We start from the raw sequence: 56728 nt of genomic DNA, 5'->3' as shown, positions 1-56728 counted from the left end.
CGGACATATGATATGCGGCGTTGTTGAAGAGCAGTTATGCTCAAGCAAGTCGTAATTCTGGTGGGAGGTCGCGGGACTCGATTGGGAAACTTAACCAGCGACACACCAAAACCATTGTTGCCGGTCGCTGGTAGGCCGTTTCTCGATTACCTAATCGCACATTTCGTTCGACACGGATTATCCAAAATTTTGCTTTTGGCCGGTCACAATGGGCAGAAAATCAGAGAGCAGTACCTCAACGATTCGGTACCGGGCGCCACAATCGAGGTAACTGTCGAACCAGAAGCGTTGGGGACAGCAGGTTGTCTAAAGTTTGCTGAAGATCAGCTTGATGATCTTTTCTTAGTTGCAAACGGTGATTCTCTCTTTGATTTTAATGTTCTGGCACTACTTGACAACGCTGCTCAAAACAACTGCCTCGCAAAGCTAGCTCTACGCAGGACCAATGACACAAATCGGTTCGGACAGGTGAAACTCAACTCCCAAGGTCGAATAACAGAGTTTGCCGAAAAAGCTGCTACAAAAAATGAGGCCGCTTTGATTAATGGTGGTCTGTACCTAATGGATAAGCGAGTTGTTGATTTTGTCAAAGATAGCCCTTGCTCTTTAGAGAAAGAGATTTTTCCGTGCCTGCTGAAGGCTGGCTCACTTAGTGGGCAAGAGTATTACGGCTATTTCATCGACATTGGAGTACCTGAAAGCTATAAGAGGTCGCAATGGGAAATCCCCGCTAATCTTAAGCGCCCGGCAATCTTCTTTGACCGTGACGGTACCCTGAATCACGATACGGGCTACACTCACAGGACAAATGATCTGAAATGGATTCCGGGCGCGCGGGAGGCGATTCGACTTTGTAACGACAGAGGCTATTATGTTTTTGTGGTGACGAATCAGGCAGGGGTAGCAAGAGGTTACTATGATGAAGCTGCCGTCAATCGTTTCCATGAGCATATGCAGCAACAGCTGCAAACGTATGGCGGACATATCGACGCATTTGAGTATTGCCCACATCACGTCGACGGAACAGATCACAAATACTCTATCTCGTGCACTTGCCGAAAGCCGAAGACGGGCATGCTCGAAAAGCTTGCCTTCAATTGGCAGATAGACATTAAAAATAGTCTGTTTATTGGAGACCAAGACAAAGATATTGAATGTGCTACACAATTTGGAGTTGACAGCAGAAGGTATACACAGGGAAGCCTTCTTGAATTAGTTCAGGAGGCCTTAGCGAATTGATAAGGATATCGAAAACTCCTTTGCGGGTAAGTTTTTTTGGCGGCGGCACCGATTATCCTGACTATTTTGAGCGCGCACCGGGAATAGTGGTCGGCACAAGTATCAATCTGTATATCTATGTCAATGCCCTTCCAATGCCAGAATTTTGCGAGCAACGATATCGGATTCTCTATAGTAATAGTGAGTCGGTTAATGACATTAATGACATTCAGCATCCGGTTGTTAAAGCAGTACTCAACGAGTTTGGCTATGAAGACCCACTTAACCTTTCAATTATGTCAGATGTTCCAGGGGGCACTGGCCTCGGCAGTTCGTCGACCTTCACAGTTGGCTTTGTTAATCTTGTCTGCCATTTAAGTAATCGCCGCATAAACAAATTTGCGCTTGCCCAAAAGGCAATACATATCGAGCATGAGGTGCTTAAAGAAAACGTAGGAATTCAGGATCAAATTCACGCAGCTTATGGCGGTCTCTCTTGTTATCGCTTCGGCAAAGAAGATTTTCAGATCAACCCGATCCGAATAAACGCCGACTGCCAACGTGCCCTCGACAGCTCCATGTTTCTCATCTACACGCGCATATCTCGCCGAGCCACCAAAACCCTCGACGAGCAGATTGAGAGAACCAAGTCCAGAAAAATCGATGATGAGCTTTCTAACCTCATTTCACTGGCGGAACAGAGTATAACCGTACTAGAACAGGGCTCGCCCGAACAGATGTTGAGAGATTTGGGAGCTATGCTCGACGAAGGGTGGCAAACCAAGCGAAGTCTGTCATCGAATGTGTCAAACAGTGACATTGATGCCATATACGAGAAAGCAAAATCACTTGGCGCTTTCGGTGGAAAGCTATGTGGAGCTGGTGCGGGCGGCTTCTTCTTTGTGCTAGCTCCAAGCTACAAATACGCTAGCTTTGCCAGTGCGTTTGGTGAAGGGAATGTGATGCGGGTTTCGACAGAAAATTCCGGTTCTCGGGTCGTGACTTTAAGTGACTATTAACAAAAGTAAAGAGCCTATTAAAACTATGAGAGAATGTAGTAAGAGTATCGTCAGAAGATTACATAACTCAAATTATGTGCGGAAATATTTTGTTGGTAATGGCGTTGATATTGGCGGCAAACCAGATCCATTAGAGTTGTACGTGGAGTTCTTTCCACTTTGCACATCGGTCAAGACATGGGACTGGGAAGATGGTGATGCGCAGTTCATGAAAAATGTCATGGATAACTCGTTTGATTTCGTATTCAGCAGCCATTGTCTTGAACATATGGTTAGTGCAGAAGAAGCGTTGGGAAACTGGATTCGAATTGCAAAACCTGGTGGCTACTTGATCATAACAGTTCCGGATGAAGATCTTTACGAGCAGGGAGTTTTTCCGAGTACGCAAAACAGAGACCACAAATGGACTTTCACTATAGGCAAAGCGAATAGTTGGTCAGATAAATCAGTAAGCTTGATCAGATTCCTAAACGAGTTCGTCGAACACGTCGAAATAGTGAAAATCGAACAACTTAACTTTGACTATCGGTATGACTTGCCGCGTTATGATCGTACCATGACCCCTGTTGGGGAGTGCGCAATTGAAATTATTTTGCGCAAACATGGAGGTAACCAGGACCGATGCACAGGAACGCAGCCGCCGAAACATTTGCGACGTTATTACAACCAGTATACGCATGATAGGCAAGCCATGATAGAAAACAATAATAATATTGAACCTTTCTCCGACGAATCGGATCTGTAAGATAATACATTATGAAAGAAAAATTGAATATCTTATTCGACTTAACTTTTGCTGGATATCCCATTTCGGGCATTCCCAACGAAGTGGCATTACTATTTGAAATGTTTGCTACATCGGAAGATATCGATGTTTGTGGGATGATTCACCAAGCAAAAGGTCGGAATAGCATAAGACTGAATAAGGTTTCTGAACTTGCTGATTTAGCAAATATAATCGCACAGTTTGCAGAAACACCTAAACCGGGGCGCGGACATTTCCGAGAAAAAATTGAGCTGATAGCTAGCTTAGTAAATAGTATGATAGATTCAAGATTTAATCTATCCATCAATCGAGCAGAGCTTAAGGCAAGTGATACTGCAAAGGAGTTATTATTTACATCGCTGTTTAGAATTTTCTTTTCAGGAAAAGTTTCACCAAATAATTTTGATAAATTAAAAGATGCAGATTATCTTTTTACAAAATATAATCATGATCTGGAGCTTTTCAAGGCCTTTATAAAGTCTGGGAGAGTGCGATTTAAGGCACCAAATGAGTTTCCGATAGCAATCAATTACGGTTTAAAAAATATATTGGCAATCGGCCACAAAGGAACAATCCATCGACATGTCGATTTGATAGCACTTGAAGACCCAGACACTTTGGCAGGAAACGTAGTAATAGATCAAACAAAATTTTATATTGATAAAATATTGCCAAAATCTGATGTAATTGCATGCCTGACCGAGACTGCCCGGGAGAAACTTGTATTAGCCAACCCAAAACTTGAAAAAAAATCCAGAGTAATATCTGTGTTAATACCTCAATTGAAGAGGAGGGACGGAATCGAAGATGAGTACATCAGAAAACAATTTGTTAGTCATAACTGGTTTTTAAATGATTTAGATATAAAAAACCGTATTATTGCCGTTAAAAAACTGAATGAGAGCTTAAGTCAGCAGGAAGAGTTAGAGTATATTATTTGCGTCTCCACTGTTGAGCCGAGGAAAAACTATGGCGCCCTTGTTGCAGCATGGGAATACATGAGATTTAATTTGAAGAGAAATATAAAATTAGTAATTGTCGGTGGATTGGGTTGGAAAACTGACCGAATTGAACATGCTATAAGAACTTATGCTTTAGAAGGGGAAATCATTCCACTGGCAAAAGTTCCTAAAATGGGACTCGAAATTTTACTTAATAGGGCTTTGTATTTCGTATTCCTATCCCACAATGAAGGTTTTGGGGTTGGTCCCCTAGAAGCATTACAATGTGGATGCCCATCCCTTGTGTTGGATAAACCGATTTATAGAGAAGTTTACGGTAATTCGGTAGAATACGTAAATAGCGCTGCAGCTGATGCTGTCGGAAACCGATTAGCTCAATTAATAGACGAACGAAAGTCATCAGATCGAGAATTGTTTAGAGAGGAACTTGATAAGAAATCTAGTCCCGTATTAAGCAAATATACACCGGGCTCGGTACGAGAAAAATGGATTGAGACAATTAAGGAACTCGCAGGTTACGAGACGTATTACTGAATCGATCTGTATGGGGGAGCAAATGGATGCAAGGATATCGACTTCATAAGTTGGAAGAGGAATGCATATTGCTATAGATGCTAGAAATTTGATTGGCAAAAAGTCTGGAATTGGACGCTACGTGTCCGACACATGCGTAAGCCTTTCAAAAAAGTACGACAACCACTCTACCCTCTTCTGGCCCCTTCGCTCAAGCCAAATTCCGAAGGGGTTTTGCGGACTTAATCACCAATTTGGTGGAAGTATAAGCTGTATAGGACGGAAAGTTTGGTCTCTCACCACCCTTCCCCGCCAAGTCAACAAATCCCACCCCGACATCTTCTGGGGGCCAGCACACAGGCTTCCTATCGGTCTCAATCGGACGATCCCCTGCGTTGTCACAATCCACGATCTCGTCTGGGCCGCACATCCTGAAACCATGAGCCGCAAGGGCTGGCTCGCCGACCGCATTCTTTCACCACATGCAATGAAACGGGCGGATGCGATTATTGCCGTGTCGCGGTCCACCCGCGACGATATCGTTGAGCGCTTCCCGCATTTTGCTGACAAGGTTCATGTGATTTATCCGGGCACATCGAATTTCAAGCAGTCCATGACGATTGCCGGCGATGACAGCGCGTTTTCGGCCGCCGGTGACTACGCCCTGTTTGTCGGCACGATCGAACCGCGAAAGAACCTGGACCGGCTCCTTAAGGCCATAGCGATCGCCAAGGCCGAAGGCGGCGAGGCAAAAAAACTCCTCATCGCCGGCGGCAAAGGCTGGCGGCATACTGCTATCAATACGCTAATCGAAAAATACGGTCTTTCAGATTGCGTGCAAGCCCTTGGCTACGTCAGCGACGCCAAACTTGCAACGCTTTACCAAGGCGCACGTTTTCTCACCATGCCCTCCCTTTACGAGGGCTTCGGCCTTCCGATTATCGAGGCCGGCTCCTATGGGGTCCCGGCTCTGACCGGCAATGTATCCTCCATGCCGGAGGTGGCGGGCAAGGCCGGCCTGCTGGTTGATCCGCACAACCCTGACGATATTGCACGCGGCTGGCAGCGTCTTTGGAACGACGATGCGCTTCATGCCGGGTTAAGCAGCCATGCCCGTGAAAATGCCGCGCGGTTTTCCTGGTCAAAGACCGTCGACGAGATGCTGGCCTTGTTTGAGGAGGTCATTGAACGCCATCGTCAGAAAAGGCCTCAATAGACACAGAAAACTCCAGGACTCGGCAAGATGCTCATTGAGTGCTGGCGGCAGCCTCGTATAAGGATACGTCAATACACGCCTCGAGAGCATCATGCGCGTCCTGCATTTCTTCAAGACCTATTGGCCCGATACATTTGGCGGTGTGGAACGCAGCATCGATGCAATAGCAGGGCATTCGGCGGGCCTTGGAGCCGAAAATCACATTTTGTCGCTCTCCCCCGGAAACTCCGCTCAGCCATCACGACGCGGCAAGCAAACCCTGCACAAGGTCAAGCGGCACGGAACAATCGTTTCAACGGATTTTTCATTTACCTGCCTCAGGCCCTTCCGGCGCCTCGCCGCGGAGGCTGACATTGTTCACCTGCATTTCCCCTGGCCGTTCATGGACGCGGTTGTGCTTGCCTCACGGGTTCGAAAACCGCTTGTGCTGACTTACCACTCGGATGCGCTCGCAAATTCCTTCGTCGAGGCCGCATACGGGCCGTTGCGCAATCGCCTGCTTTCACGCGTTGACAGCATCGTCGCCACGTCGCCGAATTATCTTGCATCAAGCAGCATCCTCAAAGCTCACCGGGACAAGACAACGATTATCCCGCTCGGCCTCGACGAGGCCGCCTACCCCAAAGCCGCGGCAGAAAAGAGACTGGAACATTGGAAAGCACGTTTCGGGCGTGACTTCTTTCTGTTCACCGGCGTATTGCGTCATTACAAGGGGATCGAAACGCTTCTCGAGGCCGCTTCCAGGACCAGTTTGCCGATTGTCATCGCAGGTTCCGGGTTTGAGGAAGCCAGGCTGCAAGCCACAAGGCAGCGGCTCGGCCTGGAAAACGTTCATTTTACAGGGTCCGTCAGAGAAGAAGACAAGGTCGCCCTTCTGAAACTGTGCAGGGGATTCGTTTTCCCGTCAAACAAGCGTTCCGAAGCCTTCGGGCTCTCTCTGGTCGAGGCGGCAATGTTTGACAAGCCAATGATCAGTTGTGAAATCGGAACCGGCACGAGTTATATCAACATCGATGGCGAAACCGGGTTTGTTGTCGCGCCGAACGATCCTGATGCCCTCGCCAAGGCAATGAATACGCTGGCAGCGGACGATAAGCTGCAGGCATCGTTTGGCGCGGCCGCGAGAAAACGATATAAGGAACATTTTCGCGCGGAAACCATGGGCCGACGCTATTTTGAACTCTATCAGCAAGTCCTCGATGAAACGCCCCGCTGACATCGCCGTCTCCCTCGCCATCCTCATTCTCCTGTGGCCGCTCATCCTGCTGCTCGCCATCCTCATCCGCGTCGAATCCTCCGGCAATCCGTTTTTCGGGCAGCGGCGGCTGGGGCGGGGGGAAAAGCCGTTCACCATCTGGAAGCTGCGGACGATGCGCGACGGGACGCCGCATCTTGGGACGCATGAGGTCGGGGTGGATGCCCATACGCGTATGGGCGCGTTTTTGCGGCGCGCCAAGCTTGACGAGCTGCCGCAGGCCTTCAATATCCTTCTCGGCCATATGAGCCTTGTGGGCCCGCGTCCGTGCCTGCCGGGGCAGGCGGCGGTGATCGCGGCGCGGCGGCGCCTCGATGTCTTCGGCGCCCGCCCGGGTGTGACCGGCCTTGCCCAGATCCGCGGCATCGACATGTCCCGGCCGGATGAGCTTGCCGCCGCGGACCGGGAATATATCGACAGCCGATCGATGGCGCTGGATCTCAGGATTTGTGTCAGGACGGTTGCGGCGGTGTGCGGGCAGTAGTTTTACGCTCACGGCCGCACCGCCGCTTTGCGGCTGGCCTGCGCGGGCGCGCCGCATGAGCGGCGACGGCCGGTCGGCCTTGCGAAGCGCTCCGCGCTTCGAACTCTGTTCCCTTTCAAAGCATCATGGAAAAAGAATACGGTGCGCAGCACCGCAAGCGCGACCGCGCGTCGGGCCCTTTGGCCCGCCCCGTCCGGAGCCAGCGCCGAAGGCGCGTACGGCGTGAGGACAAAACAATAAGCGGCGGTGCGGCCGTGAGCGAAAAACAAAATCTCAAAACACCCCTACCCGCCCTCACCCGCCCCGCCGCGCCCCGGCAGCCGCGCAAGCACACAAAATGCGGTGACCAGCGAGAGGTAATAGAGCGTCGAGACGTCATGATAGAACAAGAGATTGCTCACGCCGTAGAGCATGTAGGAGAGCACGGCACAGAAAAGTCCGCCGAAGACGACCGGCGGCGCGTTGCGCAGCACGTAAAGCGGCACGAGGAACACGGCGAGCAGCGTGACAAGGCCAAGCACGCCGGACGCCACGAGGTCGGTCAGATAGCCGTTGTGCAGATGGGTAAAGGGGAATTGCGCACCCTGATTTGGGTCATGCGCCGCGGCGGCCAGCATCAGGTTCTGCCGGCCATGGCCGGTCAGCGGCCGCTCGGCGAAGGCGGAAAGCCCGGCGCGGTAAAGCGCAAGGCGCGCCGATATGGAATATTCGGCAACGCCGTCTCCGGCGGGATTTGTCATCCGCTCCACCGCCAGGTCCACCCGCTTTGTCAGTTCCGGGTCCGCCTTGATCACGCCCACGGCCAGGATCCCGATCGCCAGCGCGGCAATACCCCCCCGCAGCGCCATGAAACGGAAGCCGAAATAGCGATAGCCCATCACAAGCGTGTAAGCCGCCAGGGTCGCGCAATAGGCAAGCAGCGGCCCCCTGCTCCCGGAGGTCAGCAACGCATAAAGCGCCGCAAGCGCGCCAATGGCGAGGAGCAGGCGCATGCGGCCCTTGAAAAAAAGCAGGCCGTGAACGCACAGCAGCCCGGAGACCATGACGCCAAGCGCCAGGATAAGCGGATTGCCCGCCAGCGCGCCGCGCATCAGCTGCGGAAAAAACGGCCCGCCAACGGTCATGATCAGGACGGCCAGAATGGCTCCGCAGGCATTGCCCGCAAAAAACACATCCAGCCAATAGGGCCTCACGGCATTGCGCAACACCGGCATCACGGGCGCGAAAAAGAGAAAAAGAAGATTGCTGTAGACCGCGCCGAAACCGGCCGGGCCGCCCCTGATGAGCGCATGCCCGACGGCAAACACCACCATGACCAGGCAATAGGCCGCGAACGCCGCAACGATCGGCCGCTCGACCGCATCGAAGTTCCGGCTGCGCGGGTCAAAACCCCAGCTCAGCAGCGCAAAAAGCCAGATACCGATGCTGACAATCGAGCCGCCGCTTCCCGTGCCGGGAAAAAGCAGAAAGACAAGGAACACCGAGAGCGCCCAGCGAAACGATGCACTGGCATCGTCGCGGTAAATCACATCCCAGTAAAGGCGGCTGAGCCGTCCGGTCCTCTCCAAAAGCCTCGATCCCCTGCGGCCTTGCGGTAAACTGTCTGCGAAGGCTTAGAGCAAGTCCGGCAAAAAGCAAGCGGCTCGGAACACCGCGTCCGGCGTTTCCGGACAGGTCGTATCGACAAGCGCCGCGGCGCGGGGTCGGCAAAGAAAAACTCCGCTCCGGCCAACACCGTCGGCAGCCGCATCAGCGCAGGCTGTCGAGCAGCCATTCGGTGAAAAGCAGCACTTCGGGCGCATGCTCGGTGTCGGGCGGGCGCAGGACATAATGCGCCTGATTACCGCTCAGCGCCGCTTCGACAGGCTGCACGAGGCGGCCTGATGCAAAATAGGGCCGGGCAAAGGCGTCAAGCACCAGCACGGCGCCGAGACCGCTCGCGGCATATTCCAGCGCCACCAGCGACGTATCCGATTTCACCGCCGCCGGCTGTTCATCCACCTCCACGCCGTTTTGTTTCTTGAGGTCGCTCCACATGCCCTCACAGCCCATGATCTTGATAATCGGGCCTGCGCACAGGGCCGACAGGGTCGGCGACGGCCCGAGACTGCCGGCATGATCGGGGCTGCACACGATGATGGACCGCTCGTCGCTGATCTTCTCGAACCGCCCGGTCGCGATGCGCTGGTCCGCCCAGTTGCCGTCGCCGTAGCGGATATCCACATCGACCGATTCGCTGTTGAGGCCGTCGCCCCAGATCGTCGTGCACAGCTGCAGCTCTATGCCGGGATAGGCGGCCCGGAACGCATGCAGCTTCGGCACCAGAACCAGCGTCGCGTAGGAAATCGGCACGCGTATGCGCAGGGTCTTTTCGCCGAGCGAACCGAATATGCCCATCGTCGCCAGCGACAGGTCCTCGAATGCCTTGCGCACCGCCGGCACATAGGCCGCGCCCATATCGGTCAGGCGCACGCCGCGCGGCAGGCGCTCGAAGAGACCGAACCCTAAACGTTTTTCCAGCGAGCGGATCTGGTGGCTGATCGCCGCCGAGGTCAGATTGAGCTCATTGGCGGCGGCGGCAAAGCTCGAATGCCGGGCGGCGGCCTCGAAAGCGCGGAGCCAGGCGACAGGGGGAAGCTGGTAACCCATCGGACACCTACCGAAATCAACAAATAAACTTGGGCCTTTGGCCGATAATGCTTCGTTTGATTATAGTCATATCACCATCAACACTGCCGCAAAATCAAGGCAAGAGTGACATGGCCGGCGACGAATTCGATTTTATCATTGTGGGAGCCGGCTCCGCGGGCTGCGTATTGGCGGACCGCCTGACCCGTGACGGCCGGCTGAACGTCCTGTTGATCGAGGCCGGCGGCTCGGACCGGAAACTGCGCATCCGGGTGCCGATCGGCTACGGCTTCACCTTCATGGATCCGAAGGTCAACTGGTGCTATTCAGGCCAGCCGGACCCCGGCCTTGCCGGCCGCTCGGCCTACTGGCCGAGAGGCAAGGTCGTCGGCGGCTCCAGCTCGATCAACGCGATGGTCTATTGCCGCGGCCTGCCGCATGATTTCGACGACTGGGCCGAGGCCGGCGCCGACGGCTGGGGCTGGCAAAACGTCAAACCGGTGTTCGAGCGCAACGAGACAAAGGCGCGGCGATGCGGGCGGACTTTGGAGACCCACGGCAACGGGCCACTCTGGGTGACCGACGAAACCGATCAGGCACACCCGGTGACCAGGCGTTTCCTGAGTGCCGCGCGCGAGGCCGGCTGGCCGACGACCGGCGATCTCAACGGTCCTGACCAGGAAGGCCTGACCATCTTCCACAACACCACAAGGGCCGGCTGGCGATGTTCGGCGGCGGACGCTTTCCTGAGGCCGGCACTCAAGCGCGGCAATCTCAGGCTTGTGTCGCACGCCCATGTCGATCACCTTATCTTCGAAGGCCGGCGCGCGACGGGCGTTGCCTATCGCCAGGGCGGTGAAAGCCGGCAGGCGCTGGCAAGGCGCGAGGTCATCGTCAGCGCCGGCGCGGTCAATTCACCCAAATTGCTGCAGCTTTCCGGCGTCGGGCCGGCAGACCTTCTAAAGAGGCATGGCGTCGAGGTGCGGGCCGACCTTCCGCAGGTGGGCGGCGGCCTGCAGGATCATCTCGCCGTCAACTACTACTACGAATCGACGGTGCCGACGCTCAATAACCAGCTCCAGCCGTGGCGCAGCCGGGTGCTGGCGGCGTTGCAATACGCCCTCACCCGCCGCGGCCTCCTCAGTCTCGGGATCAATCAGTGCGGCGGCTTCATCCGCTCGACCCCGGACGCCCCGCACCCCGATATGCAGATCTACTGCAACCCGGCCACCTACTCGACGGGATCGGGCACGGCGCCGCAGATCGATCCGGAACCGGGTTTCCTTTTGTCCTACCAGCCCTGCCGGCCGACGAGCCGCGGCCGCATCGACATTGTTTCCGCCGATCCCGCGGACGCGCCGGGCATCAAGCCGAATTCGCTGACAACCAATGAAGACCGGGACGCGGTCATTCGCGGCGCGCGGCTGCTGCGCCGGCTGATCGACACGCCGACCATGTCTGAACTGATAAAATCGCGGCGCCAGCCGGACCCGACACATCTCAGCGATGAAGAAGCGCTGGACGATTTCCGGCAGCGGGCGGCGACCGTCTACCATCCGACCAGCACCTGCCGGATCGGCACCGACAAAGACAACTCCGTGTGTGACGCCCGGCTTCGGGTCCACGGTCTCGAGGGCCTTCGCGTCATCGACGCATCCGCCTTTCCGAACCTGACCTCGGGCAACACCAATGCGCCGACGATGATGCTGGCGCAAAAGGGCGCCGATATTATCCTGGAAGACTTGGAAGCGACGGGCTGATCCGATGAAGATTGCAAAGCTCGAGACCTTCAGCAACAGCTTTGTCGGCTTTGTCCGCGTCACCGCCGAGGACGGCTCGACCGGCTGGGGACAGGTCTCCACCTACAATGCCGATATCACAGCGCTGGTCTTTCATCGCCAGATCGCCCCGTGGGCGCTCGACGCCGGGATCGACGACATCGATGGTCTCGCAGACCTGATCGTCGAAAGGGAGCACAAATTTCCGGGCTCCTATCTGCGCCGCGCGCTCGCCGGGCTCGACACCGCATTGTGGGACCTGCGCGGCAGGCTTTCGGGAAAGCCGGTCTGCGAACTGATCGGCGGCAGCCCCGGCACGCTACGGGCCTACGCCTCCAGCATGCGCCGCGATATCGGGCCGGAGGACGAAGCGAACCGGCTGGCAATGCTGCGCGACGAGCACGGTTTCGACGCCTTCAAGTTCCGCGTCGCCCGCGAATGCGGTCACGACAGGGACGAGTGGCCCGGACGGACCGAATCCATCGTACCGGCCGTGCGCCGGTCGCTTGGAGACGATGTGACCCTCCTCGTCGACGCCAACAGCGGCTACTCGGCGGAAAAGGCGATTGAGGTCGGCCGCATGCTCGAAGACCATGGCGTCAGCCATTTCGAGGAGCCCTGCCCCTACTGGGATCTGGAGGAAACCAGGAAGGTCACGCAGGCGCTCGACCTCGACGTCACCGGCGGCGAACAGGATTGCGACCTCGCGGTCTGGCGCCGGATGATCGCCATGCGGGCGGTCGACGTCATCCAGCCCGACATCTGCTATATTGGCGGGCTCGCGCGGGCGCTGCGCGTTGCCCGGATGGCACAAGCGGCCGGTCTCGCCTGCACCCCGCATTCGGCGAACCTTTCCATGGTCACGCTGTTCACGATGCACTTTTTGAGATCGATCCCCAACGCCGGACCCTATCTGGAGTTTTCCATTGAAGGATCAGACTATTATCCCTGGCAGCAGAATCTCTTTGTCAACGACCCGTTCCGCGTCGAAGATGGTCATGTCCAGGTCACCGATGCTCCCGGCTGGGGCGTCGAGATCAACCCGGCATGGCTCGACAAAGCCGATTATCTGGTGAGCGAAGCCGGCAATCCTTGAGGTTTGACACATTATGAAACTGCAATCGATCGAGACCTTTGTTGTCGCCAACCCGCCACCCTCGCGGGGCGGGCGTTACTTCATTTTCGTGCAGCTCAAAACCGCCTGCGGCATCGTCGGCCTGGGGGAAATCTACAACGCCACGTTCAGCCCGCAGCTTGTCGCTCAAATGGCCGAGGATATGTTCGCCCGCATCTTCGACGGCGCCGATCCGCATCGTATCGAGCGCCTCTGGCGCATGGCCTACGGCGCCGGCTACACGCTTCGGCCCGATGTCACGGTCATGGGTGTGTTGAGCGGGCTGGAGATGGCCTGCTGGGATATTGTCGGCAAGGCGGCCGGCCAGCCGGTTCACCAGTTGCTGGGCGGACGGGTTCACGAGCGACTGCGCAGCTACACCTATCTCTATCCGCCCGGCGACGGCAATGTTTATACCGACCCCGACACGCCCAATGTCTATAACGATCCGAACATTGCCGCCGAGGCCGCCCTTGCCTGCGTCGAGCAAGGTTTCACGGCTGTCAAATTCGATCCCGCCGGTCCCTACACCGTCCATGGCGGTCACCAGCCGAGCCTTGACGACCTTGAACGGTCCGAGCTGTTCTGCAAGCGCATCCGCGAGGCGGTCGGCAGTAGAGCCGATCTGCTGTTCGGAACGCACGGCCAGTTCACCGTATCAGGCGCCAAGCGCATGGCCCGCCGCCTGGAGCCCTACGACCCCCTCTGGTTCGAAGAGCCGGTGACGCCGGAAATGCCGGAGCGCATGGCCGAAGTGGCCCGCTCGACCTCGATCCCCATCTCCACCGGCGAGCGGCTGTGCACCAAATACGAATTTGCCCGCGTCCTCGATACCGGCGCGGCCTCCATCCTGCAGATGAATCTCGGCCGCGTCGGCGGTCTGCTCGAAGCCAAGAAAATCGCCGCCATGGCGGAGACGCACTACGCACAGATCGCTCCGCATCTTTATTGCGGCCCGGTCGTCGGCGCGGCAAATATCCAGCTCTCGGCCTCGCTCCCGAATTTCCTCATTCTTGAGAGCATCCAAAAATGGGATGGGTTCCATAGCGATATTCTCGTCAATCCGATCCGATGGGAGGATGGTTATGCCCTGGTGCCGGATGCGCCGGGTCTCGGCGTCGAGCTCAACGAGAATATTGCGCGGGCCAATCCCTATACGGGAACGGAACTTCACCTGACCATGGAAACAGAGCCGCTCAGATAGGCCGTAATACAACGGGAGGCATGCATGAAAATCGGTTTTATCGGTCTTGGCAATGTCGGCGGAAAGCTTGCCGCAAGCCTGCTCAGAAACGGCTTCGACCTCACCGTCCGGGACCTCGACCGCAGCCTCGCCGAACCCCTTCTGGAAGGTGGCGCGCATTGGGGCGCCTCCTCGGCCGAGATTGCGGAGCGATGCGACATCGTCATCACCTGTCTGCCGAGCCCGGCCGCCTCGGCCGCTGTCATGGAAGCCGATGACGGCATACTCAAGGCCATGGCGCCCGGAAAAATCTGGGCGGAAATGTCGACCACCGACGAGGCCGAAGTGCGCCGGCTCGGAGCTATGGTCTCGGCCGCAGGCGGCACGCCGGTCGACTGCCCGGTCTCGGGCGGATGTCACCGGGCGGCCACCGGCAATATCTCGATTTTTGCCGGCTGCGACCGCGCCACCTTCGAGCAGGTCCTTCCCGTCCTCAAGACGATGGGCCGGCGCATCCTCCACACCGGGCCGCTCGGTTCGGCCTCGGTCCTCAAGGTCGTCACCAACTATCTCGCCACCGCCAACCTGCTGTCGCTGTGCGAGGCGCTGGTGACATCGAAAGCGGCGGGCATGGATCTCAACACCACCTATGAAGCGATCCGCATCTCGTCGGGAAACTCCTTCGTGCACGAGACCGAAAGCCAGGTCATCCTGAACGGCTCGCGGGACATCAACTTCACCATGGATCTCGTTTCAAAGGATATCGGTCTTTTCCAACAGGTCGCCGAACGCTGCGGCGTACCGCTGGAGCTCAATCCGGTTCTCGTCGATATATTCAAGGACGGCTCGGAACGTTACGGCCCGCGCGAATTGTCGCCGAACATCATTCGGCGCCTTGAAGAGGCAACCGGGCATTCGATTTGCGCACCCGGTTTCCCGGCACAGATGACCGATGACGAGCCGGAGGAACCCGGCCACGAGATTGTGCCGGCAGGCGCATAACGGCGAAATATGCCGCACCGGTGCCGATTATGCGGGGTGTGACATCGAAAAGACGTCAAAAACCGTCTAAACAGGTGACACAGACTTCTTATGAGAACCGGCTGCGAGGGATCGTTCGACGTGCTGAAATTCATCCAATTGACGGATATCCACCTGATTGACGGCGGCCGCCGCCTCTACGGCGTTTCGCCGGAAAGCCGCCTGCATGCGGCAATCGACAGTATCAACCGCGAGCACAGCGACGCGGACTTCGTCATCTTCACCGGCGATCAGGCGCACTGGGGCGACGAAGCCGGTTACGGCGTGCTGACGGACGCGATTTCCCGGCTCGACATGCCCGTCAAAGTGCTGATGGGCAATCACGACCATCGGGATGTCATGGCACGCTGTGTCGCACAGGTGGAAACCGACAGCGATGGTTTTGTCCAGTCCACTATGGACACCGAAGCAGGGCGCTGCCTTTTCCTCGACACCAAACTGGATGGGAAGACGGATGGCGGTCAATATTGCGAGAAGCGGCGCGCCTGGCTCGCCGGGCAGCTTGAAAACAGTGACGGGCCGGTATTGATCTTCATGCACCATCCGCCGATGAAGCTCGGCATGAAGGGCATGGACATCATCAATCTCCTCGATGCGGAGGCTTTTTTCGAAATCGTTCAGCCGCACGTTCACAGAATTCGGCACCTGTTTTTCGGACACGTCCACAGACCGATCTTCGGCAACTGGAGGGGCATTTCGTTTTCATGCATTCGCGGCCTCAACCATCAGTTGGCTTTGGATCTCAAGGCGCCGAAAACCAGCGTGCCCGGGAATTTCGAGCCACCGGTCTACGGTGTCGTTCTGGCCGACAAGGACCAGCTCGTCACACATATGCACGAATTCATGGATCGGTCGCCGCATTTCGAGCTGGTAACGCCGGCAGGTATGGACGCGAAGGAATACAGCCTCGGCATGCGGCACGGTGATTGGGACAGGATGGCCTGATGCAGACAACGGCAGGGATGTGGCACAAATTCCCGGTTCCGGCCCTCGCCACCGGGCTGATGGTTGCGATCCTGCCGGCGGCAAGCGCCGAGGACGGAGACATCGCCGCGGCCAAGGTCCCCGAAGACGGCTTCAACTGGGACAATCATCTGCTTCATGTCAAAGGCGCAATTTCGGCCTGAACGGCCGCGATCCGGCGATCGGGCATGGCCGGGCGTTGCGGCGAATTCGTCATATTGCTGCCGAATTCTTTAATCCGGCAAAGGCCTTGGACGTTAAACCTTAACCATATCTTTCATGACAATTTTAATGGTTCCGGCGCGATAATCAGGCATATCGTCAGCTCGGATTGGTACAGCGTCATGCGTAAGCTTGTTTTCTCCGTTCTTATCGTCGCGGCGGTCGGCCTGCCGCTTTCGGGTTGCGCCAGCTTCTTCGGCCTTGGTTCGCAAAAGGCAACGGTGCACTACAACGACACCAAATGGTGCGTTCCACGCAAGCTCAAGCGCGTCCTCAATCGCGTTTCCCGGCGCTACGGAACCGTCGTCGTTCACTCCACCAAACGCTGGTGGTTCGAGAACTGGCGCAAGGGCGGCGCGAAAAACTCCTATCACCTGAACTGCAAAGCCGTTGATTTCAGCGTGCGCGGTGATCCCGCCTCTGTTCTGGCCTTCCTGCGTTCGCAGCGCGAGGTGGGCGGATACAGCTATTATCGCCGCACCGGCCACTACCACATCGATACCGGACCGCGGCGCACCTGGTAGGTGCCGCGCGGCGCCCGTTGCGGTCGCGGCAGCGCGCGAAGGTTGACCCTCCCTGCTGTTTTCGCATTTAATGTCAGCATGTGACATCAGCGCACATGGAGGCGCGACCGTGCGCGGGGCCGGACAACCGGCATAGGGAGAGCACAATGAAAAGGCGTAGCCTGTTGAAAGGTGCCGCTGTCGCAGCAGCGGGTCTGAGCATGCCATCCATCATCGTCAACCGATTGATGGCCCAGTCTTCGAAATATTTCAAAGGCGCGACGGCGGACGGCGATCACCGCTACCCGAACACCAATTTCACGTCGATCGATCCGCGCTGGCATCGGCAGATGGTCAAATACTTCTCGGACGAGCCGGAGGGAACGGTCGTCGTCGACACCCGCAACCACTATCTTTACTGGATCTGGGAAAACAACACCGCCATGCGCTACGGCGTCGGTGTCGGCCGCGAGGGCTTCCAGTGGTTCGGGCGCGCCAATGTCGCCCGCAAGGCCCGCTGGCCGCGCTGGGTGCCGCCGGAGGCGATGAAACAGCGTCAGCCCGGCCTGCCGGATTCCATGGATGGCGGCCCGAACAATCCGCTGGGCGCAAGAGCGCTCTACCTTCACGGAAAGGGCGGCGGCGACACCGGCTACCGGCTGCATGGAACCGCAGAACCCTGGTCGATCGGCTCGGACGTGTCGTCCGGATGCATCCGCATGTTCAATGAGGATGTGATCGACCTTTATCGGCGTGCGCCGATCGGCACCGCTGTGCTGGTGCTCGAGCACATTTCAGATAGGGCAGGATAGCAACAAGGCGCCGGGGACAGCGCCAGATGGGGGAAAGAGTATGAGGAGTATTCTCCGGATAACGGCGGCGGCGGCACTGCTGATCGCCGGCATTGCGGTATCGGGCTGCACGGGCACCAATGCGGCGCTCGGCGATCCGAACGCCGGTTCGACGGACGACACCGCCGTGGGCTTCGCCGACATCAGGACGGGCAGCGAGGAAAATTTCATCATGACCGCCGGACGGCGCGTCTATTTTTCCAGCGGGTCATCATCGCTTGACGATGTCGCCAAGGAAACACTTGACCTGCAGGCGGCCTGGCTCAACCAGCACACGAGCTGGCTGATCAAACTGCAGGGATTCTCCGACGATCCGGGCAATACCGACGCCAATGTCAAATTGTCCGATCAGCGCGCCAATGCGGTCATGGATTATCTGGCATCCAAGGGCGTCAGCCCGCAGCGCATGTGGGCCAAGGGTTATGGCAAGGAGCGCCTGGTGCGCAATTGCCCGGAGCTTGCCTGCAAGGCCCAGAACCGCCGGGTGGTCGTCAATCTGCGCCAGGAATTCGACGCCGCCGCACCCCAGTATAAGGGAACGCAGAGCTAGCCGTTGCTGTCCACATAGCCTGCGATCAGGTTGACGGTTCCGAAGTTTTCGATCGTCAGATCGTCATCCGGAACCGTGATCTTGAACGTCTGCTCCAGCCACATGATCAGTTCCATGGTCGCAGCCGAATCGAGAATATCGGCCTGCGGAATAAAAGCGTCGTCGCCAAGGCCCTCGGCGCTGTTTCCAAGCGCGCCCGCCAATGCGCCGATCTTCTCGCGTATCTGCTGCTTTGCCGTTTCCGGATCCATGGGGTCCCCTAGGTTTGGTTTGTCTTCCTGATCGCTTCGCCATCGGGCTTTGTCAGTGAATGCACGGCCTGGAAAGCCGCCGCCCCGTCGAGCACACGGTGATCATAGGTCGCGCCGAGAACGCAGCGGCCGTCATTCGGCGCGCTGTGCGCGACCATCAGCGACACATGCGCCGGAAGGATCGGCATATGCCGCAGAACCGGCCAGCGGGCCATGCTTGAGATGGCGACCGTCGCGCCCTTCATCTCCTCCGGCTGCAGGCGTCCGCGCATCGCGGCACGGTGCAGGCGTCCGAAAGCATCGACAAATTCCCGCGCGGTCATGTTCTGGGCATCATGAATGACCGGCAGAAAGAGCTTGTCGCCGACATCGACCGTGAATCCCAGGTTCACCGCGTCATAGAGAAAGCGCTGACCGTCCGAGATGGTCGAGTTGAGGCCGGGTTTCGCCAGGACATAGCGAACAAGCTGATAGGCGATCAGCGGCACGAGCGGACTGCTGAGCAGGCCTTCCTCATCCCGGAACGATTGCGCGAATTCCTGCCACGGCGTTTCGTCATAGGCGGCTTCAAGATAGGTCGGCACCGCTTCGCGCCCATGCCACAGAACCGATTGCATCATCGCCGCTTCATAGGCGCTCAAAGGCGCGGCGCGGCCCGCAGCCGCCGGCGGGTCAGACAGGCCAGCGGCAGCAGCGGGCACGGCCCCTGCCAGAGGGTTCTGCGACAGATACGCCTCGACATCGCCGACCTGCATCCGGCTGCCGCTCACCGGCACCACGCTCTCGCTCAGGCCATGCTTACGCAGAAGAGCCATCGCACCCGCGGTCGGCCGTGTGCGTGTCGAGGGTCCCGTGTCCCCCTCACCGGCGTCGTCCGGCACCTGCGACTGCGGCGTCTCACCGATCCAGATCAGCACGGCCCCGACCGTAACCATCTCACCCTCGATGCCGGAGATGCCGACGACGTAACCGTCCGTTTCCGCCTCGACGACGACGGTTGCCTTTTCAGATTCGATCTCCGCCACCGCCTGACCGGCCTGGACCGCATCGCCATTGGCAACCTGGAGGCTGACGAGCAGAACCTCGTCGTCATTGTTGTTGATCCTTGGAACGTAAAGAGGGTCTGTCATGGCGCCTCGAACATCCGGCAAATCTCGGCAACGACCCGCTCGGGGCCCGGCAGGACCTGTTCCTCCAGCGAGCGCGCCGAAGGAACCGGTATCGACGGCGCCCCGATCCTGAGCACGTTGCCGGCAAACCCCGCCTCGGCCAGCAATGCGGCGATTTCCGCGCCAACGCCGAATTCCGTGGCCGATTCCTCGACAATAACAATGCGCTCACGTTTTAACAGCGCATTGAGCAATGTCTGCCGCGGCAATGGCGCGATCAGCGATGGCAGGACAATCTCAACGCCGATCTCCTCGTCGCGTTCAAGCGTTTGCGCCGCAGCTTCGGCAACCGGCGCCATTCCGCCATAGGCGACGATCGTCACATCCACGTTGTCGCGCGCACTGACCAGCGTCGGGAAAAGCCTTGCCGCCCTGTCCGTCTCCGCGGCCGGCAGCTGGGCAAAGGGTCCGGGCCGGTTCGCGAGACTGTAGAGCAGCTTGTGTTCAAGAAAAACGACGGGGTGATCCCACCGCATCGCGGCATGTTCAAGCAGCTGCTCCATATCGTGGCGATGGCTGCCGGAGACGACCGTCAGTCCCGGAACGGACGCACACAGGCTCTCCGGTATCTGGCTGTGGGTCGCGCCATATCCGCGCCCGCCCCCGCACGCCGTGCGCACGACCATCGGCACTTCGGTCTCATCAAAAAGCGCCGGAAACTTGACCGCATGATTGTAGAGCTGGTCCATGCCGAGACTGATGAAATCAGCGAACATGATCTCCACAATGGGCCGCTTGCCGGCCATGGCGAGGCCGATGCCGGAGCCGACGATGCCCGCCTCGCTGATCGGCGTCGAGATGACCCGCTCGCCGAATGCACTGGAAAGACCTTCCGTAACCTTGAACGCACCGCCATAGGGATCATGCAGGTCCTCGCCAAGAAGCACCACATCCTCATGCGTCTGCAGAAGGCGGTGAAGCGTCTCGTTCAGCGATTGGCGCACCGTGCGTTCCGCGGCCGCACGGGTCGCAGGCAAGGCGGAAGGCTCCGGCATGTCTTCACCGAATACATGGAACGGAACCGCATCGAACCGGGCCGGACGGGACTCCATCGCCCGCGCCAAAGCGGATTTCAGGAAAACCGCGTTATCGGCTTCTATGCGCAACCTTTCATCATCGGGAAGAACGGCCGCAACGCGCGCCAGCGGATCACGGGCTCGAACGGCGTCGAGTTCGGCCTCTGTCCTCGGATCATCGCCCTTGCTGTGAGGCCCGAGACGCATCGTGTCGACGACCAGAAATCCCGGCGAGCGTGTCGAACGGACGGTGGAAACGGCCTCGCCGGCCACACGAAACAGATCGGGCGCATCGTCGCTGACCCGCCACGTGCGGATGCCGAAGGCTTCGCCGCGCGCGGTCAGCGAACCGGCGGTTGTCGTGTCCGTCCCGGTGGTCTGGGCAATGCCGTTGTTCTCAACCACAAAAAGCACCGGAACGTCCCACACGGCGGCAAGGTTCAAGGCCTCATAGACCAGCCCCTGCCCCAGCGTTCCGTCGCCGATGACGACGGCGACAATACTGCGCTCGCCATTCAGCTTGCGCGCCAGCGCCTGACCGACTGCAATCGCGGTCATGCCGCCCTGCACGCCGCTGCTGTGGAAACCGCGATGGGCCAGATGCTGGCTGCCGCCATGCCCGCCGCAAATGCCGCCTTCCCGGCCCATGATCTCGGCAAAGAGCGCCGCGAAAGCGCCGCTATATGTCAGGAAATGGCCGTGATTGCGGTGATTGGAAAATATGGCGTCGCCCGGATGATCCAGTGCCCGCACGACGCTCATCTGGCACAGCTCCTGCCCCAGGCAGGTATGCGTCGTGCCGGCCAGCTGTCCCTTGCTGAACAGGTCGAGCAGAATCTCCTCCGCGCTGCGGATAAGGTGGCCGAAGGCGTAGATCGCCGCAGGGTCATCCGCAATGACGGGCTTGCCGTTTGCATCGCGGTCAAATCCGCTGTCCGGCATCGTCTCAAGCCGCATGTTCGACAACCATGGCGGTGACTTCGGGCGGGCTGTCGTCATCCTGCCGGCTCGGATGACGCACGGTCAGATGAGCCCTGACGGACAGCCCTTCGGATTCAACAAGATCAATCAGTTCGCGCTCATTCCTGAACAGGAATATGTGGTCGGGCTGCGGCGCGTTTATGGCGCCGGTCAGGAACGCGCGTCCGTTCTTTTCCAGCGAAGATCGCAGCCCGCCGATCAATGCAGCCGGATCGGGCACATGCTCAAGCAGTTCGCCGCATATGATGCGTTCGGCTGCCGGCAAGTCCCCGGCAGACAGGATATCGCCACGCCGCAGCGTGCATCGCCCGATCATATCCGACGCGGACAGCATGCCCTTGCAGAAATCAAGGCTTTGCGGGCTGAGGTCGATGAGCAAGGCAGGATTGGTCCGCCACACATTCAAAGCCTCAAGCCCGAGCAGCCCGTGGCCCGGGCCCCACTCCATGACGAGGCCGCCGTCGCCGGGTGCCGCGTCGAGAAAGGACCGGCGGTAGAACTCCAGAAGCCTATAGTGATGCGGCCAGAGGAAATAGGAGCACAAAAGCCCGACGAGATAATACTCTTCCATGACCTCCGGATTGGCATAGAAATCCTCTTTGAGGCTCTCCAGTTCCTCAGGCCCCGCCGAATATTGTCCGGTCTGCTTGAACGCGATCTCCTCGCGCAAAATCGTGCTTCCAAGGCGCTGAAACCCCCGAGCCGGCCATTGCGGGAACGGCTTTTCGGGAAAGGCGCGCGTCAGAAGGCCGAGATATCGCTCGAAATCCTCCAGATATGCCTCACCATGGCTCGCCAGCAGGCTGTCGACGGCGGACGAGGACGAACCGAACAGCGTCTTGTTCAGCGATTGCTGCAAGGCGTCCACCAGTGGAAACGAAACGGTCGTCTTGTCTTGCGTCATATGTGATAAAGCGACCCGTGGGCTGGTCAGGGACTGGCGAGACGGTGATTGCAATCCCCTTGTGAAGCGCAAAGATAGGCGAAACGGCCCGGAATCGAAAGGCAAAATCGGATGGTGGAAATTCGGACCTATGACGGCGACGGCACGGACCTCGAAGAACTGTGCCTGCGCGTCCGGACCGGGGAAGGCGATGCCGGAAAATGGGAGCCGCTGTGGAACGCGGCCTATATACGCCGGCAGATTCTGGCGCCCGCCAAAAATCGCGAACTCGCCGTCGCAGCCTATGATTCCGGTCGACTGGTCGGCGCGTTCTTTGCCGTACCCTACAGGTTCCGGGTTCGGGGCCGTTCCTTACCCGGCTCCTTTTCAACCTGCCTGATCGTCGATCCGGCCTATCGCGGTCTGACACCCTATGTGATCGAGAAATTGCGGCGGCGGCATCGGGAGAACGGCATTGCTTTCTCCCTTGGTTTTGTCATGGGCCAGCCCGGCTCCGGACCCTATGAATGCTGGACCGGTTACGCAAAGGCCTATCCGAAGAACTGCCGTTTCGTCTCGGACGCCGGCAACTGGATCGCCGCCTTCGACATCTCGGTTCTCGACGATGCCAGCCGCGAGGAACGGGACCGTGCCGTTGCACAGCTGACGGGGCAGCGCGGCGGCGACAACGCACGGCCAAGCGGAATAAAGATCCGCGCGTTCCGGCCGGACGATCTGCCCGCGTGTCTGGAACTGGCGCAAAAACAGGTCGAGCGCGCCGACTGGGCGATTGACTGGGACGAAACCGCCCTGATGACGTTTCTGGAGAAAAACCAAAACGGCACCGCATTCGTCGCCGAGCATGACGGCACGCTGTGCGGCCTCGTCAATTACCACCAGCTGCCGCTGTGGAACGGCGCGCCGGTCGGCAACGCCGTCTTCGATCTTCTGGCAACCGCGCCCGGCAAAACCGCAGCCGGCGCTGCACTTTTGGACGCCACGTGCAAAAAGGCGCGGGACGAAGGGGCGCAGCTTGCCACGGCCCTGCGCTCATCCATGTTCCGGGCGCGGACCATGATCCCGGCGGGTTTTCTGCCCTCGCCCGATTCCGGGCGTCTGGTCGTCCTGTTTTCCGAGGACGACATTGAGGCCGGGCCGTCCGAGAATTACGAGCTTCTCCTGCGGTAGCCGGAAGCGGTCTAAATCCAGGAAGGCACGCGCGACAATATGCGTTTTAGCCCGGCGAAGGCCTCCGCGAAATGCTCGTCCTCCAGAATGAACGGCGGCAGCAGCAGGATCCGGTTGCCGGCAAAATGCACCCAGAGCCCGCGCGCGTAGCAGGCCTTCGCCACCATATCCATCTCGGTCGCATTGAGCGGTTCACGGCCGGTTTCGTCGCGCACGAGATCGATAGCCAGGAGCATGCCGATGCCGCGCACATCGTCGACGACCTGAAGGTCCTTCAGTTGCTGCAGTTCGGCAAGAAAGGCGGCGCCCCGTTCGGCTGCCTGCTCGATCAGATTGTCGCGCGTCAGAATATCGATGGCCGCAAGGCCGGCCGCACACGCGCCCGGATGGCCGGCATTGGTGGAGCCGTGATTGAAGCGGGTTCCGTCCGAATCGGACAGGAAAACCTCCCAGATTTCGTCCGTCGCGACCGCCGCGCCGAGCGGGAAATAGCCCCCGCTGATCGCCTTGCCGAGGCACATGACATCGGGATCGAGATTGAAGCGTTCCGATGCAAAGAGGGTGCCGGTGCGGCCGAAACCCGTCGTGACCTCGTCCACCACCAGCTTGACATCGTAGCGTCGGCACGTCTCGCTGACGACATCGAAATAGGCCTGTCCCGGGGCGATCGCCCCGCCCATGCCCTGCACCGGCTCGATGATGAACATGGCGACCGTCTCGGGCCCCTCGGCGAGGATGGTCCGCTCTAGTTCCTTCGCGCACGCGACCTCGAAGGCCTCGCGCTCCTCTTCGCTCTGGCGGTCCCGGTTGAAGGGCGCGGGTATTTTCAGGAACCCTTCCGGCATCGGCCCGAAACCCTGCTGGTCCTCCGCGAAACCGGATGCGGCAAGCGCTCCGTAAGATACGCCGTGATAGGCGTTCAGCAGCGAGATCACCTTGTATTTCCTGGATCCGGTCCGGTGAAAATACTGCCGCACCATTTTGATCGCGGATTCGACCGATTCCGATCCGTTGGAGGTCAAAAAGACACGATTGAGCCTTTTCGGCACGATCTCGGAAATTCTTTGCGCCAGATCGATCGCGGGCCGATGCGCCGTGCGGAAAAGCGCGGCGAAACTGAGTTCATTCAGCTGCAGGGTGATCGCGTCGACGATCTCGGGGCGTCCAAGACCCAGCGGCGCATTCCACAGGCAGGAGGTGAGATTGAGATATCGCTTGTCGTTCTGATCGAACAGGTACGGTCCTTCGCCGCGTTCGACGACAATGTTCTGTGCGTTCAGAACCTTCTGCATCTGGGTAAAGGGATGCCACAGATGATATTGGTCTTCACCGGCATCCGGTGACACTTCGGCAAGGCTCATTGTTCTGGCGTCTCCGTTTGAACCATGGGCAGCGGGATCGTCTGCGTCCAGCCGAGCGGCAGCGTGCTTCCGGTAATCCAGCCGGCATCGCTGGACGCAAGGAATGCCACCGCATTGGCGATGTCATGGCGCGAACCGGTGCCGAGCGGGTGACACGCATTGACCTGATCCCAGGCTTCCTTCGAGAAGTCCCGCGCAAATTCGTGCAGCATCGGCGTGTGCGCCAGTGCCGGCGCTATGCAAACGGCCCTGATTTTCCGCGGCGCAATCTCAAGGGCCAGCGAGTTGGTCAGCGCGATCACCGCCGCCTTGCTGGCGCCATAGGCCGCATTGCCCGCGCAGGCGTTCTCCGCCAGCACCGAGGCAATATTGACGATCACGCCGCCGGGGGACGTCAGATGCGGCAGTGCCGCGCGGATGACGCGAACGGTTCCCATGACGTTGACGTTCATGGTCGTGTCCCATTGCTCATCGGACAGGTCCTCGAAGAGGCCGAAACCGCTGACGCCGGCGCAGTTGATGACGGCGTCCAGCCGCCCGAATTCCGCGGCGGTGCCGGCGATCATCTGCTTAACGAATTCCGGGCCGGTGATGTCGCCGCCATGCCAGCGAAGCGGAACGCCCCGGCGTTCGAGACGACCCAGAAGCCGTTTCGGTTCGACCCGATCGGTCAGGACCAGCGTCGCCCCCTCCTCGCCGAACTTTTCAGCGATCGCACCGCCGAAGCCGCGATCGTTGGCGCCTGTGACAAGCACGATCTTGTCGGCAAAGCGGCTGACAGAGGCTGATTCGTTTTCCATACTCCCGCCTTTGTTTGGACGCGTGACGCTGGCCGGCATAGTAGCGGCACGTTTCCTGTCCTGAAACGCTTTTTTTCAATGGCGCGAACGCGCCGCCGACGCGCATTTTTTCTCGACGCCCGGCCACCGGATGTGCATTCTTATGCCGACAATCGGGGGTCGCACGCCTTGGGCGGGCACAGCACTCCCAAAAACTGAAATGCCAGGATGGACGCAGGCGGGAAATCACAATGAAACCAGCAAAATACCTGATCGCACTGTCGCTGACGCTCGGCGCAACCGCCGCGTTGGCCGACGAGGTGCGTGTTTACAACTGGTCGGACTATATCGACGAGGCGCTGCTTGAGAAATTCGAGACGGAAACCGGCATCGATCTGATTTACGATGTTTTCGATTCCAACGACGTGCTTGAAACCAAGCTTCTCGCCGGCAGTTCGGGCTACGATGTGGTGGTGCCGTCGGCAAGTTTCCTCGCACGGCAGATCAAGGCCGGCGTTTTCCAGCCTCTGGATCAGTCAAAGCTGCCGAATGCCGGGCATCTTTGGGACGCGATCAAGGAGCGCACGGAACCCTACGATCCCGACAATGCCTATTCGGTCAACTATATGTGGGGCACGACCGGTATCGGCGTGAATGTCGACAAGGTCGCCGAAGTGCTGGGCGACGATGCGCCGGTGGACTCGCTGGAGCTGGTTTTCAATCCCGAATATATGGAAAAACTGGCAAGCTGCGGCGTGCACTTCCTCGACGCATCGGCGGAGATCATTCCCGCCGCGCTGACTTATCTTGGAGAAGACCCCAACACCCAGGATACCGATATCATCGCAAAGACCGAACCCGTCCTCAGCGCGGTGCGGCCCCATGTGCAGAAATTCCACAGCTCCGAATACATCAACGCGCTCGCCAATGGCGAAATCTGCGTCGCCTTCGGCTATTCCGGCGACATCCTGCAGGCCCGCGACCGGGCGGCGGAGGCGGATAACGGCGTCAACATCGCCTATAACGCGCCGAAGGAAGGCGCCGTCATGTGGTTCGATCAGATGGCCATCCCCGCCGACGCGCCCAACCCGGACGCCGCGCACCGGTTCCTCAACTTCATGATGGATCCGCAGAATATGGCGGCCGCTTCCAACTATGTCTATTACGCCAACGGCAACCTTGCGTCACAGGAGTTCCTGGAAGAGGACGTGATCAAAGATACCGCGATCTATCCGGATGCCGAGACCATGAAGGCGCTCTATCCGACAATCGCCTGGATCCCGCGCACACAGCGTTTTGCGACGCGGATGTGGACCAGGATCAAATCGGGCACCTGAGCGCGCTGCGGTCTTCGGGGGGAAGGATGGATCAATCGGGCGCCGCGCCGGAAACGAGACCGTGGGAAAAGGCCGGGGCGAGCCCGCTCATCCGTTTTGAAGGCGTGACCAAGCGGTTCGGCGGCTTTACCGCCGTCGACAATCTGAACCTCGACATATTCGAGGGGGAGTTTTTCGCGCTGCTCGGCCCTTCCGGCTGCGGCAAGACGACCCTCTTGCGCATGCTGGCCGGTTTCGAGGCACCGACCGACGGCCGCATCATCCTTGACGGCCAGGATATCGGCCCGGTGCCGCCGAACCGGCGCGCGGTCAATATGATGTTCCAGTCCTATGCGCTGTTTCCGCATCTCACCGTCGCCGACAACATCGCCTTCGGCCTCAAGCGCTCCGCCATGGCGAAGCGCGACATCGCCGGCCGAGTCGAGGAAATGCTCAACCTGGTTCAACTCAAGGGCTTTGCCGGCCGCAAGCCGCACCAGATATCGGGCGGCCAGAGGCAGCGTGTCGCGCTGGCCCGCGCCCTCGCCAAGGCGCCGAAACTCCTGTTGCTCGACGAGCCGCTCGGCGCGCTCGACAAGAAACTGCGCCAGGAAACGCAGTTCGAACTCGTCGACATTCAGGAAAAGACCGGCACGACCTTCGTCATCGTCACCCACGATCAGGAGGAGGCGATGACGGTCGCGAGCCGGGTCGCGGTCATGGACCATGGCCGGCTTGCTCAGGTCGATACGCCCGACCGTATCTACGAAACGCCGAATTCGGTCTACGTCGCCGACTTCATCGGCGACATCAACCTGATCGCGGGCAATGTCCATTCATCCGGCGACGGGCGCGTTGCCATCTCCTGGGCCGAGGGCCAGCCGGACATAGAAAGCGAACACGCAGGCGCGCTCGCGGCCGGCACGCCCTGCACCTTCGCGATCCGCCCGGAAAAAACCGCCATATCAAAGGAGCGGCCTGAGAATGCGGCGAACGCCGTTTCGGGCAAGATCCACGACATCGCCTATCTCGGCAATATCTCCACCTATCATGTCCGCCTGGACAGCGGTCACATCATCAAGGCGCAAGCCGCCAATCGGGAACGGCGTTCGCGGCAGGGCCTGACCTGGGAGGACAGTGTCTGGCTCTCCTGGCCCAGGACCGCCGGCCTCGTGCTGACACAATAGGAGACCGGCTGTGAACGTCCGCCGCGCCATACTCATTGCCATCCCCTATCTGTGGCTGCTGGTGCTTTTCCTTGTTCCGTTCCTGATCGTTCTCAAGATCTCCCTGTCCGACACCGCCATCGCCATCCCGCCCTATGTGCCGACCCTCGACCTGTCGGCCGACTGGCGCGGTTTTCTGGCGCTTCTCGGCCAGCTCGATTTCGAGAACTTCATCTTCCTGACCGAGGACGACCTTTACTGGAAGGCATTCCTGTCGAGCCTGACGATTGCGCTTGTATCCACTTTCCTCACCCTTATGGTCGGGTTTCCCATCGCCTACGGAATGGCAAAAGCGCCGCCGGTCTGGCGTCCCGTTCTCATGGTGTTTGTCATCCTTCCCTTCTGGACCAGTTTCCTGATCCGGGTCTACGCCTGGATGGGCATTTTGGGACAGGAGGGTCTTCTCAATCAGCTGCTGCTCGCCCTGGGCGTCGTCAACGAACCGCTGGTTCTGCTGAACACCCCGATCGCGGTCTATATCGGCATCGTCTACACCTATCTGCCCTTCATGGTGCTGCCCATATTCGCAACGCTGGACAAGCTCGACGATTCCCTGATCGAGGCGGCGGAAGATCTGGGCTGTTCGCGCACGCAGGCTTTCTGGCTGGTCACCGCCCCGCTGTCGCGGCCCGGCGTCATCGCCGGCTGCTTCCTGGTATTCATTCCGGTCCTCGGCGAGTTCGTCATCCCCTCTCTGCTTGGCGGTTCCGGTACGCTGATGATCGGCAAGGTCCTGTGGGAGGAGTTCTTCACCAACCGGGACTGGCCCGTCGCCGCCGCCGTCGCCGTCGTTCTGCTGCTGGTGCTGATCGTGCCCATCGCCCTGTTCCAGCGTAACCAGCAGAGGCAGGAGGAGGCCGGCCGATGAGGCGCATGAGCTGGTTCAATGTCACTGCGCTGACGCTTGGTTTCGCCTTCCTCTACATCCCGATGGTCATTCTGATCGTCTACAGCTTCAATGCCTCGCGGCTGGTCACGGTCTGGGCCGGATTTTCGACCAGATGGTATTTCGAACTACTGCAGAACGAAGCGTTTCTGGACGCGGCCTGGGTGACGCTCAAGGTCGCCCTCTTTTCATCCACCGCAGCCACGGTGCTCGGCACAATGGCAGCCTATGTGATGGTGCGCGGCGGACGCTTTTTCGGCCGCACCCTGTTTTCGGGCATGATCTATGCGCCGCTTGTCATGCCGGAAGTGATCACCGGCCTGTCGCTGCTGCTGCTCTTTATCGCCATCGGCCTCGACCGCGGGGTCTTCACGATCGTGCTGGCCCACACCACATTCGCCATGTGCTACGTGTCGGTCGTCGTCTCGTCGCGCCTTGTCAGCTTCGACCGGTCGGTCGAGGAAGCCGCGCTCGATCTCGGTTGCACGCCGCTCGATGCTTTTCGCAGCGTCACGCTCCCTATCATCGCGCCTGCGGTGATCTCGGGCTGGCTGCTTGCCTTCACCCTTTCGCTTGACGATCTGGTCATTGCATCATTCACGTCGGGGCCGGCGTCCACCACGTTGCCGATCCGCATCTTCAGCGCCGTCAGGCTGGGAGTCAGTCCCGAAATCAACGCTTTGTCGACAATCCTCATCGCCCTTGTGACGATCGGTGTGATAACCGCCTCGCTCGTTTCCAAACGCGCTTTCGTCAGGCGGAAAAACGCCGAGAGCGCATAAAGCGGCAAATATACGGCTGAACCGCCCCACCCGAAATGCGGGATGGGGCGGCCTTTGAACGAGGACGGTTGCGATCCGGTCATCGGCTGCGGGTTACCGCCTGACAGGCCGTTGACGGACTGCCGTGTTGCCCTGCGGACCCGTCCTCCTGACCGTGCAGTTCGGATCGCCGCGCCTGCATGTGACCGTCTTGCTCGCAGAATTGCCGGACGGGGTCGTGACCGTTCGCCTTCCGGCGCATGCATCGCCGACGCAGCCGCCGGTGCTGCGGAGGGTGTCGCCCTGGCTTCCCGTCACCGTCCGTGTTGCCGCACAGGCATTTCCGATACATCCGGAACCGCCGGTGGCTGTTCCGGGCGGCGGCGGGGGTGGTGGAGGCGGCGGCGGCGCGTAGTAACGGTTCCACTGACCATACCAAGGATAGGTGTTGTAATAGGTGTCCCAATAGACACGGTTGTACGTGACCGTTGCGAGACCGACGGCGGCAGCGACACCCGGGGTGACGACAACGGTCTGTCCGCCGCTCGAAACACGGATGTAATTGGCCGACGCCCAGCCTCTGGCCGAACCGTAGGCAATGTCGCACCAGGTGACATTTGCATTGCAGCCGTAAACCGTCACGGCTGCCGATTGCGGCACAACCACCACGACGGGATACTGTGTCGATGGGCCGGCACGCAGGTTAAGGTTGACCGTGACCGTTGCGGAATTTGCCGCATGGGCAGGCGCGCCCAAAACGGCGAGCATCAGGAATGCCGGTAACAAATACCTCAATGCCATGATTATCTCTCCAGATTGGTGTGAAGGACCCGTCAGGGCCAGTTTGCGGGGGGCGGCCGATAATCCGGCCCTGACGGGCGGACCTTCTGATACAAACGGGCGGCAATCCCGGCACATCGGGGCAGATTGTGCTTTCTGGGATCGTCGCGCGTATCAGATGGCCCGTACTACGATTGAAGCTTCTGCAGGCACAAACCCGCGGGACGGGCATTGTCCTGCGCGACCTTCCTGCTCATCTGTCCCGACATGACGAGGCTGCGCGCCTGCTGGCGGACCACATCCTGCAGATCGGACGTCGGTGTCACATAAGGGGCGCTTGCATTGTAGATCTGCCTTGCCGGTTCTGAGAGGGAAGCAGCACATGCGTCCGCCTCACTCTGTCCGGCAAATGCGGATGTCGGTAGCAAGGCCAGAGCCAATACGGTAAAATATTTCATAACACTCTCCTGGTTGTGGGTTGGTACTGGTTAGATAAGTTTGCGACGGCGCACCCACTACTCAGTTTTCGGCGACAGCTTTTTTTGACGAACCATGCAACAGGGCATTGAAAGAAAAAGGAAAAATCCACACCAGCAAAGGGCACGGCAGACGATCGAGCTGATTCTCGAAGCAACTGCTCAGGTTTTGGAACGCAGCGGCGACACAAAATTCACCACCAACCACATTGCCCGGCGCGCGGGTTACTCCATCGGCACGCTGTACCGGTACTTCCCGGACAAAATGTCGATTCTGAGGGAAATGGCGCTGGCGGACCTCGAACTGCAGGAGAAAAGAGCACGCGAATTGCTGGCGGGATCGCAAGGCGCGACGGGGCATGAGGTTATTGCGCATCTGGTGAGTTCCACACTGCAACCGTTCAGACGCAGCCGGGCCCGCAAAAGCATGCTTCTGTCTTTATTGAGCGACGCGGAACTGGTCGCGCGCGCAAGCGACGTGCATTTGCGCATCATGCACATGTTCCAGTCGCGCCTCGCCGAAATCGATCCGGCACGGTTCCGGCAACCCGACGATATGTCCTGTATGGTGCTTTCCGGCGCCCTCGTCGGCAGCATCCGCACGACCCTGTTCACAGAGCCGGGATATCTCAACGATCCCGAATACGAACGGTCGTTGATCGACCTGGTTATCCATATCGTGTCCAACCGGAATTAGCCGGCACCTCTCGCCTGCAAGGCCTTTCATATCCAATACTCAATCCGGGTGAGCCGGTGCCTTTGCATGGCGCTTGCTGGAAACCAGGTTCCTGACGGCAATTCTTTATTGACCATTACGGAAGCACACGGTCCGCAGTTGAACCCTTTTTTAAAGAAGGGAATGGACAATTTGAGCGCGAAACGGAATCCGCTCGGGGGTACAAAATGCGAATCCGCGAATTGCTGATGCACAAAGGCCGGAACGAGATCAAACTGATCGGGCCGGATCAGGGCCTGTTGAAAGCCGCACATCTGCTTCAGGCCAACAATATCGGCGCGCTTCCCGTGGTGGACACGGATTTCAGGCTCGTGGGAATCGTTTCCGAGCGTGATCTCGTTCGCTCCATGGTCGAATTCGAGCAGGCTTTCTTCGAAAAGACGGTCTCCGACGTGATGACCGATTCCGTCGTCACCTGCCGCTCGGACGATCCGATGGACGACATTTACGAGACGATGATCGAAAACGGCATCCGCCATGTGCCCGTTGTCGATGACGAGGGACTTCACGATATTCTCAGCATCCGGGATTTCGAATTCGCTTATCGCCGCCTCAAATCACAGGCCCTCAGGGACAGCCTGACCGGGCTGCACAACACAGGCCATTTGCTCAACATCCTCGACGGCGAGTTCAACCGCTACCGCCGCTTTCAGTCGCCACTCTCCGTCGCGTCCGTCCGTGTCGACGGTTTTGAAGACATCAACGACCGGGAGGGACATGCTGCGGGTGACGCGCTGCTCAAGGAACTGGCAACACTGCTTGTCGACCAGACCCGTGCCTATGACAGCGTCGGCAGAACGGATGAAGACACGTTTGCAATCGTGTTCCCGAACACCGAGCCGAAAACCGCCATACGCACGTGCGAACGCATTTTGCAGGTGGTCAGATCGCACGCCGCAGAGGCCGGACCGGTCTGGGGCAGCGTCAGCATCGGCGTCGCCTATGCCGATCAGGAAATCCGCGACGGTATGAGCATTCTGCGGATTGCAGCTGAACGCGTGCAGCGCGCGGCCGATGCCGGCGGCGACGGCATCGATGCGCCGGTTTTGAAGGGCGCCGCTTCCGAGCCGGTGGCTTCGCAGGTGAGCGTGCCGGCGGAAGGTGCCGGCCGATCAACGCAGCACTAGAGTATCCGTTTTGGTCAAGCCAGTTTAGTGTTCCACATTCTGCCTGATCCGGAACGAGTGGAGCGCCGTTTATGCCGCAGCGGTTTTGATCGCCCTCGGCAACGATCGCCGTGGCAGCCTTGCGGCCGGTCACGATGACACCGGAAGACGTACTCGCTTCGGATGACATCGCAAATTCATAATCAGCAATATGATAATACAAATCATCATCAAGCCCGGCTGAAACCGGCGGATCCAAGACGACAACCGGAGGAAATCATTGCGATCTTTGCCGCGTCGGTCAGCGGAGATTGCGCCTGTAGGCCCGGCGCAGGAAGATGGCGGTCGCGATCGACAAGGCGATCGACACCGCCGCCGCCACCGCGCCGACGCCAAGCGCATCGCGGTAGTCGCCGCTGCGTGCCAGAACCGCACCGGCGAGCCAGGGACTTGTGAGCCCGGCCAGTCCCCAGGCGGTAAAGACCACGGAGAAGTAGCGCGCAAAGCCCTCGCTTCCCAGAAGCTGCCGGGTGAGGATGGGATAAAGCGATGCGACAAGCCCGTATGCGAGGGCGACGACGGCAAGGCCCGAAACAATCGCTACCGGGTCGGCAATGCGGATGCAGATCAGGAGCCCGACTGAAGACAGGACCGGCGGCAACACGATCAGATGGTCAAGTCTGAGGATCCGGGCAAACAATCCGGCGCACAAGCGGCCTGCGGTGTTGGCCACGGCGACCGCCGCAAGCCCGACACCCGCCAGCAGCACGGACCCGCCGCCTTCCTCGATGATCGTGCTGGCCAGTCCCAGGGTCATCAGCCCGGCGCCGGCCGCAAACGCGAAGCCGAACCAGAGAAGCGGTATCCACAAGCCAATGTCCCGGCCGTCGCCCGTCTTCACCGAAACGGCTTCCCCTTTGTCTTTTTCAATCTGCCTGTTGGGCGATTTTTCTAATACCGAGAAAGAAGCGGCGATCACAAGGCAGACGGCCGGGAACACCAGCGCCTGCATTCCCCATTCCTCCGCAACCAGCCACCTCAGGACCGGTCCGAAAACCGCCCCGCCAAGGCCGAAGGAGGCAACCATCAGGGCGGTGTTCATATCGGCCCTGTCCGGATCCGAACGCGCCGCCACATCAAGACAGGCGAGATAGATGGCGCCGCTCGCCGCGCCGAAACCGGCGCCGAAACAGAGCGCAAACAGGAAGAAATTCGAGGCCGATGAGGCCGCTATGAGTGCCGCTGCGCCGGCGAGGCAGAAGACTATGCGCGCGCGGCGGCCGCACAGGTCGATGGGAAGCCGCGCCGCCATGAGCAGGGCGACGGTGAATGCGACGATTGCGATGGAAAAGACCATGCCGGCATGTTCGACACTGACGCCGAAGGAGCCGCGCAGGGCGGTGATCATGGCGCTCCAGGCATAGAGCGAGCCGGAGCAAAAGCACTGCACGCAGGCGATCGGCACACGCGGGGCGGACCGCGCAAGCCCTGCGCCGGTCACCGGCTGCCCCTTCCGTCATCAGCGTGCATCACCGGATCGGCGCTCCACCCCATGTGCTCAATCCCCACAGCATTTTGCCAGTCATCCGATAACGGCGAGCGGGACACGTGTAAAGCTCTCGACCCACCCTGAAACACAGCCTTGCCCGGCCGTTTGAATCTTAACTTGTAAAGACAAATATGTTAAGAACGCTTGCTACGGTGTCATGTCCCGGTCTCACCCACGAAGACCGTGGATGGAATGACCGGCAGGCGATGGGAGGAACGCTTGGACTATATGGACAGGCTTGCCGAGGATAAGCTCCGGCAGCTCAATCTTGAACGGAATTCGGACTCCCTTCGGATCACATGGCCGCAATCGGCAAACATCTATCACATGACGCTCGGCAAGCATCTGGGACCGGACAACCGCGACAGAACCGCCATTGTCTATGAGACCCCGGACGGCAGCCTCGAAGAGATGAGCTTCGCGCAGGTCGAACGGGCCGCGTCCGGACTTGCCGCCTGTCTTGCAAATCTCGGATATGGCCCGGACGATCTCATTGCGCTGCACACGGGACAGCACCCCGATACCGCGGTCGCCCATATGGCGATCTGCAAGCTTGGAGGTATCGCGGTCACGCTGTCGCAGCTCTACGGGCCCGACACGCTGAGCGACGCGCTCAACGACTGCCGCGCCCCGGTGATCCTGACGGACGAGGCGGCGTGGAACGGCCTGCGTCCCGGCGCCTCTGCCGCATTTCCCCATCTGAAACACGTTCTCTTGCGCTCACCCCATAGGGGCGAACACGATCTGGCGGACGCATTCCGGACATCGCCGGACGGATTGACCGAAGCCTATCGCAGCGCCGACGACCCTGCCCTTTTGATGTACACCTCCGGATCGACGGGAAAGCCGAAGGGCATCATGCACGGTCACCGTGTCCTCGCCTCCTACACGCCGTCGATCAATCTCTTCTTCAATCTCTCCATGAACGATGAGGACGCGGTCTACTGGTCGCCATCGGACTGGGCCTGGGTGGGCGGCCTTCTGGATATGCTCTTTCCGGCGTGGATGGCCGGGCGGACGATTGCCACCTCGCTTGACCGCTTCAAGGCGGAATGGGCCTACCGTTTCATGGCGAGGCACAAGGTCACGCACACATTTCTGGCGCCGACAGCCATCAAACGGCTCGCCCAGACACCCAACCCGCGTGCCGACCATGACCTGTCCCTTCGGGTCATATGCACCGGCGGCGAAGCGCTTGCGGCCGAAACGCTCGAATGGGCCGAACAGCGGCTGGGTGTCGTCTGCAACGAGTTTTACGGCATGACCGAGGTCAACCACCTGATCGGCAACTGCGCCGCGCTGTTTCCCAGAAAACCAGGCTCCATGGGCCGGGCTTATCCGGGCCACGACGTACGTCTCGTCGATGGCGATGGCCTTGAGGTCGGCGACGGGGAGCCGGGCGAAATCGTCACAACGGCAAACGCGCCTACACGCTTCCTCGGTTACCTCAACAATCCCGATAAGGAAGCGGAAATGCGGCATGGAGAGTTCCTGAGAACCCACGATCTCGCCGTCAGGGATGCGGACGGCTACTACTGGTACAAGGGCCGCTCCGACGATCTCATCAAATCCTCGGGCTTTCGCATCGGACCGGCGGAAATCGAGGAGTGCCTCATCGCACACCCTTGCGTCGCCGAGGCCGCCGTTGTCGGCAAACCGGACGCCGACCGCGGATCGATCGTCAAGGCGTTTGTCAAACTGCGCGCCGGAGAAGCCGAAACGGAAGCGTTGAAGGATGCGCTCAAACACCATGTGCGCGATCGGCTCGCGGCCTACAAGGCGCCGCGCGAGGTCGCGTTCGTGTCCGAATTCGAAATGACCTCCTCGGGCAAGATCAACCGTCGTGTCCTGCGCGAGGCGGAACGCAAAAAGGCCGGAGTTTAGGACCTTGAACACGATTGCACTCAACAAGGACGTTGCCGATTTCATCGCCTCGAAACAGGGACTGCGCATAGGATCGGGGCAGATCGATACCGACAACGCAATTGCGGTTATCAACCCGTCGGACGGCACGCTTCTGACCGAGGTTGCCCGGGCGGGCGCAAACGAGGTGGACGCCGCCGTGGAGACCGCGTCCCGAGCATTCGAGGCCGGACCCTGGCGGACGATGGGACCGGACGCCCGCAGCAGGGCTTTGTGGCGGCTGGCCGAACTGATCGAGGAGCGTGCGGAGATTTTCGGACAACTGGATGCGCTCGACAACGGCAAGCCGGTCCATGTGGCACGCGACGTCGACGCGCTCTGGTCGGCGCGGCACCTACGCTATTTCGCCGGCTGGCCGGACAAGATCGAAGGCGCAACGATCCCCGTCAACATACCCGACCGGCTGAATTACACACTGATTGAGCCGGTCGGCGTGTGCGGGCTGATCACGCCCTGGAACTATCCTCTGCTTATGGCCGCATGGAAACTGGCGCCGGCATTGGCCGCCGGCAATACGGTTGTCTTGAAGCCGTCCGAGGAAACACCGCTTTCCACGCTTTACCTTGCCGACCTTGCCCTTGAGGCCGGACTTCCGGAGGGCGTGCTCAACGTCGTGCCGGGACTGGGTGGCGACGCCGGCGCGGCGCTCGCCGCCCATGGCCGGGTTGCCAAGATCGGATTTACCGGCAGCACCCGCACCGGCAGGCAGATTGTCGAGGCCTCAAAGGGAAACCTGAAGAAGGTTTCGCTGGAGCTTGGCGGCAAGGCGGCCAATATCGTCTTCGCCGACGCCGATCTTGAAAAGGCAATTCCCGGCGCGTTCTGGGCGAATTTCGGCAACAATGGACAAAGCTGCACCGCCGGCTGCCGGCTTTATGTCCATGCATCCGTCCATGATCAGGTGGTCTCCGGCCTGACGGACATAGCCGAAAATCTCAAGGTCGGCCCGGGATTCGACGATCCGCCCAACGATCTCGGCCCGGTCATCAGCGAACGGCAGATGAACATGATACTCGGCTATGTCGATGATGGCCGTTCGTCCGGTGCCGCCGTGTTGAGCGGCGGCAAGCGCGACGCCCGTGACGGCTGGTTCATCCGTCCGACCATCATCACCGACGTGACCGACGACATGACCATTGCCAGGGAAGAGATTTTCGGGCCGGTGATCTCGGTTCTGAAATTCGAGAACGAGGATGATGTCTTAAGGCGCGCCAACGACACCGACTACGGTCTTGCCGCGGGTCTTTGGTCGCAGGATGTGACGCGCGTCCGGCGGATGGCGGAGCGTCTGCAGGCCGGCACGATCTGGGTCAATTGCTGGGGTGAAACCGATGCCGCCTCGCCCTTCGGCGGCGTCAAGCAATCCGGATACGGCCGCGAGATGGGCCGCGAGGCGATCGCCCTTTATTCGCAGACCAAAAGCGTGTGGGTCGCCTGAGAGACGGACAGCGGCAAATGTCCGGTCAGATCCTGAGCAGCCCGCCATCGACGATCAGGGACGTGCCGGTCACATAGGTCGAAAGATCGGATGCCAGATAAAGGCAGGTGTCGGCCACCTCTTCCGGTTCGCCCCAGCGGCGCGCCGGAATGATGTCGAGATAACCGTCGCCGGTATCGGTGCCGATCACCGGATCGTCCTCGACATTCATCTGCGTGCGCATGATGCCCGGATTGACATTGTTGACCCGGATTCCCATCGGCCCCAGTTCGTCCGCCAGCGAGTAGGTCAGGAGCCTGACCGCGCCCTTGGTCATATTGTAGTGACTGAAGCCGCCCGTTCCGCGCATGCCGGCGACCGAACACATGTTGATGATGACGCCGGATTTGCGTTTGGCCATGGCCCTTGCCGCTGCCTGCGAGCCGAAAAACACGCCCTTGATGTTCACGTCGACCATCTTGTCGAAGACGTCTTCCGTCGCATCCAGTATCGGCTGTTTGACGAGGATACCGGCATTGTTGACCATGATGTCGAGCCCGCCCCAATCTTCGGCCGCATCAACCACGGCTTGCAGATCGCCGGTCTTGCTGACATCGCATGTCATGAACCTGGCGGCACCGGGCTTGAAGCTGTCGATCATGGCAACGGTCGGCTCGCCGCCTTCGCGCACCTCCTCGCTCAGGTCGGCGACAATGACCCGGGCTCCGTTTTCGACAAACTTCTTGGCGATCGCGCGGCCATTGCCGCTCGAACCGCCGGTGATGATCGCGACCTTGTTGTCCAGCATCGTTTTGTGCCTCTAGTTAAGGGCGGCGATCAGGCGCAACAGCCGCTCGCGTCCCGTTTCCTCCAGCCAGGTCTTGAGCGCACCCTCACCATGCGCACCGAAAACCCCGACCGCATCGGACCAAATGGCCCGGCCGCACATGAACCCTGCAAACCCGACACCGGCCTCACGGGCAAGCCTCAAGGAAGCCTCGAACAATTCGAACGCCACACCGGCGCTCAGATAAACGAGATCCCGTCCGTCGGCCGGCTCCGCCGCGAAGCGAAATGCATCGAGCGCCTCCGCCCGCGACATCTCCGGTTCGCCAAAACCCTCGACAAACCGCAGGTCCACGGGAACCTCGACCTTCAGCACATCCGCCCTCAAACGTGGACCGGCAAACGCCTGTGTCGCGCGGCGGACAAGAGCCGGTTTCATTCTTGCGAACTCGGCCGATCCGGCTTCTATGCTTGGATGGTACACAAGCGGCTCGACCAGATAGCGGATGCCGTTGGACGCGCAGGCTTCGCCGATCCCGGCGACGATATCCAGCTTTCTCGCATTAAGCGCATCGTCATCGTCCGGGGCGTAATACATGAAGAATTTCAGTTGCTTGACGCCCATTTCTGGAAAATCGGATACGGATAGATGATCCGGGAGCACCGTGATCCGGTCATCGTCGGAGATGTGATAGACATCGGCCTCGAACGCCACCATGGGCGCGCAGCCATCCGGATAGTCCCGCAGCAGGTCCGGCCCGCACTGAGCGTCCACAAGCACCGTCGACGCATCAGGCCCCAACGCCGTCAGAACGCTGCGCTTGAAGGTCAATAAATCGTCCGGCAGCGAACGGTCCCCGCGCGCCGCACGGATGGATGCCTCAAGCCCGCTGCCGGCATCGACGGCCACACCGTGTATTGCTGCCGGAGGCTGTGGCATGGTCAGCCCCCTTCCCCTGGCCCGATCACCGGGAAATAGGGCGAGTGCTGCGGCGCCCGCCAGAGCGCCAGCATTTCAGCCGTCGGCGTGAAAAGCGAAATGGAGAATCCCGCCGTTTCCTGCGTGGTCACGAAGGAACCGATCATCGGGGAAACCGGCCGGATACCGATCTGCGAGAGGTATTTCTCAACCTCGCTGTAGATGGTCAGGAGTTCCATCTGGGTGGTGCCGCCGGACCCGTTGATCAGGACGACGGTTTCGGTGCCGGCCTCCAGCGGCCGGTCCTCAAGAAGCTTGTCCATCATGAAGACGACAAGGTCCTTCACCGGGCCGGTCTTGCGCCGCGCCACGCCCGGTTCGCCGTGGACACCTATGCCGATATAGATCTCGTCATCCGGCAGCGAGAACATGACATCGCCCGTCAGGGGAGAAATGCCGGAACGGACCGCGGCACCGAGGGTCCGGGTTCGAGCACGGACGTCTTCGCCCAGCGCCACAAGATCATCCAGGCTGAGGCCGGTTTCGGCCGCCGCACCGAGTATCTTGTAGATGAACATGGTGCCCGGCGCCCCGCGCCGTTCGTCTTCCTCGCCCTTGGGCGCCGACGAGATGTCGTCATACATCAGCAGCGGCCGGACCTTGAGCCCCTCGTCCTCGGCCATCATGGCCGCCGCATTGCCGTTGATCACGTCCCCCTCATGGCGCGAGATGAGAAGCACCGACCCCGCAGCGCCGGTCACTTCCCGGATGCCCTCAAGGATGAGATCGGCCGAAGGCGCCGCGAAGACATCGCCGACCACATTGGCATCGAGAAGGCCGGGGCCCACAAAGCCCATGGCAATCGGCTCGTGGCCACTGCCGTTGCCGATCAGCAGCGAAACCTTGCTATCGCCGGTTTTCGGACCTGCCTTTCGAACCACACGCGGATGTTCGCCACGCGCGACCACACCCGGAAAAGCCGCAACAAAGCCGTCGATCATGTCGTCGACCATGCTTTCCTTACTGTTAAACAGCTTCTTCATCGTCATGCCCCGCTCGGCTTCGCAAATTCTTCAAGGAGTTCGGCAACGGAAACGGCGCCCGGATCCAGATGGCCGACGCCCGCGCCTTCGACATATTTCGCCCTGCCCCGCTTTGCCGGCATGTCGCGTGTGGCTTCGGCTCCCGCACGCGCCGCCTGAGCCGCAACGTTCGGGTCATTGCCCGCCAGGGATGCCGGTATCAGCGCATCAAGCATCGTCTTGTCGCCTGCCTTTGCCTGACCGAGCTGGCTGACACGTCCTGCCGCCTTAGCCAGCGCCGCGCCCAGCTCGATGTCGCCCTTCTCGAAAGACTGCAACCCCGCGATGATCTGGCCGAACAGCGCTCCGGACGCACCGCCCGCGGCCACCCGGAAGGCTTTGGCCGCGTCCTCGGGCGCGTCTGCCGCCGCCCGCAATCCCTTCAGAATAGTCAAACCGTGATCGCCATCCCCGGTTGCTGCATCGAGCGCATTCAGGGAACCCTCAAGGGCCTCGAATCGGATCATTGCGCGGTTGAGAAAATCGCCGGTCATGAGAACGTCTCTCGCATGAAGGCCAGGGAACGTCGGGCAGCATCCGTCGTGTCCGGTTCGATATTGCGCCAGATATTGAGGTCGGCACTGGCGGGATTGCCGGCGATCACGAAAATCTCGGCCGTGATCCAGCCATCATAGCCGACATCCTGAAGACCCGCCTTCACCTCGCACCACGGCACATGGCCTGATCCGGGCACGCCCCGGTCATTGTCCGAGACATGAAAATGAAAAAGCCTGTCGCCCGCCCCGGCAATGGCGCTCCTGATGTCCTTTTCCTCGATGTTGAGATGGAATGTGTCGAGCAGCACCCCGACACGGGACGAGCCGGAGGCTCTTGCCATTTCAACCGCTTCCGATGCCGTATTGACAAGATCGGTCTCGAACCGGTTGATCGCCTCGATGCCGAGCGTCACGTCATGCGCCTCGAGGACCGGATGCAGCGCGGCAAATGCCTCAGCGGAACGGGCTGCCCGTTTTGCCTTGTTTGCCGGATCGAACATACCCCAGGGGGCATAGACGACCCCGGCGAGACCCCGCGCCCCGACCTTCGCGGTCGTTTCAACCGCCCATTGCAGATGTTTCAGCCCCGCCGCCCTGACGTTCTCATCGTCGGAGGTAATATCAGCCTCAGCCGACAAGCCGTCGGAGCAGGTGATTTCAAGCTGGTGATCGCGAACGGCCGCACCGAGCGCCTCGGCCTTCTCATCGCTCATGCCGAGCAGCGACACCTCGACACCGTCGAACCCCAGATCCGCGACAACACGCAGGATGGGCGTGATCTCGTCGGTCCACTGTGCCATCCACAGACCCGCATGCACGCTGTATTTCATCACTGCCTCCTCATGACGACAGGACCCAGAGGCTGGCCGGCGGCAGGCTCAGGGGGACTTCCTGCCCGGGTTCCATTCCCTCAGCCTCGTTCGGATTGGAGATGATGTCGATCCGCTCGTCGCCGATACGCATTTTCAGGCGCGTCTGGGTGCCCATGTAAAGTTTGTCTTCCAATGTACCGCGAAACACGTTTTCGCTGCCGAGTTCCGTCCCGATGCGCACATTTTCCGGCCTGAAGGTGAGCTTTCCCCGCCCCTCGGCAACACCGGCCGGCAGCGCCACGGAGCCGAACGAACTGGTAAAGGTCGTGCCGTCCGAACTGCCCTCGATGAAATTCTGACCGCCGAAGAAGCGCGCCGTCGCCTCGTCCACCGGTCGCTTGTAGAACACGTCGGCGCCGTCATACTGTTTCAGCCTGCCGTGCAGGATCAGCGCCACCTTGTCGGCAAGCACGACCGCCTCCTCCTGGTCATGGGTGACAAAAATCGTGGTGATGCCCATCTCCTGCTGCAGCGAGCGGATCAGGTCGCGCATCTCGAACCGCAGATGCGCGTCGAGGTTCGACAGCGGTTCGTCAAGCAGCAGGACATTCGGCTGCACGATCAGCGCCCGCGCCAGCGCGACGCGCTGCTGCTGCCCGCCCGACAACTCGCTCGGACGGCGGCTTCCGAGATCCGGAAGCTTGACGAGCTCGAGCATCTCCGCCACGCGCCGGCTGATCTCCGCCTTGTCCACCTTGCGCATTTTCAGGCCGAAGCCGACATTGTCGGCAACGCTCATATAGGGAAACAGCAGGTAGTTCTGGAACACCATCACCACGCCGCGGTGCTCCGGCTTGTCGTTAAGGATCGACCGTCCGTCGAAGGAAACGTCACCCGAGGTCGGCGCCAGCAGGCCGGCGATCATCTTCATCGTCGTTGTCTTGCCACAGCCCGACGGTCCAAGCAGCGCCGTCAGTTCACCACTGGCGATTTCCAGCGACAAACGGTCCAGCGACGGCTCGGTCGCACCCGGATAGACCTTGGTCAGATCCTTGATGGAAACATGCGTCATATCCGTCCAAATCCTCCGACAGCGCCGCTGCGGCCGGACAGATGGCGCGCGGTCAAAAGCAAGATGATGATACCGGGCAGGATGTAGATCATGCCGATCGCCCCGGTGATGTCGTTGCGTCCCGAGGTGGCGAAATTGAAGAGCAGCAGGGGCAGCGTCACCACCCGCCCGCCGCCGATGAGCAGCGTCAATATGTACTGGCTCCAGGACACCAGGAACGCAAACAGGCCACCGACGATGATCCCGGGCAGGATTGCCGGAAAGGTGACATACCAGAATGTCTTGAACGCGGAAGCGCCGAGGCTGCGCGCCTGCGCCTCGAAGGAAGGATCGTAATTGGCGAAGATCCCCGCCATCACCAGCACCATATAGGGAAGCGTCGGAATGAGGTGGACGAGGACAACGCCGGAGAGCGTGTTGTTCAGCCCGAGCCCGATGAAGACGCTGTGAAGGCCGAGCGCAACGGCAATCCCGGGCACGATCGTCGGCGCCAGGATGATCAGTTCGATGAATTCCTTGCCGCGGAACCGGTAAAGCCCGAGCGCACGTCCGGCCGGCACGCCGACGATGATCGACAGCACCGTGGCGGCAAGCGCGATCGCGATCGTTATCCAAAGACTGTCCAGAACGCCGGCAGTATCCGAGAAGGCGTATTCCCAGGCCTGCAGAGACCACTGGTTCGGGAGAAGGTTCGGAAAGAACCAGCCGCGGGCAAACGACCAGATCGCCAGCGGAATCAGCGGCAGTATCAGCCAGGTGATGAGGACCGCTCCGGTCAGGAGCCGGAAGCCTTTCATCGTGAAGCTCTCGCGTCCGACCATGATCAGCTCCTGACCCGGCGCCGCGCATAGCGGACGTAAAGATAGATCATGACCGCGCTGAGCAAGGCGATGACGATGGCCATCGCCATGGCCTCGGGCCGGGCCGCAAGGTCCACATCGGTGTATTTGCGGTAGGCGAGCACCGGCAAGGCGGCGGGATAATTGGCGCCGAGAAGCGCCGGAATCTCGTAAGCCCCGAAGATGAAGGCGAAGACGATCACCGAAGCCGAAAGGACGCCCGGAAAGATCAGCGGCAGCAGCACATGGATAAAGGCCTGCCACCGGCTTGCGCCAAGCGAGCGCGCCACGCTCTCATAGTCCTCGCCGAGCGCCTGCATATTGGCGAGCACGATGACGCCGATAAAGGGAATTTCCTTCCAGACATATTGCAGGATGATGCCGATGGCGTAGGGGTCGAAGACAAGCGCCGGAAACTCGCTGGGCCGCGCGATCATGCCCCACTCGGCGGCAAGCCGGGCGAAACTTCCCGACTGCGAGAAGAGATAGAGAATGCCGATCGCACCCACCAGATGCGGCACGGTCAGGTTCAACTGGAACAGGAAATTGACGATGGCCCGGCCGATGAACTGACGCCGCAAAAGCAGGGCCGCTCCGATGGCCAGGACCGACGAGATGAATGTCGATATGAAGGCAATGTAAAACGTCAGCAGAAAGGAGAGATAGAACTCCCGGCTGGTGAAGATGGAGATGTAAGCATCGAAATTCGGCTCCGTCAGCCCGATGATCGGCATGTAATTGAAGCTGCGCATCAGCCCGATGACCAGACCGCCGAAAAACAGCACGCCGATAATGATCAGGGCCGGCGCCAGAAGCAGCAGGATTTTCACGCGATCCGACATGCCGGTCCGCACCCTCCGGGAAAGTGGTTCGATGGATCGCCCGCGGCGTTGCAGGACACCGCGGGCGCCGGGAGGACGGCCTACTGGCCGACGTTCTCGATCCAGCCCTTTTCGATGGCTGTGATCCAGTCTGCCTGGAGTTCAGGCAAAGCGGCTTTGGCAAGCTCCGAGGCCGGAACCACCGCCGGGTGCTTCTCGATCGACGCGAACTTCTGCTGCACCTCGTCGCTGGTGCGCGAAACGTCGATGGCCGGGCTTGTACCCCACACATCCGGCTTGGCTTTCTCGTACTGCGCCTCTCCGGAGAGCAGGACGTTCTGGAGCACCAGGGCCGCCGCCTTGTTGGGCGAATTGATCGGGATGATCGTGTAGTTGGTGTTGCCGATCGTCCCGTCCGTCAGGCCGTAGCCCTTTGTCGTCGGGGGAAAGGTGCCGTTGTCGATATTGATCCCGACGCCCGCCGGCTCATAGTTGAAAACGAGATCGACCTCGGAGTTCGCATAGAGCTGCTCGAGCGCATTGATGGACGTGGGATAGGTCTTTCCCTCGCGCCACAGATAGGGCTCGATCTCGTTGAGGATGCGCCAGGTTTCGGCGGCGGCCTCGTCGTATTTCGCCTGATCGAAATCGCCGAGCAGATTATCGACCCCGCCGGCGGCGTGGTAGAACACGTGCCGAACGAACACCGAGCCGTTGAAATCAGGCGGCGCCGGATAGGTGAAGGAGCCCGGATTCGCCTTGATCCATTCAAGCAATTCCGGCATGGAGCGCGGCGGGTTTTCCGTGCGGGCCGTGTCATGGGCAAAAGCGAACTGGGCCTTCGACCAGGGAATCTCACAGCCGTCCACCGGCACGCCGAAATCGTTGGCGATCGACGGGTTGTCCCAATCGACCAGCCTGTTGTTCGGCAATGTGTCGGGATATCCGCAATAGGCCAGATTGCCCTGTTTCATCGTGCGGAAGTTCTCGCCGTTGATCCAGATCATGTCGACGGAGCCATTGTCCGTCACCCCGGACTCGACCTCGCCGAGAACGATATTCACCGCCTCGACCGTGTCGGACAGGCCGACCCGGTTCAAGGTGATGTCGTACTCGTCCTTGAGGATACCGCCGATGTATTCGGAAACGTACTGGTTGATATTGTCGGACCCGCCCCACAGGAACCAGTTCACGGTTCCCCCGCGGGCCATCTCCACGATGTCTTCCCACGGCTTGCCGATCAGCGCCTCACCGTCGGCTGTATCCGCATGCGCAAGCGGTGCGAATGCGACAGCGGATGCGACCAATGCGCATTTTGCCAGATGTCTCATGTTTCCTCCCATTCTGACTGAATTGTTAGCCTTGGTTTAACGTCCGGGCCTCGTGCCCTAGACGGACCGGTTTTGCTGGACCTCCTGTGCAAGTAACAACGCCGCATCGAAAATCAACTCATTGGAATCTTTCAGCCTTTGCAAGTCTTCAGCGTCCAGCGGATCCAGAAATGTCCGCCCGTGCGGCAAGGCGTCCCAGACGGAAAGCATGGACACCGCCGCCGAACCGAACCGGTCCGCAACCGCCACGACGGCGGACGTCTCCATATCTATGGAAAGCAGCCCCTCGGCCGCCCAAGCATTGCACATTTCATCCGATTGGGCGAACAGGCTCGGCCAGGTCAGATGATAGGCGCGCCGGGTCTGCCTGTTGAAGGAGCCGAGCACCGCTTCGGCGCGCTCCACCCAGCCCGGATCGGTGCGCACGGTCTCAGCGGCACCGTAATATTGCGACACGCCATCCCTCGCCGCGCATATTTCCGGCAGGATGACCTGGCCGGTTGATGCGTCGACATCGAGCGTTCCGCAAGTGCCGAGTTGAATCAAAAGAGGTGTGCCCATCTGCGCGAAGACATGTGCCGGCTCGACAGCCCGCGCCGCGCCATAGGCGCAGCAATAGACCACCGGAACATCGCCATAGGTGCCGAAAAACATCTCCGGAAAAGCCAGCTCTTTCACATCACTCAGCTTGCCCAGCCGGTTTTCCGTCGCCGTCTGACGCCACCAGGTGCCTTCCAGGATCAGCGCGGCCGGCTCTTCGCCCTCGCCGATGCCGAGCGCGTCACGCCATATGTCCGCCGAGTAATCCAGAATGGCCATAGGGGCGATCGATTCCGAAGCCGTTACAGAAGTCCAACATAAATTCGTATGTACAACTTGATTAACATAACTTTACTTGTCAAGTCCGACCTGAGACATCCGCCCGACGAAGCCCCCATCAGGATTGTCATTGACCGCCAATTCACAATCGCCGGCAGACCGAATCCGGCTCAACAGTTGGAAGAGCGTCAAAACGGCAGATTTCGCGGCCTGATAAACCCAGAACACCCTATATCTGGTGTGTTTTGGGACTTCTACCGCACCCGGCAAGAGCCGGTGAACGGACAACTCGGCAAGGTATGCCCGGCTCCCGGCACCCGGCTTATACACATATGCCGCGGTCTCCGGAGCCCGTCAGGACACCCGCCGGTTGACAGGCTTTCCACACTGAAACTAATGTGTATGTACAAATTGGACATAAAGGAATCGGATTTGGCGGTATGGTGATTGTCGCCGGAGCGGCGCAAACCCCGTATAATCGACGTAAGGACAACTCCTCCTTTCGCGACTGGGCGGCTGACGCCTTTACCGCCGCGCTCGCCATGAGCGGACTGGAAGCGACCGACATCGATCTCTTGGTCGTCGCTTCGGAAAGTGACTTCTTCACACTGCAGCTCAACCCGGCCTCGGTCCTCGCATCCGATCTTGGCCTCGTGGGGGTCGCCGCCATGCGCGTCGAGGGCGGCGGCGCGTCGGGACAACTGGCTGTTCACGCCGGCGTTCATGCGATCCTTGCCGGCCAGGCCGCCCGGGTTGCGGTTGTCGGCGTGGATCCGTCCGCCTCGCAACTGTCGGGCGACGCGATCCGCACGCTCTACGGCTACTCCTTCGACGCCTGGACCGACGGCATGACCGGTGTCACCGCAACGGTGCTCTATGCCCTGTCATGGCAGGTCTATGCCGAAGAGAGCGGGCTTGATGAGCGGCACCTTGGCGCTGTGACCATCCAGAACCGTGCGAATGCGATGAAAAACGACAAGGCTCACCTCGGACGGCTGCATACGGTCGACGAGATTGAACAGTCCGCGGCCATTGCGTCCCCCTATCGACGGCTTCACTGTTCACCGCTCAGCGACGGTGCGGCCGCCATGATCCTGTGCCACACCGATGCCGTTCCGGCCGAACGCCGAAGCGCGCCGCGCATTTGCGGGACCGGCGCGGCAACCGACACGCTTCACCTCGGCTCGCGCCCACAAAAGGGCTGGTTTGAGGCCAAGACAGCCGCGATGAAACGCGCCTGCAGGCAGGCCGGCATCGGACCCGACGACATCGGCCTTGCGGAAGTTTACGATTCCTATGCCGGTGCGCAGCTTCAGGCGCTGGATTGCCTGGGGCTCGCAACGGATATCGGTCGGGAACTTCAGGATGGCCGCTTTGCGCCGGACGGCGGCTTGCCGGTCAACCTCTCCGGCGGACTGATGGGGCTCGGCGCTCCGGTCGGCGCCATAGGTGTCGGTCAGACCGCCAATTGCGCGCTCTTTCTCGAGGGGCGCAACGAGGACGCCATACAGCCGAAATCACCCCCGGCCTATGCGCTGGCCGACACCCATGGCGGCATCTGCACAACGGCTGCGGTCACTCTCCTGGCGCAGGGGGATGCCGCATGATCAATCACACGCTCAAACTCGATTATGCCCTTGCGCCCGGCTGGCTCGAGCCCTGGGTTGAAGCTTTGACGGCAGGCACGGCGCTTGCCAGAACCTGCTCCGAATGCGGCAGGGTGAGTTTCATTCCCCTCAAAACATGCCCCTGCGGGTCCGGCACGGGCACATGGACCGCCCTGCCCGGCACGGCCACCATTGAAAAACGGACGGACGGGACCGACGGCAGTTTCGCGCTCGTCACCTTCGACGGCGCAGACACGTCAACGGTGGTTATGCTGGACAATATTCCGGACGGGGCAAAACGCGGGCGGATCGCCGCCGCCGGGAGCGCAAAGCCCGCACTCATATTGCGCCCCGTCGATGAGGAGGACGCGGCATGATCACCCCCGAGATGACACAAAACACCACGCAACGACAGACGCTTTGGAACCTATGATGACCGACACAACCCACACAGCCGAAGCCGCGCCGAAATATGAACGCGCCTACCGGGTCATGCTGCAACGGCTGAAGGCCGGCCTTTATCCGGTCGGCGGACGCATGCCGACGGAGGGCGAACTGGCGGAGCATTTCGAGGTGAGCCGGGTCACCATAAGACGCGCACTCGATATGCTGGTTCACGACGGCTATATCGAAAGCCGCCAGGGATCCGGTTATCGCGTGGTGACCCTGTCGCCTGCATCAGACACCTGCCTGACTTCCTTTACCGACGCCATGCTGCGGGCCGGCAGGGAACCGAGCTCCCGCTTTCTGGGGATGGAGCGGTTGCGGCCGAACGATCCGACCGCCGTCGGACTGCCCCAGGATCTGATTTCCATGCCGCTGATGCGCATCAGCCGCCTGCGGCTCGTCGACGGCCAGCCGCGCATGCTGGTTCTGACCTACGCGCCCTATGATCTCATGAAGGACGCAACGCCGGCCGACTTTCCCGAAACCGGACCGGGGCAGTCGATCCTGCGCATATTGGGCGACCGTTTCAATCTGGAATGGTCGGCCGCCTGCGAGGACATCAGCCCGATTGCCGCGACCGCCGACATCGCCTCCACTCTGGGCGTTGCCGAAGGCACACCGCTGTTGAAGCAATCATGCTCGGCTTTCGACGATGCGGACAGAACCGTTTTCCATGAGGAGGTCATCCGCAACGGCTCCGTCAGCTTCAACCTTTCGTCGCGAACGCGCATGCCAAGACATATCTAGGGAACGGATCATGTCACGCTTCTCACACCTGCCCGAAGAACTCATGCGCGAACGGCTTGCTTTGCCCAGCGGCGACCGTCCGGTCCGGCTGCTGATCGACACCGACGCGGCCAATGAAATCGACGATCAATATGCTCTGGCCTGGGCATTGCTGTCGCCGGACAGGATGGTCGTCGAAGCCGTCACGGCGGAGCCCTTCTCCTTCGCCCATCACCGGCCTGAACTCATCGTCGCGCAGCGCGCCGTGGAGGAAGGCGAAAAGGAAAAACAGCAACTGGTGGGCGGTTTCCAGGGGTGGATCCACCGGCTGCATGCACAGGGACGCCGCGCCGAGGACGTCGAATTCGTGGCGCCGCCGGAAGGCATGGAACTGAGCTATCAGGAAATCCTGACCGTCTACGACAAGCTCGACATTCCATCAGGAGGCAAGGTCTTCCGGGGCTCCGACCGGTACATGACTTCCGCGGACGAACCGGTTCCATCCGAGGCCGTTGACGCCATCGTGGACCTCGCAAAGTCGGGCGATGACCCGCTCTATATAGCCGCGATGGGCTGCGTCACCAACATTGCCTCCGCGTTGTTGCGCGCGCCCGAGATCCTCAAGCACATCGTCGTCATCTGGACCTCGGCCTACCCATCCTCCGCTCCGCACAGCAACCGGCCGTCGCTCAACCTGTTTCAGGACCTTCATGCCTCGAGGCTCCTGTTCGATTCCGGCGTGCCGCATGTCTATCTGCCCGGCTATCACGTCGGCGCCCAACTGAAAATCTCCCATCCCGAGATGAAAAAATTCGTCAAGGGACACGGCGCGATCGGCGACTATCTCTGGCATCTTTACACCAACAATCCGCTGCACCACATGTTCGCGCTGACGGACACCGAAAGACGCACATGGGTGATCTGGGATATCGTCAACATTGCCTGGCTGATCAATCCGGAATGGGTGCCCACCCACCTGACGACGTCCCCGGTTCTGGACGAGAACCTGCACTGGCTGCAGGATCACTCGCGGCATCTGATGCGCGAGGCGCATGATGTCCAGCGCGACGAGATCTTTCTGGATTTTTACCGCAAGCTGGCGAAAGCTGCCGGGAATGAGTTCTGAATCGCTGCGGCTCAGCTGAAGTCCCTGAGATCCAGATGGTCGCGCATCGGGCGCCGGGACAGCGTTTCCATGCCGGTCCAGGCGCCGAACTCCGCCAGCGGCGCCCGAATGTCTCCCGGAACCAGGACGAAATGGTGTTCCAGGCCGTGCGCCATGACCGTCGCAACCACATCTTCAAGCGAAGCACTCTCTCCATCGATGACGAAGTCCTCAAGCCATCCCCGGCAACCGGTAAAGCCGGACGGGTTGCGGCCTGAAACGGTGGCATTCATCGCAAACAGCGCACCCGCTTCCCGTGCCACGCGAAAAACGCTCACCGGCCCGTCGCGAAACACCAGATCGCTGATTGCGCCGTAGATGGGGCCTTCCTGGGTGCCCCGGCCGATCATCGGATGGTTGATCCATCGCGCGCCGCCCTCGTCGGCCAGATAAAGCGGACCGCCGCCGCCGTGCCACATCAAAAGCTGACCGGAATCAAGATCGGGCTCCGTCATGTCGAGGAGGTAGCCCACGCGCCCCGAGAGCGATTTTGCCACGAGCTGGGTCACCGCGCCCAGCACGTCGCCCTCGGAGACCACCGGTATGTCGTCGACTTCCTCGAGCATCGAAAAAGCCGCGCCGGGGTGCATTCCCGGGTCTTCCTGCAGCGCCGGCCAGTCGCTGAGGGTCAGGGCCCGGTAACCGCCGTCAGCGGCAATGTCGCGCAAGGCAAGAGTACAGCGCGCCGTGATCATCATCTGGACATCGCTTATGCCGTCGACCTCTGCCGCTGCCCGTATGGCTTCAACTTCAGCCGATGCCCGGCTTTCGTCGATCGCCGCCATACGGCCGGTCAGTTCATGCATGTCATGATTGGCGACTTCGACACCGAGCCTTTGTCTGATGACGTTGGTCGAGACCTCCATATTGTAGAAGGTCATGGCGAGCCCGCCGATGACGCCGACACGCGCGCCGACCAGCGCCTTCGCGGCCTTGAGGCTGCGCAGCGTTACCGAAAGCCGTTCTTTGAGGGCCTGGCTTTCCGGGGCACCGTGATACCAGGTCACCGGACGGGTTTTGAGGTCGCGCACCTGGCGTGCAATCGAGAGCGACATGTTGAGGGACACGAAATTATTGAGCTGAACATCGCCGGTGCGCACGGGCTCGGGCACCGACCAGAAGCCCGCCCGGAAGGGCGAGGCGGCAACGGTGCGCGCGACATCGCCCATGGTGAAGCCGCCATGCAGCACAAGGACAAAATCAACACCTTCCACAGCGCATTGTTCCAGCACACGGGCCGTATCCGCGCCGTTTATCGGCACCTCCCCGGGCGCAAACAGCGCGACATCGTGCGCGCCGCACAGATCGCCGAGCATCGCCTCCGCCCTCGCCCAGACATTGTGTTTCTCCGGGAAATAGCTTGGCAGGGATGCGCGGATCAGCGCGATTTTCAGCTTTTTGGCCATGAGAATTCCGGTCTTTCCTTAGAGCACTCAGCGACGATCTGTCTTGACTGCAAACACGGGAGGCTTCCGCGACGGATCAACCGCCGGAACCCGACGGTTTTTGGGCGCCCGTATTTGTAGCTACAAGTTCATACCTATCAATAGCGGCAGCGGACAACAAGCGGCATGAGACGGGCGCACCGGCAGTTTGTGTATTGTAACGGTCATATATTTCAATTATTCATGAATAATGGACAGATTGCAGACACTCTCAGCCTTCTCCGCCCTCTCGCAGGAAACGCGCCTGGAAGTCTTCCGGCTTCTCATTGTCGCCGGCACGCGGGGAATGCTCTCGGGTGAAATGAGCAGAAAACTGAATGTCCGGCCCAATACGATGTCGGCCAACCTCACCGTGCTCCTGAATGCCGGCCTGGTCCGCAACGAGCGAAACGGACGCACGATCCGATACTTTGCCGATTTCAATGCCGTGCGCGGACTGCTTGCCTTCCTGATGGAGGACTGTTGCGGCGGGAGGCCGGAGATTTGCGAACCGCTGATTGACGAAATTGCGTGTGCAGGTTGAGGAGAGGCCCATGAGTGACACGCCTGTCGGTATTCTGTTTCTGTGCACCGGAAACTCGGCCCGTTCGATCATCGCCGAAGCCATCGCCAATCGCGAAGGCCAGGGGCGCTTCAAGGCCTATTCCGCCGGCTCGCAGCCAAAGGGCGAAGTTCATCCCAACACGATCGAGCTCCTGAAGCGGATGAATTACGACACCTCCTTCGCACGATCCAAGGACTGGGAGGAGTTTACGGCGCCCGACGCGCCCCGGCTCGATTTCATTTTCACCGTTTGCGACAACGCCGCAAACGAAGCCTGTCCGGTGTGGCCCGGCCAGCCGCTGACCGCCCATTGGGGCGTTCCCGATCCGGCGGCAGCGACCGGCACGGATGCCGAGATCCATCTCGCATTCGCAAATACCTACAGAATGCTCAACAACAGAATATCCATCTTTGCCTCGCTGCCGCTGACTGGCCTCGACGGGCCGACATTGCAGAAGAGGCTCGACGACATCGGCAGGGAAAAATAGTGAATTTTGCAACACCACAACGCCTCGGCGCCGAGATGATCGGCACCGCATTTCTGCTGGCAACGGTTGTCGGTTCCGGCATCATGGCCGAGAAGCTGGCCGACGGTAACGTCGCCATTGCGCTGCTCGGAAACACCATCCCGACCGGCGCCATCCTGGTGGTGCTGATCACCATGCTCTGCCCGGTTTCCGGCGCGCATTTCAATCCGGCGGTGACCCTCGCCTTCCTGTTGCGGCGCGAGATCGACCCGGCACATGCACTGTCCTATGTGGTCTGCCAGATCATCGGCGGCATCCTTGGCGTGTGGACGGCCCATCTGATGTTCGCCGAAAGCCTGTTTCAGCTTTCAGGGACAGTGCGCACCGGACCGGATCAATGGTTTGCCGAGTTCATTGCGACGTTCGGCCTCGTCTTCGTCATCCTCATGACGCTGCGCTTCAAGAGCAGCGCCGTGCCGACGGCCGTCGGCCTGTACATCACGGCCGCCTACTGGTTCACCGCATCGACATCCTTCGCGAACCCCGCCGTCACCATAGCCCGGGGTCTTTCGGACACATTTGCCGGAATTCAGCCGGGCGGCGTCCCGCTCTTTATCGCCGCGCAACTGGCCGGCGCGGTTGTCGCGACCATCTATTGCCGCTGGCAGTTGACCGAAGCGGCAGCGGGACGGGAAGAAGAACTCGAACAGTCTCGAACCGGCTGAGCCGGGCCGTTACATCAGCCTTTGAAGCAAATGCTCGCGCGCCAGCCCGTCGGCTTTCGCCCGGCAGCGTCCGCGTCGCCACAGATCGTGCCGGGCGGAACTCCCGGGAACGCCTGTAGAAGCGCGTCAGCCGGGGCCGGCAGGCCACAAGATCGCTTCAACCGCCATTCCCGCCGGCGAAAACATCGTGAAATACGGTCAGATCATCGGCGCGGTGATATAAGAGAAAATAATATTAACTTACAGTGTCTTATAGGAGCTTTCTAAAGCCGCGATGCAAAATCGTCTCCTGCCTCGATCACGGCCTCCGACAGCGGCCCGTAAAGCGTTCCATGCAAAGCGCCCGGAATAACCACCAATCGCGAACGGGGCATTGCCTTGTGCAACTGCCAGGCCGTTGAAAGCGGTGTCGACAGGTCGACGCGGCTGTTGATCAGAACCGCCGGAACATCGGCAAGCACCGATGCTCGTTTCAGCAAAGGAGGATCGAGCCAGGCAAGATTTCGGAAATAATGCGTCACCACCCGTGCAAATCCGAGGCTGAACCGGCGCTCCAAAAGACGCCCCGCCGACTCGGCACGCGGGTCGACCTCCAGAACCGCCCCCTCCCATCGGCACCAGTTGCGCGCGGCGTCCGCCTCCCTGTCCGGATCGCCCGAGATCAGCCGGTCGCCATAGGCGGCGGCCATGCCGGTGCCCGGCGTTCCCTCCGGCGCGCCGGCCAGAAATTGCTCGAAGGCCTCCGGGAGAAAATCACCGGCGCCACCGTAAAGGAAATCGATCTCGAACCGGCTTGTGGAGGTGACCGAGGCGAGAATCATCCCTTTGACACGTTCGATATGCGCATGCGCATAGGCCTGCGCCAGCGTTGCGCCCCAGGATGAGCCGTAGACGTGCCAGCTCTCGATTCCGAGTTGCATTCTCAGCCGCTCGATATCGCCGATCAGATCATCCGTCGTGTTGTGCTTGAGAGCATCGACCGTATCGCCGGCATGCGGCGTGGAACGTCCGCCGCCGCGCTGATCCATGCCGACAATATGCCATCTCGACGGGTCGAACAGGCGCGGCATGCGCGGCGCGATCCCGTCTCCCGGCCCGCCATGCAGCAAGAGCAGGGCCGGACGGTCGGCATTGCCGAAGGTTTCCCAATGGACGGAATGGCCGTCCTGCTCGGCAAGCCGGCCGGATTGAAGCGGCTGGGTCTGCGGGAAAAGCGGCATATCGACTTCGGCTCCCGGGTATCATTGCACTGATTGACGATGGAACGCTTTGTTCTGACACAAAGCGCGGCATTCCAAAACCCTTCACCCCTGCCCGGCTCTTTCCAAACGGCGTATGAACAGCGCCACCGCCATGTCAAAACAGGCCATCTTGCCTTCGAAACGGGCTGCGATCTGAGCACCCTCCGCGAGTGAAAAGAGCGCCGCCGCCTCTTCTTCCGGCGCAAGCAGGTTGCCAACACTGCGATCATCCGCAGCAAGGCGAAACGTTATCCTACACCTTCGGCGGTTTTGCAAAGGGCAAATGACCGGTCTTCATCCAGATCTTCGCCCCTTGAGCGCTGGCGACCGCTGAAAGGCTATGACCTTCCGGCAGGCGCAGCCAGGATCCCGTGCGAAGCGTGTCGCCGCTCTCGGTCAGACTGCCATCGATCATCAGCAACTCCATACCGCCGGCGTCGGACATCTCTAAGGACGCACCGGCCTGCGCTTCCATATAGGAGACCGTCTCACGCTCGTCCCTGTGAAGCCCGGCAACCCGGACCCCGTTTTCCTCGGGGCCGAGTTCCTCCACCATGGTCTTGCGGAACTGGTTGCGGTCGTCCATATCGAATTGCCAGAGCTTGACGAAGATCGTGCAGCCCTTCTCGGAGCCGGGCGTGTGGCTGGAGGTCGGCGGATTGCGCACATAGGTGCCGGCGGGAAAATCGCCATGCTCGTCCTGAAAGACGCCCTCCAGCACGATGAACTCCTCGCCGCCCGTATGGGTATGCGCGGAAAAGCTGCTTTTTGGCGCATAGCGCACGATCGTCGTGGCGCGCGCGACCTCGCCGCCGATCCGGTCGAGCATACGGCGCTCCACGCCGGGCATCGGCGAGGCACGCCACGGCTCCTCGTGCGAATGGACAATGACCCGTTTTGAAAAATCTGCGTTGAGTTCCATGATCGGTCCTTCGAAGATATTTAGCCGGCAACGCTCGGACGGGCGGAAACCCGCGCGCGCCATGCAATGAGATTTGTCAGATTGGCGGGAATTTCAACCTTTGCGAAGTCGGCAAAGACCAGGCCGGCTTCGGCGCGGCGGTTCATCATATGAACGACAGCACGTTCCTTCGGGTCGTTTCCGCACAGGGACGGGCCGTCGAATGTCCCGTCAATATATTCGCCGTGCATTGTGAGATGCACGTGCCGTCTTCCGGTTCCAGATGCGGCCACATTCTGCATGGCATGGTCGACGGAAGCCCGCTGCCAGTAGGCATTCATGGTCGAACAGGCATTAGCGAGATGAGGTTAGATTGGAGCATTTGACCGCGGCGATTTTGGTTTCTGACAAGG

Annotated in this window: 58 protein-coding genes and 1 pseudogene (1 of these 59 cut by a window edge); 34 read left to right on the top strand and 25 right to left on the bottom strand. The window is 60.1% G+C overall.

Features of this window, described 5'->3' with window-relative positions:
• From AC5E6N_RS00295 to AC5E6N_RS00260, 8 genes are all read left to right on the top strand, one after another.
• A protein-coding gene (locus AC5E6N_RS00295) for a D-sedoheptulose 7-phosphate isomerase (protein ID WP_491745922.1) crosses the window boundary here: on the top strand, positions 1-55 show its final stretch. Its footprint begins 557 nt before the window's first position; 55 of the gene's 612 nt are visible here — the last part of the coding sequence; its start codon lies off the left edge, out of view; the stop codon is at positions 53-55.
• On the top strand, positions 37-1239 hold the full coding sequence (locus AC5E6N_RS00290) for an HAD-IIIA family hydrolase (protein ID WP_491745921.1): 1203 nt from the start codon (positions 37-39) through the stop codon (positions 1237-1239). The genes AC5E6N_RS00295 and AC5E6N_RS00290 overlap by 19 nt, the downstream gene beginning before the upstream one ends.
• A complete protein-coding gene (locus AC5E6N_RS00285) occupies positions 1236-2237 on the top strand; it encodes a GHMP family kinase ATP-binding protein (RefSeq protein WP_491745920.1) in 1002 nt (333 codons plus the stop codon). The genes AC5E6N_RS00290 and AC5E6N_RS00285 overlap by 4 nt, the downstream gene beginning before the upstream one ends.
• The gene (locus AC5E6N_RS00280; protein ID WP_491745919.1) at positions 2227-2982 is read left to right on the top strand and encodes a methyltransferase domain-containing protein; all 756 of its coding nucleotides are present in this window, start codon (positions 2227-2229) and stop codon (positions 2980-2982) included. Before AC5E6N_RS00285 ends, AC5E6N_RS00280 begins: the two co-directional genes overlap by 11 nt.
• Positions 2983-2993: 11 nt before the next feature.
• Positions 2994-4499 (top strand): glycosyltransferase, encoded by a 1506-nt coding sequence (locus tag AC5E6N_RS00275; protein WP_491745918.1) that lies wholly within the window; start codon positions 2994-2996, stop codon positions 4497-4499.
• Between the two features lie 61 nt (positions 4500-4560).
• The gene (locus AC5E6N_RS00270) at positions 4561-5694 is read left to right on the top strand and encodes a glycosyltransferase family 4 protein (RefSeq protein WP_491745917.1); all 1134 of its coding nucleotides are present in this window, start codon (positions 4561-4563) and stop codon (positions 5692-5694) included.
• 91 nt (positions 5695-5785) lie between these two features.
• Entirely contained in the window at positions 5786-6910 is a 1125-nt protein-coding gene (locus AC5E6N_RS00265) for a glycosyltransferase (RefSeq protein ID WP_491745916.1), read from the top strand.
• Entirely contained in the window at positions 6894-7433 is a 540-nt protein-coding gene (locus AC5E6N_RS00260) for a sugar transferase (RefSeq protein WP_491745915.1), read from the top strand. Before AC5E6N_RS00265 ends, AC5E6N_RS00260 begins: the two co-directional genes overlap by 17 nt.
• Positions 7434-7717: 284 nt before the next feature.
• Here AC5E6N_RS00260 and AC5E6N_RS00255 read toward each other — a convergent pair whose 3' ends face one another.
• Together AC5E6N_RS00255 and AC5E6N_RS00250 are read right to left on the bottom strand one after the other, a co-directional pair.
• Positions 7718-9001 carry an O-antigen ligase family protein gene (locus AC5E6N_RS00255; protein WP_491745914.1) on the bottom strand — a complete coding sequence of 428 codons (1284 nt, stop codon included), beginning with the start codon at positions 8999-9001 and terminating at the stop codon, positions 7718-7720.
• Between the two features lie 181 nt (positions 9002-9182).
• Positions 9183-10082, bottom strand: coding sequence for a LysR substrate-binding domain-containing protein (locus AC5E6N_RS00250; protein ID WP_491745913.1), 900 nt, complete (start codon positions 10080-10082; stop codon positions 9183-9185).
• Positions 10083-10192: 110 nt separating this feature from the next.
• On the opposite strand from AC5E6N_RS00250, the gene AC5E6N_RS00245 reads away from it, so the two are divergent.
• The 9 genes from AC5E6N_RS00245 to AC5E6N_RS00205 all read left to right on the top strand — a co-directional run bounded on the left by AC5E6N_RS00245 (position 10193) and on the right by AC5E6N_RS00205 (position 18266).
• Positions 10193-11821: a GMC family oxidoreductase gene (locus AC5E6N_RS00245; RefSeq protein WP_491745912.1), complete on the top strand. Its 1629-nt coding sequence runs from the start codon at positions 10193-10195 to the stop codon at positions 11819-11821.
• 4 nt (positions 11822-11825) lie between these two features.
• Entirely contained in the window at positions 11826-12935 is a 1110-nt protein-coding gene (locus AC5E6N_RS00240) for a mandelate racemase/muconate lactonizing enzyme family protein (RefSeq protein ID WP_491745911.1), read from the top strand.
• 13 nt (positions 12936-12948) lie between these two features.
• Positions 12949-14157, top strand: a complete 1209-nt coding sequence (locus tag AC5E6N_RS00235) for a mandelate racemase/muconate lactonizing enzyme family protein (RefSeq protein WP_491745910.1) — start codon at positions 12949-12951, stop codon at positions 14155-14157.
• Positions 14158-14181: 24 nt separating this feature from the next.
• A complete protein-coding gene (locus tag AC5E6N_RS00230; protein ID WP_491745909.1) occupies positions 14182-15138 on the top strand; it encodes an NAD(P)-dependent oxidoreductase in 957 nt (318 codons plus the stop codon).
• Between the two features lie 90 nt (positions 15139-15228).
• Positions 15229-16122, top strand: coding sequence for a phosphodiesterase (locus AC5E6N_RS00225; RefSeq protein WP_491745908.1), 894 nt, complete (start codon positions 15229-15231; stop codon positions 16120-16122).
• Complete coding sequence (locus AC5E6N_RS00220; protein ID WP_491745907.1) at positions 16122-16304, top strand: hypothetical protein; 183 nt, start codon at positions 16122-16124, stop codon at positions 16302-16304. Before AC5E6N_RS00225 ends, AC5E6N_RS00220 begins: the two co-directional genes overlap by 1 nt.
• A gap of 180 nt (positions 16305-16484) precedes the next feature.
• Positions 16485-16886, top strand: coding sequence for a YcbK family protein (locus tag AC5E6N_RS00215; protein ID WP_491745906.1), 402 nt, complete (start codon positions 16485-16487; stop codon positions 16884-16886).
• 146 nt (positions 16887-17032) lie between these two features.
• Positions 17033-17677: a L,D-transpeptidase gene (locus AC5E6N_RS00210; protein WP_491745905.1), complete on the top strand. Its 645-nt coding sequence runs from the start codon at positions 17033-17035 to the stop codon at positions 17675-17677.
• Positions 17678-17717: 40 nt separating this feature from the next.
• Complete coding sequence (locus tag AC5E6N_RS00205) at positions 17718-18266, top strand: OmpA family protein (RefSeq protein ID WP_491745904.1); 549 nt, start codon at positions 17718-17720, stop codon at positions 18264-18266.
• Here the strand turns inward: AC5E6N_RS00205 and AC5E6N_RS00200 are convergent.
• The 4 genes from AC5E6N_RS00200 to AC5E6N_RS00185 are packed head-to-tail and all read right to left on the bottom strand — an operon-like array spanning position 18263 to position 22587.
• On the bottom strand, positions 18263-18517 hold the full coding sequence (locus AC5E6N_RS00200; RefSeq protein ID WP_491745903.1) for an acyl carrier protein: 255 nt from the start codon (positions 18515-18517) through the stop codon (positions 18263-18265). The genes AC5E6N_RS00205 and AC5E6N_RS00200 overlap by 4 nt on opposite strands.
• 8 nt (positions 18518-18525) lie before the next feature.
• On the bottom strand, positions 18526-19647 hold the full coding sequence (locus AC5E6N_RS00195; protein ID WP_491745902.1) for a 2-oxo acid dehydrogenase subunit E2: 1122 nt from the start codon (positions 19645-19647) through the stop codon (positions 18526-18528).
• Entirely contained in the window at positions 19644-21701 is a 2058-nt protein-coding gene (locus AC5E6N_RS00190) for a dehydrogenase E1 component subunit alpha/beta (RefSeq protein ID WP_491745901.1), read from the bottom strand. Before AC5E6N_RS00190 ends, AC5E6N_RS00195 begins: the two co-directional genes overlap by 4 nt.
• On the bottom strand, positions 21649-22587 hold the full coding sequence (locus AC5E6N_RS00185; protein WP_491745900.1) for a class I SAM-dependent methyltransferase: 939 nt from the start codon (positions 22585-22587) through the stop codon (positions 21649-21651). The genes AC5E6N_RS00190 and AC5E6N_RS00185 overlap by 53 nt, the downstream gene beginning before the upstream one ends.
• A 111-nt stretch (positions 22588-22698) precedes the next feature.
• On the opposite strand from AC5E6N_RS00185, the gene AC5E6N_RS00180 reads away from it, so the two are divergent.
• Complete coding sequence (locus AC5E6N_RS00180) at positions 22699-23754, top strand: hypothetical protein (RefSeq protein ID WP_491745899.1); 1056 nt, start codon at positions 22699-22701, stop codon at positions 23752-23754.
• An 11-nt stretch (positions 23755-23765) separates the two neighbouring features.
• Here the strand turns inward: AC5E6N_RS00180 and AC5E6N_RS00175 are convergent, their stop codons facing one another.
• Both AC5E6N_RS00175 and AC5E6N_RS00170 read right to left on the bottom strand, forming a co-directional pair.
• Positions 23766-25115 (bottom strand): aminotransferase family protein, encoded by a 1350-nt coding sequence (locus AC5E6N_RS00175; protein WP_491745898.1) that lies wholly within the window; start codon positions 25113-25115, stop codon positions 23766-23768.
• On the bottom strand, positions 25112-25915 hold the full coding sequence (locus AC5E6N_RS00170; protein ID WP_491745897.1) for an SDR family NAD(P)-dependent oxidoreductase: 804 nt from the start codon (positions 25913-25915) through the stop codon (positions 25112-25114). Before AC5E6N_RS00170 ends, AC5E6N_RS00175 begins: the two co-directional genes overlap by 4 nt.
• Before the next feature lie 230 nt (positions 25916-26145).
• On the opposite strand from AC5E6N_RS00170, the gene AC5E6N_RS00165 reads away from it, so the two are divergent.
• The 4 genes from AC5E6N_RS00165 to AC5E6N_RS00150 are packed head-to-tail and all read left to right on the top strand — an operon-like array spanning position 26146 to position 30104.
• A complete protein-coding gene (locus tag AC5E6N_RS00165) occupies positions 26146-27231 on the top strand; it encodes a polyamine ABC transporter substrate-binding protein (RefSeq protein WP_491745896.1) in 1086 nt (361 codons plus the stop codon).
• Between the two features lie 26 nt (positions 27232-27257).
• Positions 27258-28397 carry an ABC transporter ATP-binding protein gene (locus tag AC5E6N_RS00160; protein ID WP_491745895.1) on the top strand — a complete coding sequence of 380 codons (1140 nt, stop codon included), beginning with the start codon at positions 27258-27260 and terminating at the stop codon, positions 28395-28397.
• Between the two features lie 10 nt (positions 28398-28407).
• Entirely contained in the window at positions 28408-29304 is an 897-nt protein-coding gene (locus tag AC5E6N_RS00155; RefSeq protein WP_491745894.1) for an ABC transporter permease subunit, read from the top strand.
• Entirely contained in the window at positions 29301-30104 is an 804-nt protein-coding gene (locus tag AC5E6N_RS00150; RefSeq protein ID WP_491745893.1) for an ABC transporter permease, read from the top strand. Before AC5E6N_RS00155 ends, AC5E6N_RS00150 begins: the two co-directional genes overlap by 4 nt.
• Before the next feature lie 93 nt (positions 30105-30197).
• On the opposite strand, the gene AC5E6N_RS00145 is transcribed toward AC5E6N_RS00150, so the two are convergent.
• Positions 30198-30884, bottom strand: coding sequence for an SH3 domain-containing protein (locus AC5E6N_RS00145; protein WP_491745892.1), 687 nt, complete (start codon positions 30882-30884; stop codon positions 30198-30200).
• Positions 30885-31051: 167 nt separating this feature from the next.
• On the bottom strand, positions 31052-31321 hold the full coding sequence (locus AC5E6N_RS00140) for a hypothetical protein (protein WP_491745891.1): 270 nt from the start codon (positions 31319-31321) through the stop codon (positions 31052-31054).
• Between the two features lie 94 nt (positions 31322-31415).
• Between AC5E6N_RS00140 and AC5E6N_RS00135 the strand changes: the two genes are divergently transcribed.
• Together AC5E6N_RS00135 and AC5E6N_RS00130 are read left to right on the top strand one after the other, a co-directional pair.
• On the top strand, positions 31416-32036 hold the full coding sequence (locus AC5E6N_RS00135) for a TetR/AcrR family transcriptional regulator (RefSeq protein WP_491745890.1): 621 nt from the start codon (positions 31416-31418) through the stop codon (positions 32034-32036).
• Positions 32037-32242: 206 nt separating this feature from the next.
• Positions 32243-33202 (top strand): GGDEF domain-containing protein, encoded by a 960-nt coding sequence (locus AC5E6N_RS00130; protein ID WP_491745889.1) that lies wholly within the window; start codon positions 32243-32245, stop codon positions 33200-33202.
• A 280-nt stretch (positions 33203-33482) separates the two neighbouring features.
• Here the strand turns inward: AC5E6N_RS00130 and AC5E6N_RS00125 are convergent, their stop codons facing one another.
• Positions 33483-34682: an MFS transporter gene (locus AC5E6N_RS00125; protein WP_491745888.1), complete on the bottom strand. Its 1200-nt coding sequence runs from the start codon at positions 34680-34682 to the stop codon at positions 33483-33485.
• A gap of 276 nt (positions 34683-34958) precedes the next feature.
• Here AC5E6N_RS00125 and AC5E6N_RS00120 point away from each other — a divergent pair, with 276 nt between their 5' ends.
• Positions 34959-36614: an acetate--CoA ligase gene (locus tag AC5E6N_RS00120; RefSeq protein ID WP_491745975.1), complete on the top strand. Its 1656-nt coding sequence runs from the start codon at positions 34959-34961 to the stop codon at positions 36612-36614.
• Between the two features lie 4 nt (positions 36615-36618).
• Positions 36619-38091, top strand: a complete 1473-nt coding sequence (locus AC5E6N_RS00115) for an aldehyde dehydrogenase family protein (RefSeq protein WP_491745887.1) — start codon at positions 36619-36621, stop codon at positions 38089-38091.
• 25 nt (positions 38092-38116) lie between these two features.
• Here AC5E6N_RS00115 and AC5E6N_RS00110 read toward each other — a convergent pair whose 3' ends face one another.
• The 10 genes from AC5E6N_RS00110 to AC5E6N_RS00065 form a co-directional block, all read right to left on the bottom strand.
• Positions 38117-38878 (bottom strand): SDR family oxidoreductase, encoded by a 762-nt coding sequence (locus tag AC5E6N_RS00110; protein WP_491745886.1) that lies wholly within the window; start codon positions 38876-38878, stop codon positions 38117-38119.
• A gap of 12 nt (positions 38879-38890) precedes the next feature.
• A complete protein-coding gene (locus AC5E6N_RS00105; RefSeq protein ID WP_491745885.1) occupies positions 38891-39796 on the bottom strand; it encodes a tagatose 1,6-diphosphate aldolase in 906 nt (301 codons plus the stop codon).
• Positions 39797-39798: 2 nt separating this feature from the next.
• The gene (locus tag AC5E6N_RS00100; RefSeq protein WP_491745884.1) at positions 39799-40824 is read right to left on the bottom strand and encodes a dihydroxyacetone kinase subunit DhaK; all 1026 of its coding nucleotides are present in this window, start codon (positions 40822-40824) and stop codon (positions 39799-39801) included.
• Positions 40821-41351, bottom strand: coding sequence for a DAK2 domain-containing protein (locus tag AC5E6N_RS00095; RefSeq protein ID WP_491745883.1), 531 nt, complete (start codon positions 41349-41351; stop codon positions 40821-40823). Before AC5E6N_RS00095 ends, AC5E6N_RS00100 begins: the two co-directional genes overlap by 4 nt.
• Positions 41348-42184, bottom strand: a complete 837-nt coding sequence (locus tag AC5E6N_RS00090) for a sugar phosphate isomerase/epimerase family protein (RefSeq protein ID WP_491745882.1) — start codon at positions 42182-42184, stop codon at positions 41348-41350. The genes AC5E6N_RS00095 and AC5E6N_RS00090 overlap by 4 nt, the downstream gene beginning before the upstream one ends.
• 10 nt (positions 42185-42194) lie before the next feature.
• Positions 42195-43238 (bottom strand): ABC transporter ATP-binding protein, encoded by a 1044-nt coding sequence (locus AC5E6N_RS00085; protein WP_491688319.1) that lies wholly within the window; start codon positions 43236-43238, stop codon positions 42195-42197.
• Positions 43235-44059, bottom strand: coding sequence for an ABC transporter permease (locus tag AC5E6N_RS00080; RefSeq protein ID WP_491745881.1), 825 nt, complete (start codon positions 44057-44059; stop codon positions 43235-43237). The genes AC5E6N_RS00085 and AC5E6N_RS00080 overlap by 4 nt, the downstream gene beginning before the upstream one ends.
• Positions 44060-44061: 2 nt before the next feature.
• Complete coding sequence (locus AC5E6N_RS00075) at positions 44062-44919, bottom strand: ABC transporter permease (protein WP_491745880.1); 858 nt, start codon at positions 44917-44919, stop codon at positions 44062-44064.
• An 80-nt stretch (positions 44920-44999) separates the two neighbouring features.
• Positions 45000-46229 (bottom strand): ABC transporter substrate-binding protein, encoded by a 1230-nt coding sequence (locus AC5E6N_RS00070; RefSeq protein ID WP_491745879.1) that lies wholly within the window; start codon positions 46227-46229, stop codon positions 45000-45002.
• A gap of 57 nt (positions 46230-46286) precedes the next feature.
• Positions 46287-47048, bottom strand: a complete 762-nt coding sequence (locus AC5E6N_RS00065) for a phosphorylase family protein (RefSeq protein WP_491745878.1) — start codon at positions 47046-47048, stop codon at positions 46287-46289.
• Positions 47049-47488: 440 nt separating this feature from the next.
• Here AC5E6N_RS00065 and AC5E6N_RS00060 point away from each other — a divergent pair, with 440 nt between their 5' ends.
• Genes AC5E6N_RS00060 through AC5E6N_RS00045 form a run of 4 tightly spaced genes read left to right on the top strand, consistent with a single transcriptional unit; the run spans position 47489 to position 50954 of the window.
• Positions 47489-48655 (top strand): thiolase family protein, encoded by a 1167-nt coding sequence (locus AC5E6N_RS00060; protein WP_491745877.1) that lies wholly within the window; start codon positions 47489-47491, stop codon positions 48653-48655.
• Positions 48652-49032 carry a PhlB family protein gene (locus AC5E6N_RS00055; RefSeq protein ID WP_491745876.1) on the top strand — a complete coding sequence of 127 codons (381 nt, stop codon included), beginning with the start codon at positions 48652-48654 and terminating at the stop codon, positions 49030-49032. The genes AC5E6N_RS00060 and AC5E6N_RS00055 overlap by 4 nt, the downstream gene beginning before the upstream one ends.
• A gap of 55 nt (positions 49033-49087) precedes the next feature.
• Positions 49088-49849, top strand: a complete 762-nt coding sequence (locus AC5E6N_RS00050; RefSeq protein WP_491745875.1) for a GntR family transcriptional regulator — start codon at positions 49088-49090, stop codon at positions 49847-49849.
• Between the two features lie 10 nt (positions 49850-49859).
• Positions 49860-50954: a nucleoside hydrolase gene (locus AC5E6N_RS00045; RefSeq protein WP_491745874.1), complete on the top strand. Its 1095-nt coding sequence runs from the start codon at positions 49860-49862 to the stop codon at positions 50952-50954.
• 11 nt (positions 50955-50965) lie between these two features.
• Here the strand turns inward: AC5E6N_RS00045 and AC5E6N_RS00040 are convergent, their stop codons facing one another.
• Positions 50966-52399 (bottom strand): L-fucose/L-arabinose isomerase family protein, encoded by a 1434-nt coding sequence (locus AC5E6N_RS00040; protein WP_491745873.1) that lies wholly within the window; start codon positions 52397-52399, stop codon positions 50966-50968.
• Between the two features lie 229 nt (positions 52400-52628).
• Between AC5E6N_RS00040 and AC5E6N_RS00035 the strand changes: the two genes are divergently transcribed.
• From AC5E6N_RS00035 to AC5E6N_RS00020, 4 genes and pseudogenes are all read left to right on the top strand, one after another.
• A complete protein-coding gene (locus AC5E6N_RS00035) occupies positions 52629-52961 on the top strand; it encodes an ArsR/SmtB family transcription factor (RefSeq protein ID WP_491745872.1) in 333 nt (110 codons plus the stop codon).
• A 10-nt stretch (positions 52962-52971) separates the two neighbouring features.
• Positions 52972-53469 (top strand): arsenate reductase ArsC, encoded by a 498-nt coding sequence (locus AC5E6N_RS00030; protein ID WP_491745871.1) that lies wholly within the window; start codon positions 52972-52974, stop codon positions 53467-53469.
• Complete coding sequence (locus AC5E6N_RS00025; protein ID WP_491745870.1) at positions 53469-54173, top strand: MIP/aquaporin family protein; 705 nt, start codon at positions 53469-53471, stop codon at positions 54171-54173. Before AC5E6N_RS00030 ends, AC5E6N_RS00025 begins: the two co-directional genes overlap by 1 nt.
• Positions 54174-54291: 118 nt before the next feature.
• A pseudogene (locus AC5E6N_RS00020) lies at positions 54292-54396 on the top strand (hypothetical protein); the annotation flags it as partial.
• Positions 54397-54436: 40 nt separating this feature from the next.
• Here AC5E6N_RS00020 and AC5E6N_RS00015 read toward each other — a convergent pair.
• The 3 genes from AC5E6N_RS00015 to AC5E6N_RS00005 form a co-directional block, all read right to left on the bottom strand.
• The gene (locus AC5E6N_RS00015; RefSeq protein ID WP_491745869.1) at positions 54437-55393 is read right to left on the bottom strand and encodes an alpha/beta fold hydrolase; all 957 of its coding nucleotides are present in this window, start codon (positions 55391-55393) and stop codon (positions 54437-54439) included.
• 274 nt (positions 55394-55667) lie between these two features.
• Positions 55668-56336, bottom strand: a complete 669-nt coding sequence (locus AC5E6N_RS00010) for a cupin domain-containing protein (protein WP_491745868.1) — start codon at positions 56334-56336, stop codon at positions 55668-55670.
• Positions 56337-56356: 20 nt separating this feature from the next.
• Positions 56357-56578 carry a glutathione S-transferase family protein gene (locus AC5E6N_RS00005; RefSeq protein WP_491745867.1) on the bottom strand — a complete coding sequence of 74 codons (222 nt, stop codon included), beginning with the start codon at positions 56576-56578 and terminating at the stop codon, positions 56357-56359.
• Between the last annotated feature and the right edge of the window lie 150 nt (positions 56579-56728).

It is taken from the genome of Hoeflea sp., from assembly GCF_984452065.1.
Note: the sequence above shows the minus strand (reverse complement) of the source record. Positions and strands in the feature narration are given on the sequence as shown.

Coding starts and splice junctions, on each gene's coding strand:
- AC5E6N_RS00290 (WP_491745921.1), top strand. CDS start 37: ATGCTCAAGCAAGTCGTAATTCTGGTGGGAGGTCGCGGGACTCGATTG.
- AC5E6N_RS00275 (WP_491745918.1), top strand. CDS start 2,994: ATGAAAGAAAAATTGAATATCTTATTCGACTTAACTTTTGCTGGATAT.
- AC5E6N_RS00270 (WP_491745917.1), top strand. CDS start 4,561: ATGCATATTGCTATAGATGCTAGAAATTTGATTGGCAAAAAGTCTGGA.
- AC5E6N_RS00265 (WP_491745916.1), top strand. CDS start 5,786: ATGCGCGTCCTGCATTTCTTCAAGACCTATTGGCCCGATACATTTGGC.
- AC5E6N_RS00260 (WP_491745915.1), top strand. CDS start 6,894: ATGAAACGCCCCGCTGACATCGCCGTCTCCCTCGCCATCCTCATTCTC.
- AC5E6N_RS00250 (WP_491745913.1), bottom strand. CDS start 10,082: ATGGGTTACCAGCTTCCCCCTGTCGCCTGGCTCCGCGCTTTCGAGGCC.
- AC5E6N_RS00245 (WP_491745912.1), top strand. CDS start 10,193: ATGGCCGGCGACGAATTCGATTTTATCATTGTGGGAGCCGGCTCCGCG.
- AC5E6N_RS00240 (WP_491745911.1), top strand. CDS start 11,826: ATGAAGATTGCAAAGCTCGAGACCTTCAGCAACAGCTTTGTCGGCTTT.
- AC5E6N_RS00235 (WP_491745910.1), top strand. CDS start 12,949: ATGAAACTGCAATCGATCGAGACCTTTGTTGTCGCCAACCCGCCACCC.
- AC5E6N_RS00230 (WP_491745909.1), top strand. CDS start 14,182: ATGAAAATCGGTTTTATCGGTCTTGGCAATGTCGGCGGAAAGCTTGCC.
- AC5E6N_RS00225 (WP_491745908.1), top strand. CDS start 15,229: ATGAGAACCGGCTGCGAGGGATCGTTCGACGTGCTGAAATTCATCCAA.
- AC5E6N_RS00220 (WP_491745907.1), top strand. CDS start 16,122: ATGCAGACAACGGCAGGGATGTGGCACAAATTCCCGGTTCCGGCCCTC.
- AC5E6N_RS00215 (WP_491745906.1), top strand. CDS start 16,485: ATGCGTAAGCTTGTTTTCTCCGTTCTTATCGTCGCGGCGGTCGGCCTG.
- AC5E6N_RS00210 (WP_491745905.1), top strand. CDS start 17,033: ATGAAAAGGCGTAGCCTGTTGAAAGGTGCCGCTGTCGCAGCAGCGGGT.
- AC5E6N_RS00205 (WP_491745904.1), top strand. CDS start 17,718: ATGAGGAGTATTCTCCGGATAACGGCGGCGGCGGCACTGCTGATCGCC.
- AC5E6N_RS00200 (WP_491745903.1), bottom strand. CDS start 18,517: ATGGATCCGGAAACGGCAAAGCAGCAGATACGCGAGAAGATCGGCGCA.
- AC5E6N_RS00195 (WP_491745902.1), bottom strand. CDS start 19,647: ATGACAGACCCTCTTTACGTTCCAAGGATCAACAACAATGACGACGAG.
- AC5E6N_RS00190 (WP_491745901.1), bottom strand. CDS start 21,701: ATGACGACAGCCCGCCCGAAGTCACCGCCATGGTTGTCGAACATGCGG.
- AC5E6N_RS00185 (WP_491745900.1), bottom strand. CDS start 22,587: ATGACGCAAGACAAGACGACCGTTTCGTTTCCACTGGTGGACGCCTTG.
- AC5E6N_RS00180 (WP_491745899.1), top strand. CDS start 22,699: ATGGTGGAAATTCGGACCTATGACGGCGACGGCACGGACCTCGAAGAA.
- AC5E6N_RS00175 (WP_491745898.1), bottom strand. CDS start 25,115: ATGAGCCTTGCCGAAGTGTCACCGGATGCCGGTGAAGACCAATATCAT.
- AC5E6N_RS00170 (WP_491745897.1), bottom strand. CDS start 25,915: ATGGAAAACGAATCAGCCTCTGTCAGCCGCTTTGCCGACAAGATCGTG.
- AC5E6N_RS00165 (WP_491745896.1), top strand. CDS start 26,146: ATGAAACCAGCAAAATACCTGATCGCACTGTCGCTGACGCTCGGCGCA.
- AC5E6N_RS00160 (WP_491745895.1), top strand. CDS start 27,258: ATGGATCAATCGGGCGCCGCGCCGGAAACGAGACCGTGGGAAAAGGCC.
- AC5E6N_RS00150 (WP_491745893.1), top strand. CDS start 29,301: ATGAGGCGCATGAGCTGGTTCAATGTCACTGCGCTGACGCTTGGTTTC.
- AC5E6N_RS00145 (WP_491745892.1), bottom strand. CDS start 30,884: ATGGCATTGAGGTATTTGTTACCGGCATTCCTGATGCTCGCCGTTTTG.
- AC5E6N_RS00140 (WP_491745891.1), bottom strand. CDS start 31,321: ATGAAATATTTTACCGTATTGGCTCTGGCCTTGCTACCGACATCCGCA.
- AC5E6N_RS00135 (WP_491745890.1), top strand. CDS start 31,416: ATGCAACAGGGCATTGAAAGAAAAAGGAAAAATCCACACCAGCAAAGG.
- AC5E6N_RS00130 (WP_491745889.1), top strand. CDS start 32,243: ATGCGAATCCGCGAATTGCTGATGCACAAAGGCCGGAACGAGATCAAA.
- AC5E6N_RS00120 (WP_491745975.1), top strand. CDS start 34,959: ATGGACAGGCTTGCCGAGGATAAGCTCCGGCAGCTCAATCTTGAACGG.
- AC5E6N_RS00110 (WP_491745886.1), bottom strand. CDS start 38,878: ATGCTGGACAACAAGGTCGCGATCATCACCGGCGGTTCGAGCGGCAAT.
- AC5E6N_RS00105 (WP_491745885.1), bottom strand. CDS start 39,796: ATGCCACAGCCTCCGGCAGCAATACACGGTGTGGCCGTCGATGCCGGC.
- AC5E6N_RS00100 (WP_491745884.1), bottom strand. CDS start 40,824: ATGACGATGAAGAAGCTGTTTAACAGTAAGGAAAGCATGGTCGACGAC.
- AC5E6N_RS00095 (WP_491745883.1), bottom strand. CDS start 41,351: ATGACCGGCGATTTTCTCAACCGCGCAATGATCCGATTCGAGGCCCTT.
- AC5E6N_RS00090 (WP_491745882.1), bottom strand. CDS start 42,184: ATGAAATACAGCGTGCATGCGGGTCTGTGGATGGCACAGTGGACCGAC.
- AC5E6N_RS00085 (WP_491688319.1), bottom strand. CDS start 43,238: ATGACGCATGTTTCCATCAAGGATCTGACCAAGGTCTATCCGGGTGCG.
- AC5E6N_RS00080 (WP_491745881.1), bottom strand. CDS start 44,059: ATGGTCGGACGCGAGAGCTTCACGATGAAAGGCTTCCGGCTCCTGACC.
- AC5E6N_RS00075 (WP_491745880.1), bottom strand. CDS start 44,919: ATGTCGGATCGCGTGAAAATCCTGCTGCTTCTGGCGCCGGCCCTGATC.
- AC5E6N_RS00070 (WP_491745879.1), bottom strand. CDS start 46,229: ATGAGACATCTGGCAAAATGCGCATTGGTCGCATCCGCTGTCGCATTC.
- AC5E6N_RS00065 (WP_491745878.1), bottom strand. CDS start 47,048: ATGGCCATTCTGGATTACTCGGCGGACATATGGCGTGACGCGCTCGGC.
- AC5E6N_RS00060 (WP_491745877.1), top strand. CDS start 47,489: ATGGTGATTGTCGCCGGAGCGGCGCAAACCCCGTATAATCGACGTAAG.
- AC5E6N_RS00055 (WP_491745876.1), top strand. CDS start 48,652: ATGATCAATCACACGCTCAAACTCGATTATGCCCTTGCGCCCGGCTGG.
- AC5E6N_RS00050 (WP_491745875.1), top strand. CDS start 49,088: ATGACCGACACAACCCACACAGCCGAAGCCGCGCCGAAATATGAACGC.
- AC5E6N_RS00045 (WP_491745874.1), top strand. CDS start 49,860: ATGTCACGCTTCTCACACCTGCCCGAAGAACTCATGCGCGAACGGCTT.
- AC5E6N_RS00040 (WP_491745873.1), bottom strand. CDS start 52,399: ATGGCCAAAAAGCTGAAAATCGCGCTGATCCGCGCATCCCTGCCAAGC.
- AC5E6N_RS00035 (WP_491745872.1), top strand. CDS start 52,629: ATGGACAGATTGCAGACACTCTCAGCCTTCTCCGCCCTCTCGCAGGAA.
- AC5E6N_RS00030 (WP_491745871.1), top strand. CDS start 52,972: ATGAGTGACACGCCTGTCGGTATTCTGTTTCTGTGCACCGGAAACTCG.
- AC5E6N_RS00015 (WP_491745869.1), bottom strand. CDS start 55,393: ATGCCGCTTTTCCCGCAGACCCAGCCGCTTCAATCCGGCCGGCTTGCC.
- AC5E6N_RS00010 (WP_491745868.1), bottom strand. CDS start 56,336: ATGGAACTCAACGCAGATTTTTCAAAACGGGTCATTGTCCATTCGCAC.